Annotated in this window: 45 protein-coding genes, 2 pseudogenes and 1 riboswitch; of the genes and pseudogenes, 38 read left to right on the top strand and 9 right to left on the bottom strand. The window is 38.5% G+C overall.

Going from position 1 to position 46,957, the window contains the following annotated elements; translation table 11 throughout:
- Positions 1 to 287: 287 nt before the first annotated feature.
- Positions 288 to 434 (top strand): annotated as a pseudogene (locus ACOMCU_RS23850) (transposase); the annotation flags it as partial.
- 415 nt (positions 435 to 849) lie between these two features.
- Positions 850 to 1,009, top strand: a pseudogene (locus tag ACOMCU_RS23845) (transposase); the annotation flags it as partial.
- 33 nt (positions 1,010 to 1,042) lie between these two features.
- Here ACOMCU_RS23845 and ACOMCU_RS23840 read toward each other — a convergent pair.
- Entirely contained in the window at positions 1,043 to 2,440 is a 1,398-nt protein-coding gene (locus ACOMCU_RS23840) for an alanine/glycine:cation symporter family protein (protein WP_010860844.1), read from the bottom strand.
- A gap of 505 nt (positions 2,441 to 2,945) precedes the next feature.
- On the opposite strand from ACOMCU_RS23840, the gene ACOMCU_RS23835 reads away from it, so the two are divergent.
- Complete coding sequence (locus ACOMCU_RS23835; protein WP_421051631.1) at positions 2,946 to 3,638, top strand: aspartate/glutamate racemase family protein; 693 nt, start codon at positions 2,946 to 2,948, stop codon at positions 3,636 to 3,638.
- Positions 3,639 to 3,735: 97 nt separating this feature from the next.
- Complete coding sequence (locus ACOMCU_RS23830) at positions 3,736 to 4,794, top strand: P1 family peptidase (RefSeq protein ID WP_421051630.1); 1,059 nt, start codon at positions 3,736 to 3,738, stop codon at positions 4,792 to 4,794.
- A 94-nt stretch (positions 4,795 to 4,888) separates the two neighbouring features.
- Here the strand turns inward: ACOMCU_RS23830 and ACOMCU_RS23825 are convergent, their stop codons facing one another.
- The gene (locus ACOMCU_RS23825) at positions 4,889 to 5,368 is read right to left on the bottom strand and encodes a hypothetical protein (protein ID WP_421051628.1); all 480 of its coding nucleotides are present in this window, start codon (positions 5,366 to 5,368) and stop codon (positions 4,889 to 4,891) included.
- Between the two features lie 325 nt (positions 5,369 to 5,693).
- On the opposite strand from ACOMCU_RS23825, the gene ACOMCU_RS23820 reads away from it, so the two are divergent.
- From ACOMCU_RS23820 to ACOMCU_RS23760, 13 genes are all read left to right on the top strand, one after another.
- Positions 5,694 to 6,131, top strand: a complete 438-nt coding sequence (locus tag ACOMCU_RS23820; RefSeq protein ID WP_421051627.1) for a hypothetical protein — start codon at positions 5,694 to 5,696, stop codon at positions 6,129 to 6,131.
- Positions 6,127 to 6,438 (top strand): M15 family metallopeptidase, encoded by a 312-nt coding sequence (locus tag ACOMCU_RS23815; RefSeq protein WP_421051635.1) that lies wholly within the window; start codon positions 6,127 to 6,129, stop codon positions 6,436 to 6,438. Before ACOMCU_RS23820 ends, ACOMCU_RS23815 begins: the two co-directional genes overlap by 5 nt.
- Positions 6,435 to 7,229 carry a M55 family metallopeptidase gene (locus ACOMCU_RS23810; protein WP_010860839.1) on the top strand — a complete coding sequence of 265 codons (795 nt, stop codon included), beginning with the start codon at positions 6,435 to 6,437 and terminating at the stop codon, positions 7,227 to 7,229. The genes ACOMCU_RS23815 and ACOMCU_RS23810 overlap by 4 nt, the downstream gene beginning before the upstream one ends.
- Before the next feature lie 25 nt (positions 7,230 to 7,254).
- Entirely contained in the window at positions 7,255 to 8,322 is a 1,068-nt protein-coding gene (locus ACOMCU_RS23805; protein ID WP_421051626.1) for a dipeptide epimerase, read from the top strand.
- 25 nt (positions 8,323 to 8,347) lie between these two features.
- On the top strand, positions 8,348 to 10,171 hold the full coding sequence (locus ACOMCU_RS23800; protein WP_421051625.1) for a peptide ABC transporter substrate-binding protein: 1,824 nt from the start codon (positions 8,348 to 8,350) through the stop codon (positions 10,169 to 10,171).
- A 140-nt stretch (positions 10,172 to 10,311) separates the two neighbouring features.
- On the top strand, positions 10,312 to 11,256 hold the full coding sequence (locus ACOMCU_RS23795) for an ABC transporter permease (protein WP_010860836.1): 945 nt from the start codon (positions 10,312 to 10,314) through the stop codon (positions 11,254 to 11,256).
- Entirely contained in the window at positions 11,256 to 12,230 is a 975-nt protein-coding gene (locus ACOMCU_RS23790) for an ABC transporter permease (protein WP_421051624.1), read from the top strand. Before ACOMCU_RS23795 ends, ACOMCU_RS23790 begins: the two co-directional genes overlap by 1 nt.
- A 12-nt stretch (positions 12,231 to 12,242) precedes the next feature.
- A complete protein-coding gene (locus tag ACOMCU_RS23785) occupies positions 12,243 to 13,301 on the top strand; it encodes an ABC transporter ATP-binding protein (RefSeq protein WP_010860834.1) in 1,059 nt (352 codons plus the stop codon).
- The gene (locus ACOMCU_RS23780) at positions 13,294 to 14,235 is read left to right on the top strand and encodes an ATP-binding cassette domain-containing protein (protein WP_421051623.1); all 942 of its coding nucleotides are present in this window, start codon (positions 13,294 to 13,296) and stop codon (positions 14,233 to 14,235) included. The genes ACOMCU_RS23785 and ACOMCU_RS23780 overlap by 8 nt, the downstream gene beginning before the upstream one ends.
- 3 nt (positions 14,236 to 14,238) lie before the next feature.
- Complete coding sequence (locus tag ACOMCU_RS23775) at positions 14,239 to 15,171, top strand: S66 peptidase family protein (RefSeq protein WP_010860832.1); 933 nt, start codon at positions 14,239 to 14,241, stop codon at positions 15,169 to 15,171.
- Positions 15,172 to 15,180: 9 nt separating this feature from the next.
- The gene (locus ACOMCU_RS23770; protein WP_036132057.1) at positions 15,181 to 15,966 is read left to right on the top strand and encodes a serine hydrolase; all 786 of its coding nucleotides are present in this window, start codon (positions 15,181 to 15,183) and stop codon (positions 15,964 to 15,966) included.
- Positions 15,963 to 16,781, top strand: a complete 819-nt coding sequence (locus ACOMCU_RS23765; RefSeq protein WP_421051622.1) for a C40 family peptidase — start codon at positions 15,963 to 15,965, stop codon at positions 16,779 to 16,781. Before ACOMCU_RS23770 ends, ACOMCU_RS23765 begins: the two co-directional genes overlap by 4 nt.
- A 568-nt stretch (positions 16,782 to 17,349) precedes the next feature.
- Entirely contained in the window at positions 17,350 to 17,559 is a 210-nt protein-coding gene (locus ACOMCU_RS23760; protein WP_010860829.1) for a hypothetical protein, read from the top strand.
- A gap of 349 nt (positions 17,560 to 17,908) precedes the next feature.
- Here the strand turns inward: ACOMCU_RS23760 and ACOMCU_RS23755 are convergent, their stop codons facing one another.
- On the bottom strand, positions 17,909 to 18,607 hold the full coding sequence (locus tag ACOMCU_RS23755) for a glucosaminidase domain-containing protein (protein WP_010860828.1): 699 nt from the start codon (positions 18,605 to 18,607) through the stop codon (positions 17,909 to 17,911).
- A gap of 521 nt (positions 18,608 to 19,128) precedes the next feature.
- Here ACOMCU_RS23755 and ACOMCU_RS23750 point away from each other — a divergent pair.
- The 9 genes from ACOMCU_RS23750 to ACOMCU_RS23710 all read left to right on the top strand — a co-directional run bounded on the left by ACOMCU_RS23750 (position 19,129) and on the right by ACOMCU_RS23710 (position 29,019).
- Positions 19,129 to 20,187: an AAA family ATPase gene (locus tag ACOMCU_RS23750; RefSeq protein WP_421051621.1), complete on the top strand. Its 1,059-nt coding sequence runs from the start codon at positions 19,129 to 19,131 to the stop codon at positions 20,185 to 20,187.
- 4 nt (positions 20,188 to 20,191) lie between these two features.
- The gene (locus ACOMCU_RS23745) at positions 20,192 to 21,991 is read left to right on the top strand and encodes a DUF2201 family putative metallopeptidase (RefSeq protein WP_421051620.1); all 1,800 of its coding nucleotides are present in this window, start codon (positions 20,192 to 20,194) and stop codon (positions 21,989 to 21,991) included.
- Positions 21,992 to 22,481: 490 nt separating this feature from the next.
- The gene (locus tag ACOMCU_RS23740; RefSeq protein WP_421051619.1) at positions 22,482 to 22,787 is read left to right on the top strand and encodes a hypothetical protein; all 306 of its coding nucleotides are present in this window, start codon (positions 22,482 to 22,484) and stop codon (positions 22,785 to 22,787) included.
- A gap of 579 nt (positions 22,788 to 23,366) precedes the next feature.
- Entirely contained in the window at positions 23,367 to 23,606 is a 240-nt protein-coding gene (locus tag ACOMCU_RS23735; protein ID WP_010860823.1) for a hypothetical protein, read from the top strand.
- A 507-nt stretch (positions 23,607 to 24,113) separates the two neighbouring features.
- Entirely contained in the window at positions 24,114 to 24,491 is a 378-nt protein-coding gene (locus tag ACOMCU_RS23730; protein ID WP_010860822.1) for a GntR family transcriptional regulator, read from the top strand.
- Positions 24,491 to 25,360, top strand: a complete 870-nt coding sequence (locus ACOMCU_RS23725) for an ABC transporter ATP-binding protein (protein ID WP_421051618.1) — start codon at positions 24,491 to 24,493, stop codon at positions 25,358 to 25,360. The genes ACOMCU_RS23730 and ACOMCU_RS23725 overlap by 1 nt, the downstream gene beginning before the upstream one ends.
- The gene (locus ACOMCU_RS23720) at positions 25,353 to 25,967 is read left to right on the top strand and encodes an ABC-2 transporter permease (protein ID WP_421051617.1); all 615 of its coding nucleotides are present in this window, start codon (positions 25,353 to 25,355) and stop codon (positions 25,965 to 25,967) included. The genes ACOMCU_RS23725 and ACOMCU_RS23720 overlap by 8 nt, the downstream gene beginning before the upstream one ends.
- 591 nt (positions 25,968 to 26,558) lie before the next feature.
- Positions 26,559 to 27,512, top strand: a complete 954-nt coding sequence (locus tag ACOMCU_RS23715; protein ID WP_421051616.1) for an ABC transporter ATP-binding protein — start codon at positions 26,559 to 26,561, stop codon at positions 27,510 to 27,512.
- Positions 27,505 to 29,019: an ABC transporter permease/substrate-binding protein gene (locus tag ACOMCU_RS23710; RefSeq protein ID WP_421051614.1), complete on the top strand. Its 1,515-nt coding sequence runs from the start codon at positions 27,505 to 27,507 to the stop codon at positions 29,017 to 29,019. Before ACOMCU_RS23715 ends, ACOMCU_RS23710 begins: the two co-directional genes overlap by 8 nt.
- A gap of 331 nt (positions 29,020 to 29,350) precedes the next feature.
- Here the strand turns inward: ACOMCU_RS23710 and ACOMCU_RS23705 are convergent, their stop codons facing one another.
- The gene (locus ACOMCU_RS23705) at positions 29,351 to 29,530 is read right to left on the bottom strand and encodes a hypothetical protein (RefSeq protein WP_010860817.1); all 180 of its coding nucleotides are present in this window, start codon (positions 29,528 to 29,530) and stop codon (positions 29,351 to 29,353) included.
- Positions 29,531 to 29,766: 236 nt separating this feature from the next.
- On the opposite strand from ACOMCU_RS23705, the gene ACOMCU_RS23700 reads away from it, so the two are divergent.
- The 4 genes from ACOMCU_RS23700 to ACOMCU_RS23685 all read left to right on the top strand — a co-directional run bounded on the left by ACOMCU_RS23700 (position 29,767) and on the right by ACOMCU_RS23685 (position 31,220).
- A complete protein-coding gene (locus ACOMCU_RS23700; RefSeq protein WP_421051613.1) occupies positions 29,767 to 29,856 on the top strand; it encodes a helix-turn-helix domain-containing protein in 90 nt (29 codons plus the stop codon).
- Between the two features lie 143 nt (positions 29,857 to 29,999).
- The gene (locus ACOMCU_RS23695; RefSeq protein ID WP_421051611.1) at positions 30,000 to 30,539 is read left to right on the top strand and encodes a TetR/AcrR family transcriptional regulator; all 540 of its coding nucleotides are present in this window, start codon (positions 30,000 to 30,002) and stop codon (positions 30,537 to 30,539) included.
- Positions 30,536 to 30,862 (top strand): DMT family transporter, encoded by a 327-nt coding sequence (locus ACOMCU_RS23690; RefSeq protein ID WP_421051610.1) that lies wholly within the window; start codon positions 30,536 to 30,538, stop codon positions 30,860 to 30,862. Before ACOMCU_RS23695 ends, ACOMCU_RS23690 begins: the two co-directional genes overlap by 4 nt.
- A 13-nt stretch (positions 30,863 to 30,875) precedes the next feature.
- Positions 30,876 to 31,220, top strand: coding sequence for a DMT family transporter (locus tag ACOMCU_RS23685; RefSeq protein ID WP_421051609.1), 345 nt, complete (start codon positions 30,876 to 30,878; stop codon positions 31,218 to 31,220).
- 253 nt (positions 31,221 to 31,473) lie between these two features.
- Here ACOMCU_RS23685 and ACOMCU_RS23680 read toward each other — a convergent pair whose 3' ends face one another.
- On the bottom strand, positions 31,474 to 31,608 hold the full coding sequence (locus ACOMCU_RS23680; RefSeq protein WP_421051608.1) for a hypothetical protein: 135 nt from the start codon (positions 31,606 to 31,608) through the stop codon (positions 31,474 to 31,476).
- Between the two features lie 236 nt (positions 31,609 to 31,844).
- Here ACOMCU_RS23680 and ACOMCU_RS23675 point away from each other — a divergent pair, with 236 nt between their 5' ends.
- Together ACOMCU_RS23675 and ACOMCU_RS23670 are read left to right on the top strand one after the other, a co-directional pair.
- The gene (locus tag ACOMCU_RS23675; protein WP_421051607.1) at positions 31,845 to 32,276 is read left to right on the top strand and encodes a hypothetical protein; all 432 of its coding nucleotides are present in this window, start codon (positions 31,845 to 31,847) and stop codon (positions 32,274 to 32,276) included.
- A 113-nt stretch (positions 32,277 to 32,389) separates the two neighbouring features.
- A complete protein-coding gene (locus ACOMCU_RS23670) occupies positions 32,390 to 34,558 on the top strand; it encodes a YheC/YheD family protein (protein WP_421051606.1) in 2,169 nt (722 codons plus the stop codon).
- A 174-nt stretch (positions 34,559 to 34,732) separates the two neighbouring features.
- Here the strand turns inward: ACOMCU_RS23670 and ACOMCU_RS23665 are convergent, their stop codons facing one another.
- Positions 34,733 to 35,938, bottom strand: coding sequence for an ATP-grasp domain-containing protein (locus tag ACOMCU_RS23665; protein ID WP_421051633.1), 1,206 nt, complete (start codon positions 35,936 to 35,938; stop codon positions 34,733 to 34,735).
- A gap of 151 nt (positions 35,939 to 36,089) precedes the next feature.
- On the opposite strand from ACOMCU_RS23665, the gene ACOMCU_RS23660 reads away from it, so the two are divergent.
- Together ACOMCU_RS23660 and ACOMCU_RS23655 are read left to right on the top strand one after the other, a co-directional pair.
- The gene (locus ACOMCU_RS23660) at positions 36,090 to 37,484 is read left to right on the top strand and encodes a Mur ligase family protein (RefSeq protein ID WP_421051605.1); all 1,395 of its coding nucleotides are present in this window, start codon (positions 36,090 to 36,092) and stop codon (positions 37,482 to 37,484) included.
- A gap of 228 nt (positions 37,485 to 37,712) precedes the next feature.
- A complete protein-coding gene (locus tag ACOMCU_RS23655) occupies positions 37,713 to 39,098 on the top strand; it encodes a UDP-N-acetylmuramoyl-tripeptide--D-alanyl-D-alanine ligase (RefSeq protein ID WP_421051604.1) in 1,386 nt (461 codons plus the stop codon).
- 83 nt (positions 39,099 to 39,181) lie between these two features.
- On the opposite strand, the gene ACOMCU_RS23650 is transcribed toward ACOMCU_RS23655, so the two are convergent.
- Both ACOMCU_RS23650 and ACOMCU_RS23645 read right to left on the bottom strand, forming a co-directional pair.
- On the bottom strand, positions 39,182 to 40,525 hold the full coding sequence (locus ACOMCU_RS23650; protein WP_010860807.1) for a C40 family peptidase: 1,344 nt from the start codon (positions 40,523 to 40,525) through the stop codon (positions 39,182 to 39,184).
- Positions 40,526 to 41,085: 560 nt separating this feature from the next.
- The gene (locus tag ACOMCU_RS23645) at positions 41,086 to 41,448 is read right to left on the bottom strand and encodes a VOC family protein (protein WP_421051603.1); all 363 of its coding nucleotides are present in this window, start codon (positions 41,446 to 41,448) and stop codon (positions 41,086 to 41,088) included.
- Positions 41,449 to 41,713: 265 nt separating this feature from the next.
- A riboswitch (cobalamin riboswitch) is annotated at positions 41,714 to 41,891 on the top strand.
- Between the two features lie 181 nt (positions 41,892 to 42,072).
- Here ACOMCU_RS23645 and metE point away from each other — a divergent pair.
- On the top strand, positions 42,073 to 44,367 hold the full coding sequence (gene metE, locus ACOMCU_RS23640; protein WP_421051602.1) for a 5-methyltetrahydropteroyltriglutamate--homocysteine S-methyltransferase: 2,295 nt from the start codon (positions 42,073 to 42,075) through the stop codon (positions 44,365 to 44,367).
- A 433-nt stretch (positions 44,368 to 44,800) separates the two neighbouring features.
- Here metE and ACOMCU_RS23635 read toward each other — a convergent pair whose 3' ends face one another.
- Positions 44,801 to 45,346, bottom strand: a complete 546-nt coding sequence (locus tag ACOMCU_RS23635; protein ID WP_421051601.1) for a hypothetical protein — start codon at positions 45,344 to 45,346, stop codon at positions 44,801 to 44,803.
- A 154-nt stretch (positions 45,347 to 45,500) separates the two neighbouring features.
- On the opposite strand from ACOMCU_RS23635, the gene ACOMCU_RS23630 reads away from it, so the two are divergent.
- The 3 genes from ACOMCU_RS23630 to ACOMCU_RS23620 all read left to right on the top strand — a co-directional run bounded on the left by ACOMCU_RS23630 (position 45,501) and on the right by ACOMCU_RS23620 (position 46,893).
- On the top strand, positions 45,501 to 45,761 hold the full coding sequence (locus ACOMCU_RS23630) for a hypothetical protein (protein ID WP_421051600.1): 261 nt from the start codon (positions 45,501 to 45,503) through the stop codon (positions 45,759 to 45,761).
- A 73-nt stretch (positions 45,762 to 45,834) separates the two neighbouring features.
- Positions 45,835 to 46,224, top strand: coding sequence for a phage holin family protein (locus ACOMCU_RS23625; protein ID WP_421051599.1), 390 nt, complete (start codon positions 45,835 to 45,837; stop codon positions 46,222 to 46,224).
- Between the two features lie 45 nt (positions 46,225 to 46,269).
- Positions 46,270 to 46,893: a M15 family metallopeptidase gene (locus ACOMCU_RS23620; protein ID WP_421051632.1), complete on the top strand. Its 624-nt coding sequence runs from the start codon at positions 46,270 to 46,272 to the stop codon at positions 46,891 to 46,893.
- The last annotated feature ends 64 nt before the right edge of the window (positions 46,894 to 46,957 follow it).

Below are 46,957 nucleotides of genomic sequence, written 5' to 3'. Positions count from 1 at the left end.
AGGTTGACTAATCGTAAGAAGAGGCTGGGACAAAACAACTCACCTCAAAAATGAAAAACCTCGAAAATTTTACGATTAGTAAAATCTTCGAGGCTTTGTTTTTTTAGTCTACTGTAGTCATTTTTCTCCGCTACGGCGGACGCTTTCCGCGGGAGTCGCTGCCTTCGCTCTGAATAACTATTGAAACACTACTATTTCAATTAAATCTATTCATAATTTTAGGCATAAAAAAAGGACATCTTCTGATGAAATTTAAGTACCCCTACAAAAATTAACACAGAGCTATGATTTACCGTCAACGCAAAGTTGACGTGGAGTCGGTTTTCGGATTCTTGAAAGCTAATTAAGGTTTCACACGATTTTCTGTCCGTGGAAAATCGAAAGCTGAGAACGAAATCGGCCTTGCATTAATGGCCGTAGATTTAAGAAAATATGCGGTACGAGGATAATCCTTCACTACATATTGTCAAAATCAAACGCAAAGATCGAGATTGCATCATGCAATCTCGATTTTTTACGTGAACTGAAACTATTTATGTCCCAGCCTCTTCAGACTGTCGACAAACTCAAAAAATTTTGAGAGTTTGCCAACAGTCTTTTTTTTTACAATTAAATTAGGTAAAGTAAAGCTGTTGATTTCCAATACGGGCGGATGCTTTCCGCGGGCGGGGTCGAGTTGCTTCCCTCGCTTCGCTCAGTCCAGAATCTCGACTTTCCCGCTTTTCCCGTAGGAATCACCGCTCTTCGTTCCAATCAACTTCTAACTCCATATACCTATGTTGTTTAAAAGTAAACTTTTGAGGTGATTATCAATGATGACGAAGAATCACATCAATGAACGTGAACAATTATGTGAAGGATGAACGCAAAAAGCAGTTGCGTATTCTTTCCATGCAGCGACAGATGAAAAGGGCTTTGCATTAGGTGCATTGTGACTCCGGGAAATGTGCACGATAGCCATATGTTGCAGCCACTTGTTGAAAAGGTTATTCAAATAGTTCAAAAGCCATCGAGAGGGAATTCTCGATGGCTTCTGTCTTTTTTACTTACGATCGTCTTCCCAACAATCCGTATTTTTTAATCCTGGGATTGATTTTGCGTAAAATACAGGATTTTTACCCAATTTACGTTGCTGAGTAAAGTCATCTAACACAAGGAAAGCAATCTTGCCAAGTAACATAATGACCACAATATTGATCATCGCCATCAGACCCATAAATAGATCTGCTAAGTTCCAAACGAGTTGCACCTGTGCTACCGAGCCGAACATCACCATGACAAGCACAAAAATACGATAACCAATCATCCAACCTTTATGAGCATTGAGAAACTCAATATTCGATTCTCCGTAATAGTAATTGCCAATGATGGAACTAAAGGCGAAGAAAATAATCGCAATGGCGATAAAATAAGGCGCCCATCCACCAATATGTTCAGCTAACGAATTTTGAGTGAGGATGATGCCGTTACTTTCACCTGTGTCATAAAGACCCGCCAAAATAATAATGAATGCTGTAGCCGAACAAATAAGGATTGTATCAAAAAATACGCCTAAACTTTGTACAAGACCCTGTTTGGCCGGATGTGAAGTATTGGCAGTTGCAGCTGCGTTAGGTACACTACCCATACCAGCTTCATTCGAAAATAAACCGCGACGTACACCTTGCATGATCGCAACGCCAATTGCTCCGCCAGCTGCCTCTTGAAGGCCAAACGCCTGCGATAAAATTAGCTGAAAGACATGTGGTATTTCCGAGAAATTGGTCACGACAACGTAAAATGCAACAAGTAAATAAAAAACAGCCATCACTGGGACAATTACTTGGGTAAATTTTACAATTCTATGTACGCCACCAAAAATAATCACAGCAGTTAGCAAAACCAAACAGATTCCAATGTAAGAAGGTTTAATCTGAAAAGCTTCTCCGACAGAGGTTGCAATCGTATTAGACTGAACTGCATTAAAGATAAAACCAAAGCTTAGCGTTAAAAGAATACTAAAAATAATGCCTAATTTACGTTGACCTAAAGCTTTTTCCATATAATAGGCAGGGCCACCACGGAAAGTGTTGCCGTCTTTTACCTTGTAAACCTGTGCAAGCGTACTTTCTATAAATGCTGTTGCCATACCTACAATGGCAATAATCCACATCCAAAATACCGCACCTGGTCCACCTACACCAATAGCGAGTGCCACCCCTGTGATATTACCAGTACCAACGCGAGAGGCTGCGCTAATCGTAAAGGCCTGGAATGGAGAAACGCCAGATTCTCCCTCTCTTTTTTCAACTATTAAACGAAACATTTCGCCAAAGAGACGTATTTGCACAAACTTAGTGCCGAATGAAAAATACAAACCTGCTGCTATTAACAATACGATGAGTATATACGTCCATAAAATATCATTCGTTGAGTTAACAATATCTGAAATCCATTGCATCTATCTTCCCCCTTTTTCAGTACGTTTTAGTCTACACTGTTTTTTTGTGAAAAATCAACTTATTGAAAATACTAAAAAATGTTAATAATCAGAATATAATATTACCCTGTCACTTTAAAATGATTGAAACGGAATAAAATGCATCAGGGAGGGTTAATAGAGTCGCTCTATTCAGAACATATTGAAATAGACAACTTCAATATCTTTTTTATTAGTATAAATGTTATTTTTTCTTTCATACCAATGTTAATCATTCTTTATCTAACCCAATTAAACGGTCAATAAGACGTCCACCACAAGTTGGAAGATGACAACGAGGTAGGCGATCAACTGACCTTAAAAGCCGATTGGTTCACCTAACAATCAGAAGCATCGACTGAAGTTTCACTTTATCCTTTTTTTCCTATTTGAAAAAAAGCTGGAGAAAGAGTAGAAAAGTTAAATTCGTGTTTTTTTGGGACGAATTTCTAGTATAATAATTAGATATTTATATGGAGGCGAGTACATGAAAACAATTGGATTAATCGGGGGCATGAGCTGGGAGTCTTCAGCGGAATATTATCGGCTCATCAATGTAAACGTCAAGCAACAACTCGGCGGTTTGCATTCGGCAAAATGTATTTTGTACAGTGTTGATTTTCAAGAAATCGAACATTACCAAGCGGCAGGTGAATGGGAACAAGCTGGGCAAGTGCTTGGGCAAGCGGCACAATATTTAGAGAAGGCGGGAGCCGAGGTCATTGTGATTTGTACGAATACGATGCATAAGGTATGTGAAGTAATTGCGGCGAATATCACGATTCCTATTTTACATATTGCGGATGCAACAGCACTTCAAATTCAACAAGCGAGCTTACAAAAGGTCGCACTACTTGGTACAAAATATACGATGGAGCAAGACTTTTATAAAGCTAGAGTCGAAGGTTTTGGCATTGAGGTATTGATTCCAAATGAAGAGGAGTGCAACGGCGTGAATCGAATCATTTATGAGGAATTATGTTTAGGTGTGATTGAACCTGCTTCAAAAAATTATTATTTACAAGTGATTGAAAAGTTAATAGAAGCTGGAGCGCAGGGCATTATTCTTGGCTGTACCGAGATTGGCTTATTAATTAAGCAGGAAGATGTAGCTGTGCCTGTATTTGATACAACGGTTATCCATGCCCATGCCGCAGTGGCAACGGCGATTCAATCGTAAAAATATCAACGTTTTGACAGATGGATTCCTTGGATACGTTAATCCATAGTCTAGGTTCCACTGAGAATTGTAGTGAATGTAATGGTGAGGTGAGTATATGCGGAAAAAAGTACGAGACATGGGTATGATAATTGGCTCGTTACCAGCAGGGTCGAAAAACTGTATAACAGATGTAGCGGGCGTGCGTGTAGGACATGTAACGCTTGATGAAGAACTGAATCAGGACGGTGCGTATGCATGTACAGGGGTAACAGCCATTTTACCGCACGGAGGAAATCTATTTCAGCAAAAGGTTACCGCTGCAGGCTATGTACTTAATGGCTTTGGCAAGACAACAGGACTTGTACAAATTAATGAACTAGGCGTTCTTGAGTCACCGATTATGCTGACAAATACATTTGGTGTACCTGCTGTAACACAAGGGACTTTGCACTATATGTTAGATACCAATACAGAGATCGGCGATTCGACAGGGACGATTAATATTGTCGTTGGGGAATGCAATGATAGTTACTTGAACTCTATTCGTGCCTGTTCGGTTAAGCCTGCGCATGCGATTGAAGCGATTCGCGTTGCGTCAGAAGCTATAGCACAGGAAGGAGCAGTTGGGGCAGGAAAAGGCATGATATGCTTCGGCTATAAGGGCGGCATCGGCTCATCTTCACGTATTGTGACTGTAGAACAAGAAGAAGTGAATTATACAGTTGGCTGTATGGTGTTAAGTAATTTTGGACATAGTACAGAGTTTTTAGCCGACCGTTACCAGGTCGTGAATGCTCAAAGTGAATCTACCATATCACCAACAGATGGTTCGATTATGATTGTCCTAGCGACGGATGCCCCGCTTAGTAGTCGCCAGCTGTCTCGTATCGTTAAGCGCTGTGGCATTGGTCTTGGACGTACGGGCAGTCATTTCTCACACGGTAGTGGGGATATTGTCATTGGCTTTACAACGGCCCACAAAATCCCACATGCATCGAATCAACATGTAGAAACACGTACGCAGTTGCGTGAGGATCATCCCATTATGAATCAATTATTTACTGCAACGGCAGAAGCGGCAGAAGAAGCCATTTTAAATTCTCTATCACAGGCACAGACAACCACTGGTCGAGATGGCCACGTAGTAGAAGCTTATCATTTTAATGAAAAGTAGTAATGGTAATTAGAAAAGTTATTGAGGCACCTCAATGGGTTTCAATAACTTTTTTATTTTTCATGGCTAGAACTTCATGCGTACAAATAAAGTCTTATAAATGAACAAAGTATTTTGTATAGTCCACAAATTGCATTAAAAATTTCTTTAAATCGTTGTTCACTTCTTGTAAATTACCATATATATTTTGCTCAGCTAAATAATAAGCGTCCGACAAATAAAATAAATGGCCTGTTATCCACTCATTTCTTTCTTCCAACTGTACATAGTCAATTAAACGTGACAGCATGGAAAAAATATCTGATGTGTTGTTGGGTGAAAGGAAATATTTATTCAGCAAAGCAAGTATGATTTTAGAAGGTAAGTCGTTATTGGAACCTCCATAGAACATATGTAATTTAGAACAGACATCAACTAGTTTTTCCTTTGAAGATAATGAAATTTCAATAATTTCATAGGGTGGTTTATCAAGTTGTTCAATTATAGTGTCTGCCCATCTAATTACATCTTGAACAGAATGATATCCTATCGCTAAACCTAATCTATAAACTTCAGCGATAACTTTTATTTCCATAGAATCCTCCTTTTTAAAGCTAGATTCATTCCTAAAATATGTAAAATTATAACTGCTAATTCAAATATAACACGATTTAACAAAATGTTTGTATAAAAATCCCTAAATTTTCATAGAAAGCATTGCATTTCGACTTTCTACGTAGATTTCCAACAAGGGAATAGCCCATTTTGTAAGAAAACAAGAGTATAACCATTTATTTGTAATAATGCTTTTTTTATCTAGTCAACGAATAATCGGTGTGCTAACATTTACATTAAAAATACTGAATTATCCAAAAATGAAACATATACTTAGCTTCCTATTCTGTGGAGAGTTGAGGTGCATGATGATGCTAGGAAAGCTAGTTCGGCCTATTGAGGTACTAAAAATAGCCAATAGTCAACCGTCTCTATCCTTACAGGAGAATAGGGAGCCACTAAGACAAGTTGGGGCGTATCATCCTAGAATTTTTGTCGAGCCGATTTATTATTTACAGCGCATCCCACACAGCCTAAAATCGCTTTATTTGCGTGAGGGTGCGTATGAGCGCTTGATACAAGCTGCTCTTTTATTGCCTGAAAACTATAGCCTCATTTTGTATGACGGCTATCGTTCATTACAGGTGCAACAGTTTTTGTTTACGCAATTTTCGAAGCAAATAAAGAGCCAAAATCCAAATTTCACAGAACAACAGATTTTACAAGAGACGCGAAAGTATGTAGCGTTTCCTAGCTTAGGAAATGAACATCTGGCTCCTCATCTAACAGGGGGGAGCCATTGATATAACACTAGGAGATATAAATGGCAAGGCATTAGATCTTGGTACGGCATTTGATGAAATAAGTGAAAAATCAGCAACGCGCTATTTCGAACAGCATACAGCAGGAAATGTGGAAGCTTGTAAACATCGACGGATACTATATAACTGTATGACAATGACTGGTTTTACGAACTATGCAGAGGAATGGTGGCACTACGACTTTCACAATATAGCTTGGGCAAGACGCGTGGATGCGCAACAAGCCAGTTATGGTGCTATCGAAGCACAAATATATGACAATCAAGTAAAGGAGTATCGATATCTATGAAAGTATATATCAGTGCAGATATTGAAGGAATTACGGGGACAACATCTTGGAGCGAAACGGAGCTCAATGCGCCAGATAATGAGTTTTTTCGCAAGCAAATGACAAAGGAAGTGGAGGCTGCTATCGAAGGAGCGATTCTTGGCGGGGCAACAGAAATTTTACTAAAGGATGCGCATGATTCCGCACGTAATCTGGATATTTCCAACCTACCTGTTAACTGCAAGGTCATTCGTGGTTGGACATATGAACCGATGTGTATGGTCGCTGGGCTTGATAACAGCTTTAACCGTGCCATTTTCATTGGGTATCACAGTAAAGGGGGAAGTGCACGAAATCCATTAGCGCACACGCTTTGTGTCTTTGCTGATGTGAAGATTAATGGCGAATATGCCAGTGAATTTTTAATTAATACGTACGCGGCTGCTCTTCATGGCGTGCCGGTTGCATTTGTCAGTGGAGATGTGGGGCTAACCGAGGAGATTCAAACCATCAATGACAACATCGTTACATTTGCTACGAAGGAAGGGATTGGCAATGCAACGATTAGCGTGAGCCCACAGTTGACCATTAAAGAAACGAAACGTCTAGTAGCAACATCTATGAAAGTGGAGCGAGAGGCGTTACAAGTGACATTACCTGAGCGCTTTGTCGTAGAAATTATTTACCGTGACCATACACGTGCCTATCGTAATTCCTTTTATCCGAATGCAACTTTTAAGCCGCATAATACCGTTGAATTCGTGACGGATGATTATTTTGAAGTGCTTCGCATTTTACAGTTCCTAACATAAGCCAAACAGAATAGTAGGTGCAGGGATGAAAATTAAAGATATCAAGGTTGCGAAAGTGGAGGCGCCCCTCATCACGCCATTTAAAACAGCCCTTCGAACGGTGCATAGTATTCACAATATTGCTGTTTATATCTATACCGATGATGGGCAAGTCGGCATTGGCGAAGCAGCCCCGACAGCTGTTATTACGGGCGAAACGTTCGGCTCTATTACGCACGCCATTGAACACTATATCAAGCCTGCCATTATGGGGCTGGATATAGCAGATATTGTCCACTTAATGGAACGATTAGACACAAGTATATATCAAAATACCAGTGCTAAAGCTGCGGTAGATATGGCGATTTATGATTTGTGTGCACAGCACTATCAAACCCCGTTGTATAAATTACTCGGTGGTTACCGCAAGGAACTCACGACTGACATTACGATTAGTGTGAATGAGACAGAAGAAATGGTGAAAGATAGTCTTGCGGCTGTAGCGCGTGGTTTCCAGATTCTAAAGGTCAAGGTTGGCAAGGATCCACTAGGAGATGTGAAGCGCGTTGTGGCGATACGACAAGCTGTTGGCCAACACATTACATTACGGGTAGATGCAAATCAAGGTTGGACGCCAAAGCAAGCGGTGCAAATTATCGGAGCACTTGAGGATGCAGGCACCAATATAGAATTAGTGGAGCAACCTGTTCACTATAGCAATCTGGCTGGTATGCAATATGTAACAGCCAATACACTGACGAATATTTTGGCTGATGAAAGTGTTTTCTCCGCCAGAGATGCCTTGACGATTATCGAAAAGCGTGCAGCTGACATCATTAATATCAAACTCATGAAAACAGGTGGTATCCATCAAGCACAGAAGATTTGCCACATAGCAGAGGCAAATGACATGCCCTGCATGATTGGTTGCATGTTGGAAACAAAAATTAGTGTAAGTGCGGCAGCTCATTTTGCGGCATCACAAAAAAATATCACAATGATAGATCTAGACGGACCAAGTTTATGTTTGAAAGATCCTATTACAGGTGGTCCAATTTTTGACAACGCTCGCATTACCATGACGGATGCAGTTGGAATAGGATTTTCGATATAAAAAGATTGCTAGGGGGAGGCTTTTTATGAAAAAGTATTGGTTTCTTTTAGTGTGTCTTATCGCATTACTTTGTACAGCATGCAGTAATGATTCTTCAGAAGATAAAAAATCAGAATACCGAGTAGTTTATTCAGGAGAAATTAAAACCTTAAACTATTTAAAAACTTCTGAAACCAATGAGTTTGCTGTTGCGGCTAACTTAGTCGACGGGTTGATTGAATATGATAAGTATGGTGTTGTACAACCAGGTTTAGCAAAAGAATGGACTTCAAATGAAGATGCAACCGTGTGGACTTTTAAACTTCGAGATGATGTGAAATGGGTAACACATGACGGCAAAGAGTACGCAGATTTAGTTGCGCAAGATTTTGTGGACGGCTTAAACTATGTGCTTGATGCAAAAAATGAATCGTCAACTGTATGGAGTGCAACTGTTGTGAAAAATGGTGAAGCGTTCTATAACGGTGATATAACAGATTTCTCAAAAGTTGGTATAAAGGCAACCGATAAACATACAGTAGAGTATACTTTAGAAGCACCTACACCCTATTTCCTCTCTATGCTGAACTATGTATGCTTCTTCCCAGTTAATGGTGAATTTTTAGCTGATAAAGGTGGGAAATTCGGCACAACACGTGAAGATTTCCTTTATAACGGTGCTTATCTTTTAGACAAGTTTGAGCCTCAAAATGAGCGTGTACTGGTGAAAAATGATACGTATTGGGATAAAGACAAGGTACTAATCGACCGTATTCGCTATAAATATAACAAAGAAGCAGCCACTGTAGCGCCAGAACTATTCCTGCGTGGTGAAGTGGATTCAGCAAGTATCCCGACCTCTATCATTGATGAATGGTTCAATGATGACAAGAAAAAATCTCAGGTCCGTCAAACTCAAAATAACTTCTATACGTATTTCTATGCGTTAAACTTTGACCCACAATTCGATGCTGAATATGAACCCGATAATTGGAAGATTGCTGTTAATAATAAAGACTTCCGAAAATCACTTTATCATGCCCTTGATCGCGTATCAGCCATGTTAACAGTCGAACCATACAATCCACAGGACATGCTGAGTAATACGGTGACACCGAGAAACTTTGTGGATGTGGCAGGGGTCGATTATACACTATTAGCCCCATTAGAGCCTATTACAAGTAGTGATTCCTTTAATAAAGATCTAGCACTAGAATTTAAGGGAAAAGCAATGGCTGCGCTTGAAGGAAAAGTGACCTTCCCAGTGAAAGTATTGATGCCATACAACTCAGGTAGTCCAGATTGGGCAAACCGTACACAAGTAATTGAACAACAAATCGAAAAATTATTAGGGGCTGATTATGTTGATATTATCGTAGAGGCTGGCCCATCAACAGGCTTCTTATCAGAGGTACGTCGCCCAGGTAAATTTGCGTTACTGGAAGCGAACTGGGGTCCGGATTATGCTGACCCATCAACATATACAGAACCATTCAGTGTCGATGGCACTTATAACAAACCAGAGTTAGCGGAGGGCTATAAAGAAGCCAATGGAAAAACAACGTATCAAAATTTAATCGATGAAGCGAAAGCGACAATCGATACAGCTGAACGCTATGATCTATTTGCGAAAGCAGAAAGATTCTTAATTGAAGAAGCATTTGTCATTCCTTATGCAGTAGGTGGTAGTGGCTATGTCGCTTCAAAATTAAACCCATTTGAAGCGCAATACTCGCCATTTGGTGTAACATCTGAAAAATTCAAAGGCCAACAAGTCTTAGACAAGCCTATGAGTAATGATGAATTCAAGGAAGCTTTAGCAAAGTGGGAGCAAGAACGTGCGGATGCTTTAGTCAATGCAACAAAATAACAGCTCGACATCATCATGGCAAAGCTACATTCAAATAGCTACTAGTGGTGATTTTCATGAAGAAGGAGATGACCGAAAGAGACTAGTCGGCATCTCCTTCTTTCTTTCTCGAATTTAGTCATAGTAGGGAGGAATAAACGATGTTGTGGTATATCGGCAAACGATTGTTACAATCAGTCTTCACCCTTTTTATCATTATCACGATTGTTTTTTCATTACTACGTTTAATGCCTGAAGAAGGTTATTTAGGAGCAGCGGCAGACAAAATGTCACCCGCCCAACAGGAAGTGTATTTAACCAATTTAGGTCTACGAGATCCGCTGCTTGTACAATTAGGAAATTTTTATGCAAACTTATTGCAAGGAGATCTGGGCAAATCAGTTACATATCGTACAGATGTACCGGTTGTCGCGATCATCGCAGATAAGATCATTTATTCGTTACTGTTTGGACTAGGGGCCGTTGCACTGTCACTCATCGTTGGTGTACCACTTGGGATTTTAATGGCGCAGACGAAAGGTCGCTGGCTCGATCGTTTAGGAACTGGCTACATTGTCTTCGTCGTAGCTGTACCGGCAGCAGTTTATTACTTAGTCATTCAAATGTATGTGACAGAAATCTTCCGTTTGCCGATGCTCTTTGACGAATATAATCCCATTACTTGGATATTACCGCTACTGTCAATGGCCTTAGCACCGACAGCTTCCTACGCCATGTGGATGCGTCGCTACATGGTAGATGAACTAAATAAAGACTATATTAAGCTAGCGCGGGCAAAAGGCGTGAAAGAGCGGACATTAATGTTTAGTCACGTCCTCCGAAATGCCTTCATTCCGATGGCACAGTACTTACCTGCAACCATTTTATTTACCATCACAGGCTCCATCTATATTGAATCCTTGTATTCCATTCCAGGGATGGGGGGCTTACTCGTCGATGCCATCCAGCGGCAGGATAATACCATTGTCCAAGGGCTTGTCCTTGTTTTTTCATCACTAGGAATCATCGGTTTGATTTTAGGTGATATTGCCATGGCACTTGTTGACCCACGCATTAAATTAGGTAAAGGGGAGAGTGTACGCTAATGAGCATATATACAGAAGAAATTAATAATATCTCAGACGAGTCGCGTGAAGCGCTGTTTCAGTTTGCTGAAGCTAGTGACAGTAAAGCTGAAGAAACAGCCTACTCCAATTATTCTTACTGGCGTTCGACATGGCAATCCTTTTTGAAAAATCGCTTGGCGGTCTTTTTATTAGTCGTCGTTTGTCTAATTGTCGCATTTACCATCCTGCAACCGTACCTACCACAACAAAACTCACCAACTGAAATCTATCTTGACGACCAAACAGGCTTGCAAGCTCGCAATGTTGCACCTAACGCTGAATTTTGGTTTGGGACAAACTCGATTGGGCAGGATTTATGGTCGCGTATTTGGGCAGGGACTCGTACCTCGTTACTAATTGGTTGTGTTGTTGCGTTGGTTGAGGCCGTCGTTGGAATTACAATTGGTACACTATGGGGCTTCTCTCGTAAGTTAGAAGTACCAATTACACAGCTCTACAATGTGGTGGATAATATTCCGACAACAATTGTCCTTATTTTAATGTCCTATATTTTACGTCCGAGTATTTCGACCATCATCATTGCTATGTGTATTACTGGCTGGGTGGAAATGGCCCGCTTCATTCGTAACCAAATTGTGATTTTACGTGACCGTGAATATAACTTGGCCTCTAAATGTTTAGGGACGCCTGACTACCGCATTATTATAAAAAATCTATTACCCTATTTAATTTCGGTCATTATGCTACGGATGAGCCTCGCGATTCCTTTTGCCATTGGTGCAGAAGTGTTTTTAACCTATATTGGGCTAGGGCTTCCAATCAGTGAACCGTCTTTAGGGAATTTAATCAATGAAGGCCGTGTCTTGATGATGTCACCAGATTTACGTTATCAGCTAATTTTCCCAAGTATTGTATTAAGTATTATTACCATTGCCTTTTATATTATTGGCAATTCATTTGCGGATGCAGCAGATCCAAAAAATCACGTATAAAGGGGGAATACGATGGAGGAGAAACGGTCAAAGTCCCGAATTTTATCGATTCAAAACTTAGTCATAAAATTTACACTGCGAGGTCAGGTGCTAACAGCCATTCGTGATATCTCCCTTGAATTATATCAAGGTGAAAGTCTTGCAATTGTTGGGGAATCGGGTTCAGGTAAATCGGTGCTTGTGAAATCCATAATGGGCCTGCTCGATAAAAACGGCTACATCGAGCAAGGTCAAATTATTTACAACAATATGGATTTAGCGCACTTTACAACAGAGCAAGAGTGGTTGCAAATACGAGGAAAAGAAGTCGCCATGGTTACCCAAGATCCCATGACATCATTAAATCCACTGAAAACGATAGGTAAACAAATTGAAGAATGTGTTGTTTTACACCAAGGCTTAAAGGGCAAAGCCGCTTATGAAGAAACACTTAAATTACTAACCGATGTCGGCATTTATGATGTAGAAAAACGCTATAAGCAATTCCCTCACGAATTTTCTGGAGGGATGCGGCAGCGTATTGTCATAGCGATTGCACTTGCTTGTCATCCGAAAATATTAATTTGCGATGAACCCACGACTGCACTTGATGTAACCATTCAAGCACAAATTTTGCAGCTATTAAAAAATCTGCAGCAGAAATACGGGCTTACCACCGTTTATATTACGCATGATTTAGGCGTGGTGGCAAAAGTAGCCGATCGTATCGCGGTTATGTACGCAGGTGATGTAATCGAAGTGGGTGCCACCCACGAAGTTTTCTTCAACGGCCAGCATCCTTATACATGGGCACTGATTTCTTCATTACCGCAGCTCGGATTGAAAGGGCAACAACTCTATTCCATTAAAGGTACTCCACCAAATCTGTTCAAAGACATAAAGGGTGATGCATTTGCGCCACGCAATCAATATGCATTAAAGATTGACTACGAAGAACGACCGCCTTTCTTTCAGGTTAGTGACACACATTTTGCACGCACATGGCTGCTGGACCCACGCGCACCAAAAATAGAGCTTCCTGAAGCGTTACAAGCATTCTTTGAGGAGGGGAGGCAACACGCCAATGAATGAAAAAGAAGTACTGGTGGAAGTAAAAAACCTAAAGATTGTCTTCGGTAAAAGAAAACATAAATTCGTTGCCATTGACGATGTCAGCTTTGAGATTTTTAAAGGCGAAACATTTGGATTAGTAGGTGAATCAGGCTCAGGGAAAACAACAATTGGCCGTGCTATTATGCGCATTAATGAAGTAACCGAGGGACAAATTTTGTACCGTGGAAAAAAAATAAACGGCAACATCTCAAAGGATTGGAATCGTGAAATTACCCAGAAAATCCAAATGATTTTCCAAGACCCAATGGCATCGCTCAATGAACGAGCGAAGGTAGACTATATTATTTCAGAAGGTCTGGTCAATACAAAAAATTTTTCAAGTGAGGAAGACCGTCAGCAAAAAGTGCGAAAGGCACTGTTGAATGTTGGGTTACTACCTGAGTTTGCCAATCGCTTTCCACATGAATTTTCAGGTGGTCAGCGTCAGCGAATTGGCATTGCACGTGCATTAGTGATGGAGCCGGAGTTTATCATTGCGGACGAACCAATTTCTGCCTTAGACGTGTCGATACGGGCACAAGTGTTAAACTTGCTAGCAAATTTACAACAGCAAAATAACTTAACCTATTTATTCATTGCACATGACTTATCCATTGTACGATTTATTACAGACCGTACAGCGGTTATTTTTAAAGGCAATATTGTGGAGTTGGCGGAGACAGAAACACTATTTTCCAATCCCATCCATCCTTATACGCAGGCATTATTATCGGCAGTACCGGAGCCAAATCCTTACAAGGAGCGGGAAAAAATCGTTGAAATTTATGATCCTACGCAGCACCGCTATGACAAACATCCACCATCCTTTGTCGAAATGGAGGAGGGCCATTTCGTACTGGCCAACGAACAGGAAATTGAAAACTATCGTACGACACGAAAAATGGGGGTTTGATCGATGAGAATAGCAAAAGCGTTAAAAAAAGGCGATACCATTGGTTTAATGAGTGCCTCAGGTGCAACACCGCCCGGTAAATTACATCCGGCAATTGACAGTGTGGAGAAGCTCGGTTTTAAAGTAGTTGTAGGGGAAACATGTCGGGCGAGGCATGGCTATTTAGCAGGGTCAGATGAACTTCGTGCCGCTGAAGTCAACCAAATGTTCCGAGATCCTAGTATTGATGGCATTTTTTGTATTCGTGGCGGCTATGGTGCCACAAAAATTCTACCCTATCTTGATTACGATATGATACAAGCCAATCCTAAGGTATTTGCAGGTTATAGCGATGTGACAGCACTTCACATTACGTTTAACCAAAAATGTGATTTCGTGACATACCATTCGCCAATGCCTTCTACGGAATTTATTCAATTGGATATGGATGACTATTCATGGGATTCTTTTATCAACAGTGTGACGGCAACTGAAAGAAAGGGACTATCTCTTGAAAATCCATCAGGACAGCCAATGACAACACTGGTCACAGGACAAGCAACTGGACAGCTAATTGGAGGAAACTTAACATTAGTCACGGCATCACTTGGAACCCCCTATGAAATTGATACAAAGGACAAGATTTTATTTTTAGAGGATATAGATGAAAACGAACAACGCATCGACCGCATGCTTACGCAGTTAAAATTAGCGGGCAAGCTTGATGAAGCCGCGGGTATATTATTAGGCGCTTGGACAGACTGTGGTCCAGAAAATCCGGAGCAACCAGAAAATAGCTTATCCCTGCAAACCATTTTTAATGAAATATTAGTGCCACTTAAAAAACCAATTGTCATGGATATTACTTGTGGTCATTGCTTACCAACGATGACACTTCCATTAGGTCGAACAATTGCCGTTAACGCAGAGACGCACACGATTAAAGTGGTAGGGTAGGTGAAAATAATGCAGCCATTGATTCGGCAACTACTACAAGAAACGCCCTACAAAGTGCATATAATTGTCAAAGATCTTCGGACAGACGAAACCCTCATAAGTGAACGATCTACTGAAGTGTTCTCCAGTGCAAGTCTCATGAAAGTACCTATACTTCTTGCTGTGTTACATCATGTAGAGACCAATCGTCTAACGTTGGATGAAGTGTTGATGATAACACCTAAAGACTGGGTCGACTTTAGTGTAATCAGTGAACAACAATTAAAATCGGCTACAATCTATGAGTTATTGGTGTGGATGATTATTACCAGTGATAATACAGCAACTAATATTTTGATTGATTATATGGGTATGGATGCGCTGAATTGTTATTTTCGTGAAAACGGGCTGAAGCACACAATATTGCAGCGAAAGATGATGGATGTTGTACGACGGGCGAATGGCGTTGACAATGTCACGACAGCACGTGATATGGCTCATATATTTACACATATTTATCGCCAAGATTTATTCACACCGTCGTTCAGTGCACTGGCAATTGATATTTTGAGTCGCCAACGTGTACATGAAGCACTCAGTCGATATCTGGTAGATGATGTGATAATCGCCCATAAAACTGGGGGGCTTGAAACGGTTGACCATGATGTAGGCATTGTTTATAGTGACGCAAAAGATTATCTGATTGGAGTTTTTGTCACAGAGGTCACCAACAATCAGGAAGCGAGGCAACTAATTGGTCGCATTTCGAAGGTCGTTTATGAGTATTTGGTACAACAGAAAGGGGAGTTAAAATGAATGCCATTGTCACGTCGATGATTGCGAATCTGTACGCTGAACCGAATGGAACATCTGAGCTAATTGATGAGTTATTATACGGAATGCCTGTACAAATCCTTGAAGAGTTAGATGGTTACTGGGTGCATGTACAAACAACCTATCAGTACCGGGGCTACTGCAGAAAAGTGAATATAATGCTAGATAATGTGAAAACGAGTGCTTGGCGTGTTGAAGCATCGCATGTTATTAGCCAAAGCTTTGCCGATATTTTACAACAACCTCGCATTCAAAGCTCGAAATTAATGACACTTGTGAGAGGCTCAATCGTGCGTTATGTAGCTGACGAAGAACTAGACTCACATTGGGCGGTCATTCAATTAGCTACAGGCGAAAGGGGCTATTTACGCAAAAAATGGCTTTGTGAAAAAGTCACGGAGAATAGCCTATCAGAGCAACAATTCCGGGAAAACGTGGTACAAACGGCACTGAGCTACTTAACAACACCGTATCGCTGGGGAGGCAAAACCCCATTTGGTATTGACTGTTCGGGCCTGTGTTCAATGGCGTATATGCTAAACGGGGTATTGATTTACCGAGACGCCAAAATGGTTGAAGACTTTCCGATAAAGGAGATTGCACTGGAGCAAATGCAAAAGGGCGATTTATTGTACTTCCCAGGTCATATCGCGCTGTATCTTGGCGACAATCTATATGTGCACTCCTCACTAGACGGAAATGAAGTAACTATAAATAGCTTAAATGAACAACATCCTCTTTATCGGGAAGACTTAGCGACGACCATCACAGCGGTAGGGAGTTATTTTGCGGATTAAAAGCTAAGACACCAATGAACGATCGTTGCTAGTGCCAGCTGTCGGTACGAAATTTAACGACAAAGTAAAAGACGACAGCACCAAGGAAGCATTGATAAGTATTAGCGAAAAGCCAATCACATAATAAATAAACAAGAAACAAAATTTCACCTGTCATATTTATAAGCCATCACTCTATGATTTCTATGTCAATGAGTGAATATTTTTGCCTAAGCGAGATGCTTCTGTTTAATAACAGAGGCATCTGTTTTTGTTTGTAAAAAACTAGGGGTGATGTAGATGAGCAACTAACGATAAACAGTAAAACAAGCACACAGGAAATGGGGAATCTACATGATAGAAATTCACGATCTAACAATCCTATAGGGGGTATCTTTTAAACCGAGCGAACCATGCAAGACTTACAGATACTCTAGCAACTGTAAGTCTTGCGGATCGCCGCGTTTGGGTGCATACAAAGAAACAATGTGCTCATCTCATTAGATTCAAAAAATAGGTAAATAATAGAGAGGCAACTTCTAATTTTTTGATGCTACAATTATCAATAAAAAAATTGGAGGTAATGTGTTTGGATAATGACTTAAAAGAATTATTACGTTCAGTTTTAAAAGAAGAATTGGGACCGGTAAACCAGCGTTTGGACGGAATGGATAAGCGATTTGATGGCATGGAACAGCGTTTGGACGGAATCGATCGACGATTAGATAAAATGGAGGATGATGTTCGAGAGGTTAAACTTGGAATAGATGAGCTGCAAAAAATATGGTTGAAAACTTAGGGCAATTCACAGAAAAATTGCGCATCAAGTAAAAGATCGAACTGGCGCTTTAAACAAGCGTGTTTTTGAAGTAGAAACAGTGATTCAACGATTGACAAGCCCATAATAGCAAACTTTTACTAGCTTTATGGAGGAGAATCTCTGTAAAGTTTTTTTATATACGCTGAGCTAATTTAAGGCGTATCGAATGAAAATATTACCCTTATGCTATCAGGGTTCGCTAAATCGCAACCATAACATCATTGGATTCATTGCGTAACGAATTTCTCTACAGCGCTTTATTAAAAAATAAAAAATCTCCAAGCTACAAAGGGGGCTTCACAGTCCTAAGTGTGCATGGAGATTTTTTTTAGTATTGATAGATATTGAGTTGTTGACCCGCTTCTAATCGATCAGATCTAAGCTGATTCCATTGCTTGAGGGATGTCACCTTAACCTTGTGGGCCTCTGCGATATGCATGAGTGAGTCACCGTCAGCTACCGTAATGGTTTTTTTGTTTTTAACTGGGCTGTCGTATTGTTGTAAGTCGTATTTGGCAATGAGCATGTTAAGCTTTTCATTGTATTTTGAATCTGTCGCATAGGAGCCTGTTAAAAATTTTGTTGCGTCTGCATAGGTCTTTGTTTGGCTCTTAAAGACACCTGTATAAAAATCCTTGTTCCAAGACACACCATTACGCAGTAACTTTACATAATCTTTCAAAGAGTCTTCATAGGAAGGGTATTTACGGAACTCCGCCATTACGGTTGACATATTACCAGAACCATCATCTTCAGATGTTTCTAGCGTGACAGAGTCGTTTTGAAATTGGCCTTTCATGCCAAATAAATTATTATTAGGAGCTGAACCTAGACCACTTTGTCCATTTTGACTCTCTAAAATAGCCTGCGCAATCATAACAGAGGCGTATAAGTCATTTTCTGCCCCAAGCCTACGAGCGGTTTCTGCAATAGAGCCGATGAATTCCTCTGTACTTGGCCCTTCTTCAACATATTCAGGCTCTTTTGTCTCTTTATTAAACATAGAATCAAATAGTTGTATAATCATGAAAATCGATATACCGATAACAGTTAGGAATATAAGTATACCTTTCATCAAGTTTTTGAATAATTTCATTGGTGATGATGTTGGTAGAAGACAACATCTCCCTCCTTCCTTTACAAGTGAGTACATACTAAGGTGCTATATTTCTAATTATGACAGAGCTACAACATAAAATAAAGCCGTGTATTTTTTATAGTGTCCGTAATTAATAGAACGAAATTGCAACCAAATAGTTCCTATATTTGCAACCTTATAAATATATTTCCCACCTATTTTGTTAGAAATTGGGATGGTAGCATTTCAACATATTGATAGAAGCAAAACGCGGGCTCTATATGTACTTTGGTGTCTTGAAAATCAAAAAATGGTATTATTAACCTTAGTAAATCAATTTCATAATTCACTTTCTTATCAATAAAGGCGAATATGATGAAAGAAACAAAATATTCGTGGTTCTTTATAGAAAAACTATTTATGAAATGAATTCTAGTGTAAAAGTTTTAAATTTTGAAAGGAAGTTTTCATTGAATACTATTTATAGTGTAACGCAAAATCAATTATATGAATTTTTATTAAACGTAGCTACGATTAGACCTGTATTTATATGGGGGGCGCCTGGGATTGGGAAATCGTCAATTGTAGAAAATTTCGCAGAAGAATTAGGGATGACATGCGTTTCTTTACTAGGAAGCCAATTAGCGCCAGAGGATATTATTGGCGTACCACAAATAAAGGATGGCTACAGCGTTTTTTGTCCGCCCAAAATGATTGCGAGGGACGAACCCTATTGTTTATTTTTAGATGAACTAAACGCTTGTTCCCAAGAAGTACAAAAAGCCTTTTACAGCTTAATTCATGATCGAAGAATTGGAGAGTTTATGCTTCCAGAAGGAACGATAGTGATTGGGGCAGGAAACAGAGCGCAAGATAACGCCATTGTTAAACCGATGTCCTCTGCTCTAATCAATCGCATGGTCCATGTGCAGTTAAGAGCATCCCATAAAGATTGGTTAGTATGGGCGTACGAACATGAAATTCATCCGCATGTGATTGAATATATCCAGATGCGCCCAGATCATTTATGGAGCGAGCCGCCTAAAACGGAAGAGCCATTTTCTACGCCGAGATCTTGGCATATGTTAAGTGATTGCTTGTATGCATATGGCGAGAACATAAAAGAAAAAGATATCGAGCTACTAGCAAGTAGTTGTCTTTCCCCACATACTGCTGTACAGTTTAAAGCCTTTTTAAAACAGTTGCAAAGTAAATATAACCTAACCAAAATTATCAATGGCGAATTAAGATGGCCAGACCAACCAGAAGAAAGAGATTTGTTATATTTTATGGCGCAATCGTTTAGGGCGCAGCTTATGAAGGAACTACCTAAAGAAAATACAACTATAAAAGGCAATCAAAGACAACTTGCATTTCGTGCCAAGGATCTCATCAAAGAATTGTCGTCTATTAGCTTAGAAATTGCCCAAATGGTAGTGTCTGAACAAAAAGGGGAAGCCCTTCCTGCATGGTTTATGCTTGAGGTCATAAGAGATTTACCACGATTAGTCGCTAAAAAGGATGAGTAACAAAGTGGCGAAAAAAAACAACAAATCCATGAAGGAACATAAAAATGAAAAAAACATTGCGCTAGGTCAAGCAATAGTAAAAGCGCATCCTTTGTTTGAATCTTTGTTAAGTAATGTTTCAATTCAATATCAAGACATGGCGGCACAGTCTTGGGCTTATGTCACAAGCTCTGGCGTAATCTATGTCAATCAAGGTAAAAAGGGACAACCAGTTGAATGGGCATATGTTATTGCGCATTGCTTGTTACATTTAGGATTAAATCACAAACAAACAAAAGAGCATAGTGAAATTTGGAATATAGCGTGCGATTGTTATATTACAAAATTTCTTGGAGAATTAAAGTTCGGACAAGCACCAAGAGAAATGAGTGAACCTTTTTACGATTCCTTCTCCGATGAAGTGAAGTTGTATGAACGCTTTATAAGAGAAGGCGTACCGGATCATTTAAAACGATATAGTACAATGCCCGGTGAAGCAGATTTTAAAATCACCCAAGACAAGGATAGCTATTACTATTGGGGAACACCAAGTGAATATCCTTTGTTGTTTGCAGAGGGGTTATCGAGAGCCGTTCAAAGTGCAATTAGAGTAGCAGGTGGCGTTAATTCTTCTATCTCAGGTTCTGCCATTAAAACCAAAGCAGAGAATGCCAAAGCGTGGTTCATGAGCTCTTACCCGTTGTTTGGTGCACTAGCCTCTGATTTTGAAATTATCGATGATCCCCTTGTGTGCACAAGAATGGACATTTCCGTTGCTGCCATTGCAGTCGACACGAAGGAAATTTATATTAATTCGTCTGTGCCTCTGTCTGATGAAGAAATGAAGTTTTTAATGGCGCATGAATTGCTGCATGCAGGTTTAAGCCATGCCACTAGAAGGCAAGGGCGAGATCCCTATCTATGGAATGTCGCTTGTGATTATGTCATAAATGGCTGGCTAATCGAAATGAAAGTTGGCGATATGCCGGAAATCGGTGGATTGTATGACCCCGAGTTAAAAGGATTATCGGCTGAATCTATCTATGATCGCATTGTGACAGACATCAGGATGTATCGAAAACTACGAACTTTTAGAGGGCAAGGAGCGATCGATATTATTGAGGCAAAAACGTCTGATTTTTGGGAAGGCAAAGCGGGAATCGATTTGGACACCTTTTATAGAAGGGCTTTAAGCCAAGGGTTAAGCTATCATTTCTCTCAAGATAGAGGGTATTTGCCGCAGGGCTTAATAGAAGAAATTCGAAGTCTTTCACAACCGCCGATTGCCTGGGATGTGGAATTAGCTAAATGGTTTGATCGCATGTTTCAACCAATCGAAAAAGTCCGTACGTACGCTCGTCCAAGCAGAAGACAAGCGTCAACACCGGATATCGCTAGACCGCGATGGCTACATCAAAGTGGCGAAGAGCATGGCCGTACATTTGCGGTTATCATTGATACCTCTGGCTCAATGGATCGGGAGTTGTTGGGGAAAGCACTAGGAACGATTGCGAGCTACAGCATCGCACGGGATGTCCCGCTTGTTCGCGTTATCTTTTGTGATGCGATTGCTTACGATGCAGGATACCTGCCGCCAGAAGACCTTTTAACAAAAGTCAAAGTGAGAGGGAGAGGAGGGACCATTTTACAGCCAGGTATTCAATTAATTGAACAAGCCGCCGACTTCCCGAAAAATGGACCTATTCTTATTATCACGGACGGCGAATGTGATCGCTTGTCGATTAAAAGAGAGCATGCCTTTGTAATGCCACAAGGCGCAAAGCTACCATTTGTACCAAAAGGTGAGGTATTTAGGATGAAATAATGAAGTAGAAGGCCAATTGTAAAATGGGACAGTCTACTAAAAATAATTAGATAAATCACAAAAGCCTCCTCGTTTTCCGTAGTTACGCTAAACTGCCTCAACGCTCAATGCCTGCGCCGCATTGCTTGGCTGGCGATTTCTTTGTAACTGACGTTGCACATTCGCAACAAAAAATATTTGCACCTGTCGCTTCATTTTCCTCACTCTTTCTTTGCAAATAACAAGAGCAGGAGTCACATAGATTCTTTTCACTACTAGTAAAAGCCCAGAAACGTTGTTATATCAACATTTCCGGGCTTTACTTGTGGTGGATTTAACCTGTGAATGAACGGACAACAATTAATAATTTTGTAAGAAATGAGTAAGAAAAAAGAGATGATCGATTCGTACAATTAACATACAAGGTGAAAGGGGAAATTAAATGTTTATAAAAAACGCACTGCCCTTTAGAAAGCGTATTACTTAAATTTAATGACCGGAGACAGCATTCATGCTTAAGCTGCTGAAATTAAGATGGAAAAAACATCATATATCTAAATATTTTATCGGAGGATTCATTGGTATCGTAGTAATTTGCTTGGTTGTTGGTCTTATAGCGTGGCGTTTTAAAGTTGAGAGCTGCCTGATGTTTACAGATTATTTAGGGTTCATGTCATTAATGAATATTTTTATTAAACTCACATTTATTATTTATGTAGCTGTTAGTTTATTTCGTTTAATAATGGAAGAATACAACAATCATTACGGACTGCCAATACTTAACATATTCAGTATTGCTTATATGACCGTGCAGTAAGGTGTGAATAGGGAAGAGGAGAGATGAACGCTATGGGGATGCGTAATCATTCTGTTCAGGCGACAATTGGTTCGTGGTGGAAATTGCCTGTTCTTATAACCTAGAAATCACATTGGTGACCTTCATTCCATTTTAATTAGGGCTTGCAGTGGTTGGCGTGGTGATTGCGTACTTAGCCATTCGCATTCTTGAGAGCAAGGATGAGATTTAACTGGAAGAACTGCCAACAACAAGAAGGTGAGAAACCTGTAGAAATTCCAACTTTGTGAAGAACTATAACTCAAAAAGCACAAAGTATGATTTAGTAGTTTAACTTGAAATTTCAAGAATAAGGAGACAAATTGAGCATGCAATTAGAAAGTATTTTTTACTTCCCATCAGTACATGAAACGTTTTTTATCATGCTTAACATTGTATCTATTACGATTGGATTATGCCTGATCGTTTATGGACTTATAAAGCAAAAAAAACATAAAAAAAGTACGTTAGCAACATGTTGTATGGTTTTAGGCTCGTTAACTATAATTACACATACAATCCAAATCGTTGCGAAATTGCTTTAAAAGAGGAGAGAATTACATGCACCAGTTTGTTAAAAAAATAGATAAATCATTTGATAAAGTAAATAAATTTTTTGGTGTATCCATTCAGCGCCCCGAACCTAGTCAAAAGACAATACGAATAGGTTCAATGCTCGGAACAGTGTTAGGAATAATAGTATGTATTTTCGGTTTTATCGGAGGGCTCAAATGGAGTGTTATTGGTGGTGCCTTCATTGCGTTGTCAAATATATGTAATTTACTGTCGATGAAAAAATGAAAGTCATTTTGTTGTGTTCATCGACTGGTAACCGTAGCTGCACATGCTTCCAACATCTGTGCCAAAAGGGGAGGTATATAGAAAGCAATAAAGAAATACAATCAAAAGGTTTCGGGAATGTTCAGTATTCCTGAAACCTTTTTGATTTTTTTCTGTGGATTTTTGTTCAAAACGAGACATTAAGGAATCTTGTGGACTGTTTGCTAAATCGTCATCATGTCAAAATGTTCGCGTGTATTTTGTAAGTTTTTTGACATCATCACACAACAATTCTTGATTTCGAATAAAGAGTAAAAGTTAGACTAATGTTGGAAAACGAGCTTGCCCTGCTCGAAGCGAGCGAAGAAAAGAAGGCGGCTTGCTAGTTCGTCCGCGGAGAGCAAATGGCATTTTCTGCGCCTCCTTATTATGACGCTGTATTCGGTGAAATTTTAGCTTGCAAAATAATTAGAATGTGTATATATTGTATATAAAGTATATATACAATATTTAAGAAGAGGTATTTGCATGCAAATCATTATTTCAAACAACTCAAAAGAGCCGATTTATGAGCAAATTTATGCGCAAATCAAGAAACTGATCTTAACGGGTGAATTACAAGAGGGTCAATCATTACCTTCTATGCGCCAACTTGCCAAAGACCTAGAAATTAGCGTCATTACAACAAAACGCGCTTATGAAGAACTTGAGAAAAACGGATTTATCTATTCCATTGTTGGAAAGGGTTCGTTCATCTCCGAACAAAATATGGAGATGGTGAAGGAAAGAAAGATGAAAGTTATCGAAGAAAAGCTAGTCGTTGCCATTCAAAATAGTAAAGAAATGGGCATAAGCTTAGCAGAACTGAAGGAAATGCTGACATTATTGTATACGGAGGAAGAATGATGGAAAATGTTATTGAATTACAGCATATTAATAAATCATTTAATGGATTTCAGGTGAAAGATCTCTCTATTACCGTGAAAAAAGGCTATGTGACTGGATTTATCGGGGGAAATGGTGCTGGTAAATCGACAACAATCAAATTGATTATGAATTTAATACAGCAAGATAGTGGTTCTATTTCGATTTTTGGCATGAACTATAAGCAGCATGAGAAAGAAATAAAGGAACGTATTGGTTTTGTCTACGATGAAAACATTTTTTATGAACATTTAACATTAAATGAAATGAAAAAGATTATTCAACCAGCCTATAAAAATTGGGATAATCAGGCATTTCAGCATTATGTTGTCCAGTTCGAACTGCCGCTGAATAAAAAAATGAAGACATTCTCAAAAGGCATGAAGATGAAAGCCTCGCTGATTATTGCATTAGCTCATCATGCAGAGTTAATCATTATGGATGAACCAACATCTGGTCTCGACCCGATATTTAGACGGGAATTACTAAATACTTTACATGATTTAATGCAAAACGGGGATAAAACGATTTTCTTTTCGACGCATATAACAACGGATTTAGATCGCATAGCGGATTATATTACCTTTATTCAAAATGGCGAACATATTTTTACAAAGGAATTTTATAAAATTGAAGAGGAATATGCCATTGTAAAAGGAACACTGGATTTATTGGATCGGGAAACGGAGCAAGAGTTTATTGCTATCCGGAAAACGAACAGTGGTTTTGAAGCATTAACAGCTCATAAAAATCGTGTGGCAAACTTATTTGGAGATACTGTTATTATGGAAAAGCCAACGCTTGAAGATATTATGTATTATTCGAAAAAAGGAGGGGCACTGTATGTTTAGCCTAATACGAAAGGATTTTTTATTACAAAAACATATCCTTTTACTGTACATCGCGATATTACTACTCTTTTCATTGTTTGGTGATGCATCTGTCTATGTAGGATTTATTTTTAGTCTATCATTTATCATGAGTGCATGTTCTTTTGATGAAAAAGATAACATCAACATTTTGCTCAATTCGCTCCCTTACACGCGAAAGGAAATTGTCGCTTCAAAGTATATCGGAGCATTACTATTTACAATGTTATTTGTTATCGTTATGTATGTTGGGGATTTCATTTTGAATGGAAATAAAGCGTCATTTTTAGTAAAAGAGATGCTGCTTATTATCGGTCTTGTGATGATTACTACATCTTTCCTTCTTCCATTCCTATATAAATTTAAGATGCAATACCTACATATGGCTCTGGTTGCATTAGTAGTCATCTATTTGATAACAATTAGTTTTTTCATTAGAAATTTACATGATGTAGTAAGAGAATTGACACAAAAAATCCTGACTTTACAAGAAATCCAACTATATTTCTTTGCGATACTGCTGGTCATTGTTTTATATATTGGCTCGTGGCTACTATCCATTCGTATTTATGAGAGAAAAGTCTTTTAAAAAATAAATATACATGAACTAGGCGCGTCTGATGATGAACAATCTACTCCTTTTATTTGGCATGCTGAAATCAGCAATAGGTAACTAAACATGTCGTTGGTTTCCACTACGATGGATGGCTTCCATGGCCTATGGGGACTCACTTTGGCACGCTGTTCTCATAGCGCCTGCATGCCAATCAATACGTGTACGTCAAACCTATTCAATCGAATTGTAAACTATCTAATGAGGTACGAAGTTACCCGTAAACACCTACTAGTTAAGACGAATAATTACTGTGAAATCCATTTTGACAATTGGTCCTGTCATGATGGATTTTTATTTTCTTTGAACAATGGAAGGTCTGGGCATGAAATATATCAGTAAAAAATGTTTCAACTTCATGCCGTTTGTGAATTATTTAAGGGAAGGTGAGCAGAACATTCAAGCATAAAATATGTTATTTCCTTGTTCTAGATCTGGAATACAAGACGTATATGACATTAAAGAGATGGTAAAATGGGAGGTTATTTATGTACTATGTTTATAAAGTCACTATATCTATAATAGGAGAACGGCGAAAACAGATTTTCATTACAGGGAGCAAAGATAGTGATAACATTTGACAATGTCTCAAAAAAATATGATAACGACCAAGTTGCGGTGAAGGCGATTAATCTTGAGATAAAGAAGGGGGAATTCTTTGTCATTATAGGGCCTAGTGGGTGTGGAAAAACGACATTACTAAAAATGATTAATCGTTTAATTTATTTAACGGAAGGAACTATACGTATTAATGGACAAAGAATAAGTGACTATAACATCCATGAGCTGCGATGGAATATCGGTTATGTGTTACAACAAATTGCGCTTTTTCCACATATGACAATAGAAGAAAATATAGCCATTGTGCCAGAATTGAAGAAATGGCGTCAACAACAGATCCAGCAACGAGTGCGAGCGTTATTGGAAATGGTGGGACTCGAACCAGACAAGTATAGTCAACGAAAACCTAAAGAACTATCAGGAGGAGAGCAGCAAAGGGTTGGTGTTGTTCGTGCATTAGCGGCAGATCCCGAGATTATTTTAATGGATGAGCCATTCAGTGCGCTAGACCCGATGAGTCGTACGAAATTACAAGATGACCTGCTAGAGCTGCAACGTGCCATACAAAAAACTATTGTTTTTGTGTCGCATGATATGCAAGAAGCCTTGAAATTAGGGGATAGAATATGTGTCATGAAGGATGGAGAGATTGTGCAAGTTGGTACGCCTAAAGAAGTTATGGAAAATCCAATCAATGATTTTGTGAAAGAATTTATTGGAGTGAAAGAACATTCGTTCAATGATTTTAATATTGAACAAGTGCTCGAACCAATGACCAATGGGGAGCTTCAACATGTAGTGTCTTGTAAAGATTCTTTGCCAGTAATTCTTAGTAAATTAGCACAGCATGCATGTTTGGCGGTAGAAAATGATGGTACCATAATAGGTATAATAACACGACAATCAATGTTGCAATTTTTAGCAAAAGATGGCTCACAAAGAGGTGAGGCAAATGGCTAATTTTTTTGACGTGTTTAACGAACGAAAAGGACAGTTAGTTGCCTCTTTAATAGAGCATGTTCAGATTTCATTTATTGCGCTATTTCTGGCAGTAATCATTGCTATTCCTCTAGGAATTTATTTAACGCATAATAAGAAAATAGCGGAAAGTATTATCGGAATCAGTGCAGTTATGCAAACGATTCCTTCCTTAGCGCTATTAGGTTTATTAATTCCGTTGTTTGGCATCGGAAAATATCCTGCCGTCATTGCCCTTGTAGTGTACGCCCTCTTGCCAATTTTAAGAAATACATTTACAGGTATAAACGAGGTGGATCCGTCTTTAAAAGAAGCGGCGATGGCGATGGGCATGAATACGCGTAAGAGATTAGTGAAGGTAGAACTTCCTCTCGCCATGCCAATCATTATGGCAGGTATACGGACAGCCATGGTATTAATCGTTGGAACAGCTACCCTTGCTGCATTAATTGGCGCAGGGGGATTAGGCGATATTATCTTACTAGGTATTGATCGCAATAATACAGCACTCATTATTTTAGGAGCGGTTCCTGCCGCAATTTTAGCCTTAGTATTTGATTTTCTGCTCAAAAAGCTTGAATTACTGTCCTTTAAAAAAACGTTAATAGCATTAAGTGCAATTAGTGTTGCGGCCTTGCTGATGATGCTATCACCGTTAGTAAACGCCAACGATAAGGATGAAATAGTGATTGCAGGGAAACTTGGAGCAGAGCCTGAAATTCTTATCAATATGTATAAAATACTGATTGAAAATGAAACGGACTTAACCGTGCAACTAAAACCGGGTCTTGGTAAGACTTCTTTCGTATTTAATGCACTTAAAGCGGGTAGTATCGATATTTATCCAGAATTTACGGGGACGGCCATTGCTGAATTTTTAAAAGAGGAAGCGGTAAACAATCACCAAGAGGATGTATATAACCAAGCAAAAGAAGGCTTGATGGAAAAATTCGACATGGTTATGCTTCATCCAATGAAGTACAACAACACATATGCACTGGCCGTTTCCAAAGAAGTGGCTGAAACCTATGATTTACAAACAATTTCGGACATCAAGGCACTGCAAGAGTCCATTAAAGCTGGCTTTACATTAGAATTTAATGATCGGGAAGATGGCTATTTAGGTATTCAGAAGCACTATGGCATCACGATTTCTAATATTACCACGATGGAGCCGAAGCTTAGATATCAAGCGATACAAACAGGCGATATTGATTTATTAGATGCCTATTCAACAGATAGTGAGATACGTCAATACGACCTGACCGTGTTAGCAGATGATCAACAGCTATTTCCGCCTTACCAAGGAGCACCCTTGTTACGAAAAGAAACACTAGAAAAATATCCTGAAATCGAGGAAGCTTTAAGTAAACTTGCTAATCACATAACGGATGATGAGATGCGTGAAATGAATTATCAAGTAAACGTAGAAGGCAAAAATATAGCAGACGTAGCACGAACGTATTTAGAGAAAGCTGGTTTGCTATAATCACATCCCTATACGCTAGGTTGGTTTGGTGTACGGATTTTAAAGAAAAATAAATAATGTGTTACAAGTAAATCGTTAAAGCAGTGCTCGTTTATGCTTTAACGATTTTTTTATACGCTAAAGAAAAATCTTGTGTGGACCATATCACATTGGTGGGGGATTAGACAGTAAATTTATTTTATTGTCTTTTAGCCTGATGGGAATACTTGCAATGATTACGTTTATATTTTATAAAAAGAATGATTTGCAGATATAAAAATAGCATCCATTCATACAAAAAAGTAGCTAGAGAAAAACCATTCGGTCTTCTCCGGCTACTTTATTGTTGTGGTTAGGCAGCTTTTTTACTGTTTTTCTTCTTCACTTTCTTGTTAGCAGCTTTCTTTTCTAGTTTCTTCTCAGCTTTTTTCTTCGCTAATTTTTTCTCGAGTTTCTTTTTGTCTGCTTTTTTCTTCGCTTTTTTCTCTAGTAGCGCTTCCTCGATTTTGTTTTTCTTAATTTTTTTGGCCATGTTAAATGCACTCCTTAACTATATTGACGTTCTTTGTAAAAGAATGTCTATATACAAGGGTATATTAAACATAAATGGAATGCAAATATATTTAATGGTATATTTTTACATTAATCTGGTTTTATGTGAAATTCTACTAGATTTTCAGTTGTTCTTTACCTCATTATCTGATCGGAACTGGTAATAGTACACTTATAATATTTGCCTATATATTTAAAATTTGTAAATTTCTTTTAATGACAAACAATAAAAATTTATTGAGAATATGCAAGGCGTTGAATTGCCAACCAGGAGATATTTTAGAATATGTAGAGGAAGAAGAATGAACAACGTTCCAAATAGGATGTTCTATTTGGAACGTTGTTTTCTTTGTAAGAATTGACTTTTACTATTGTACTAGATAAAATAAAAAAAGACCGTCCAGACGGTTTTTTATTTCTTCTAGTATGTTGTCAAAGGAGGCACTATCGTGTCAACAAAAGCAAGTGAAAAACGTGCACTCATCATTCGTGCCGCGATGCACTATTTAAAGGACAATGATTTAAATACTTTAACGTTGGAGAAGGTTGCCAATAAGGCTGGAGTTAGTAAGGGTGGGCTTCTTTATCATTTTAAAACGAAGGATGCGTTACAAGCTGCTATAGCAGATACCATTATGGCGGAATTTACAACATCCTATGAGCATCTAGCAAAGATGGAGCAAGGTGCTGGTAACAGGACAAGAGGTTTTATTTTAGCTTCACAAAAAGATCTAGCAGAGGGTGCTTGGATTAATATCGCTATTCAAATTATTCAACATGAGCATACCGCTATTTCAGCACAGTATGAACGATTACTTGATGAACTGTTACATGATGATCTTGAGTCATCGATTGTTCATCTGATTCGCTTAACGATTGACGGATTGTATTATTCACAGCTATTGAATATTGCACCTGTTTCAAACGAGATAATGGAAATCGTCTTTGAACAACTATTACAAATGACAAGAAAGGACGATATTTCATGAGTGCTATTAGTTTTCTATTGATTGCAATTATCGCTGAAGTTTTTGCCAGTTCGATGTTGAAACGAACAAATGGCTTTAAACGATTACTACCGACGATGGGGGTAGTTGTTGGATATGGTATTGCTTTTTATTTCTTATCCTTAACACTCCAATCTTTACCGATTGGCACTGCCTATGCCATTTGGGCTGGATTAGGTACGGCATTAACTGCCGTTGTTGGTGTACTGTTTTATAAAGAGTACTTCAGTGTGAAAAAACTTGCAGGAATCGGCATGATTATTGCAGGAGTAGTTGTACTCAATCTTGTTGGTGGTGGACATTAAGGAGGGCTTTATCATGAAAGGTTATATATTTTTAGCAATATCCATTGTTAGTGAAGTATTCGCGACGATGATGCTTAAGCTTTCGGAAGGCTTTACAGTTATTGGTCCATCAATCGCTGTTGCAATCGGTTATGGCATTTCGTTTTATTGCTTATCCCTTTGTTTAAAAACCTTGCCCTTAAGTCTGGCTTATGCCATTTGGTCTGGTATTGGTACTGCACTAACAGTTGTTGCAGGTATTGTTATATGGGGGGACACTTTTAATGTGTATACGGCATTGGGGATTTCGTTAATTATAGGCGGTGTTATTCTCTTGAATCAAGGTAATCAAAATGAGGCAACACTAAGCTCGTCATGAAATTACTATTGCATTGACAGTTAAATATAGAAAAACGCCCAAAATTAAATTTTGGGCGATGACTGTAGAGCAAACTCCGGGGCAATCGAGTTTATTACCTACAGTTTTTTTTTCGAGAAAGAACATAATCTGGTCCGGAAAAATCACTCGCTTTCGCGGAAGAACGTCAGCTTTTTGTTTTTCAGAGCATCATAATATTTGTTGATCGCTACGCGGTATAGCGAAGCCTCAGCAAACTTTGTATCAATACCGTCTATGTATTTGATGAATTGATAGGCTGTTTCCTGCAAAATGTCTTGAGCTCCTGTTTGCCAGCGCCCATTTTTAATAATGTAAACTGTATTGTTTTTAATTTTTCCTGTAAGTGCTTACCAAATAGCTCATTCATATCAACCCTCCTACCTAGATAACGATTGAATTGGAAAAAGGTAAACAATTAATTTCCTACAACGTTGCAACAATCGATGGCTGTATCAAAGGAGGCATTTTTTTGTCGCTCCTTTTGCAAAACATGTCGTCATATTCCTTCGCCCTACATATTATAACGAGAAAGGTTAAAAAATAAGTTGTAGTTGTTCGGTGTTTGCAAATTGCTGAAACGGACTAGGGAGGAGTTGGCAAGGATTGAGCATTGAAAAAGGAAGAAAAAATTTTGTATGTGAAGCGTTATATGACATAAAAGCACTCCAGGATGTAATAACAAATTTTCATTCTAAATATTATGGTCAATTACTCGTGAAAATAGTTGGTAGTGATACCATTCCCCTTTTTTTAATCACCAACAACGGTGCTCATTTAAAATTATTAGATACAGATAAGCAATTTGAAACGGAGTATTTTCGTATAGAATCTATTGATAAAGAGCGCTGTCGTGGCACTATTTCGTTGTTACGCGCCTATGATTATGAAGGGAATGAGACGAATTCAATTGCTGATGTTGTGAGATTAGAAAGAACAGCGAGTGAAAAATCCCTTGAATTAAGCAGTATATCGGCCATTCAGCTGTTAAATCCTGATTTATTAAAAAAGAAGATCCTCATTGAGCCTAAATGGTAATGAATGTCCCGTTAAAACTACTAAAATAATTTCAAAACTAGAGCATCTGTCTACATGCAAGTGCATTGGCTGAATTTAATAAAAAGAGAATCTAATGAAAGGAAGGTTAACGCATGACGATTATTGGAATGCTGCATCATCGACTAGACCCAAATACGGTAATCAAGTCATATGCATATGCAGTAGTTGCAAGAGCGGAAGGGGCTCAATTTTTTTATTTTACACCTAGAAGTGTTAACTTTGACGACCGTACGATTAGAGCGAAAGTATATGAAGAGGGGCAGTGGCACGAGCGAGTGATGCCCTTCCCAGATGTAATTTATAATGCAGGGAGTCCTGAAAAACTAGCAGTATCAAAAGAAATTATAGAAAAATTGAAAAAGGAAATCCCGTTTACCACACATTCAATAGGGAATAAATGGAATGTTATGCAACGCTTAAAAGCTGCAAAGGAATTTGATACGTATTTGATTCCTTCCGAGATAGTGAAAAATGTAGAATTATTCCACAACTATATTGCCCATTATAAAAGAGTTGTCTTTAAGCCGATTGATGGACGAAAAGGCAGGGGAATCTATTTTATTACGAAAATGGGAAATGCATTTGAGGTAAGGGTGAATAGTGAAAAAAGAAATTATTCGAAAGCTCAATTAAATGACTTATTAAAGGAGCAGCTTTCTTCAGGGACGTTTATCATGCAGCCCTATATTAGATCGATGACAAAATCGGGGCAAGTTTATGATTTTCGCCTACATGTGCAAAAAAATGGAGAGGGTAAGTGGGTGGTGACAACCGTTTATCCACGAATCGCGCCAAATGGTTCTATTATACCGAATATAAACAGTGGTGGTTTTACTAACTATTTAGATCCTTTTTTGGAGCAAGAATTTAAAGAAGAAGCCTATAATATTCGGCGCATGCTGGAACATTTTTCATTGTCATTGGCACACCATTTAGATGACATACAAATGGAGAAATTTGGGGAGGTCATTGACGAAATCGGCATAGATGTCGGATTAGATGAGCAACAAAAGATTTGGATGTACGAAGTGAACTGGCGTCCGGGTTGCCCTCCTGCATTTTATTTAGAATTAGATGTTGTCGTGCATTCAATTCGCTATGCTATGTATCTTGCAGAAAACCAGAAAGTCATTAAAGAAGAAGTAATGGAAAGAAAATACAAGAATTTAGACGCAGCCCTAGGCTTACCGATCATCGCCATTACCGGAAGTGCAGGTAAGACTACATCGAAGGCGTTCCTCGGCTCTATTCTATCAACAAAATGGAATGTATTTGAGTCAAAAGATTATTGGAACACTACAGATCACACAAAAAAACATGCTGAAGAGATTAATTCAACCCATGAAGCAGTTGTACTTGAATATGGAATGGCATATCCAGGTATTATCACAAATCACTGTAGCATCATCCAACCAAATATTAGTATTGTCACAAATATCGGTCTGGCGCATGTTGGGAACTTTGATGGGGATGTTCGAAAAGTGGCAATGGCAAAATCAGAATTAATACATGGTATGAATCAAAAAGGATTGCTTATTTTAAATAAGGATGACGACAATTCGAAGTATTTATCGACAGAGCAATTCAAAGGTGAAATACTGACAGTCGGTATCCACACGGATGCTAATTATAAGGCCTATGATATTTTGTATAAAGGTAACGGCATGAGCTTTAAGATGAATCTGCAAGGGCAAGAAATTGAATTATTTATCCCAATCTTAGGAGAACATCATGTATATAATGCACTCAATGCCATTGCGGTTGCTGATTATTTAGGATTCGCCCCGCTGGATATTAAAGCGGGCCTAAATTTCAAAAAACCACCAAGAAGACTAACATTATATGATTGCCGTGATCAAATTACAGTCATTGATGATACTGTTCACTCTCATCCTCAAGGCGTACGAGCTGCTATTGATGTGCTCACCAACATTGCAAAGAAGCGAAAAGTTGCGATAATTGGCCAGATGCGCGAACTAGGGGACTTACGAGAAGCAGAATATCGTAAAGTGGGCGAATATATTTATGAGCAAGAAATTGACATTTTAATAACCTATGGATTCCGCACAGAAGAAATGGGTGCAGCAGCATTGGAAAAAGGGATGGCTCAATCCAACATTTATCATTTTACGAACAAGGAAGAATTGCATAAGCTATTAGAAAAAATCGTGAAACCTCAGGACACCATTTTAGTAAAGGGCGCTAGTAAAACGAATATGTTTGAAACGGTTAAATTCTTAGATCAAACATTTAAAGCTTAAATTTAATAACCCGAGTAACTGCCCGTTTCATAGTGGCAATTATTCGGGATATTTTTTTACGGCCCATTCATCAGCTTTTGCGAAAACCAAGATAGAAAAGTACTGGTGAATCAAACGTGTTTGTAGAGGGACTAGGAAGGGAATGGTAGAAGTGAATATAGCCTACTTGCGTATTTAGAGTGCTTTTAGTAGAAATTTGATTTCCCTTGCAGCGGTAGTAGCATTTCTTTTCGCTTCAACTAATGTCTTCCCCTCAGCAATCACATAGGCATAACGATGGCCCATAGATAACGGTGGGGTTAGGATTGTTCCTTTTCTAGGCTTCACATAGACATCCACTACACCTGTTGACTTAGTTGCTCGTGTTTTTCCGATGACTCTCTCTAAAACGCCTCTACTCTCTACAATAACGTATTTTGTAAAGACGAATTTTCTGTGCCTCGGCTTGACATTAGGTTGCTCACCTAAAAATAGTTTAAGTGTTTCTTCCACTAAACTAAAACCGAATGCAGCGAGAAGCATATTATTCATAGCTCCCCCTGAAATTCTAGGATTAATCTCAATAAGCTTCCAACCTTGTGCTGTCAGACGAAGCTCTAAATGCAGTGTGCCATTTTCAATGTTAAATGCTTTGACGATGGAATGGAGCACTTCCTCAATACCGCTTTGAATAGCTCTTGGAACTTCTGCTAATACTCCATAACCGGTAATGATAAAACGTTTACCCTGTGTAATCTCTTGTTCAATAATACCGATAATATGAGCTTGCCGTTTATGAACAAATGCCTCTACTAAATATTGTGGTCCATCAATATATTCTTCTATCATAATTGTTTCACCTGGATTCTTGTTTTGGAGAAAACGCAGATGTGTATGAAGTTGACTTTGATCTACCGCTAATAGTACGTCCTTAGAGCCGGTAGATTTTGGAGATTTCACTATTACTGGATAGTCCATTTCTTTAGTAAATGATTCATATGGTTTTATAAGATAAAACTCTGGTGAATAAGGTTGATTCTTTAAGAAATTTCTGGTTTTCTCTTTATCTTCCATCATTTCGATGGCTTCAGATGACGTATAGTTGTCACAAAATTCATCACATAAAATGGAAGCAATGTGCACATAGGGATCTATAAAACTCACAATTGTTTTAATCTCTAAACCAGTCTTGAATAAATCGTAAATTTTATCTTTCATTTCTTCTATATTTGAAGTGTCGATGAAAATCATTTTATGAATATCTGGATAGGCTTTTCTCTGCTGTAATTGCTTTTCATTGTTTGTGAAAAGTACAGTCAAGTAACCCAATTTCTCTGCTGCTTTTATGGCTTCACGACTTGACCCGGATTTGTTTGTGCCAACAAATATAATCGCTTTCAGTTATATCACTCCTTTAATTGGAACTTGGATTCTTAATATACATTTTATATATATGCGCACAAATGGTTTTCTTCTAGTTATGTATCATGTTTACATCCAAGCAACTTTTGTCGACGTACATATACTAGAAAAGAAAGGAGTGTGAATTGATATGAAGCCTCTTACGGTGAAAAATTTAACAGCGATTATTGCAGGTAAATTAGTTCAAGGGTCGGATGAAGTGCTTATCCACTACGGCGCATATCGACTAAAACAAGTAAAAAAATCAAATACTGCCCTTTTTACAAATAAACGTATTGTAAACTGGAAAAGCCTTGAACCACTTTCTCCTCTAGTGCTCGTTACGGATTGGTCCTATAGTCAAAATGAGATTCCTAAACATGTAATCATTATTAAAGTAGCGAATACTGATGAGGCATACTGGAACTTTGTACATTTTTACCGTAGCCAATTTGATATCCCTATTGTCGCTATTACGGGTACTTCTGGAAAAACAACGACAAAGGAGATGATTAAACATATTCTTTCCGCTGGAAAAAAAGTGACGGCGACTACGCTAAGTAGTAATTCCAGAACAGCCTCTTTGCAGTATTTATTAAGCATTGATGAGGAAACTGATGCAGCCGTTTTTGAAACAGCTGTTGGTTCACCGGGGGATGTCACGATTGCAGGGAAGTATTTCAAGCCGAAAATCGGGATTATTACGAATATAGGCGCGCATCATTTAAATTACTGTAAAACTTTAGAGGGCTATATACGAGCTAAAGCTGAAATGGTGGATATTATTGACCCCACCGGTTCATTAATTCTGAATGCTGAGGATATTAACACACAAAAAATTGATTTGTCGAGATTCCGAGGCCGCATTATTAGAATTGGTAAGGATGCATCCTGTGATTTTAGAGCAAGTAATATTCACTACGGTCAAAATGGTATGCAATTTACGATTCATCACAATATGATGGAGCATGAAATATTTGTCCCTGGATTTGGTGAGCATCAAGTATATAATGCACTAGCAGCTATTGCAGCTGTTTGTGAACTGGGTGTCCCAATTACAGAAGCGGCCATCCAATTGTATACATTCCGGCAATTAAACAAGCAACTACAAAAATTTGAAGGCATTAATCACTCTATATTATTAGACGATACATGGAGCATTACGACGACTTCCTTAGAAGCCGCATTACGGGTTTTAAATTCGCTTGGTGATGGTAAGAAAAAGATAGCGGTGATTGGAACAATTACGGATTTAGGATCCTGGGGATATATTATTCATGAGCAAGCAGGTGAGCTAATCCACCGCATAGGTGTAGATGTGCTCATTACGATAGGGGAGCATGCACGTATAATGGCAGATCATGCCGTTGATTTAGGGTTTAATGAACCCGTTTATACATTTAGGAATGGTATGCTCGCATATAAGTTATTAGAGAAGATTGTGGACGAAAATACCATTGTGCTCATAAAAGGAGATATGTACAGTAAGCAAATGTTCCAATTGGCAGCAGATTTAAAGATAAAGCCATCATTACCCTCTGAATAGAATGCACTCGTGATGAGAGAGACCAACTAAGACAACGTGATAAAAACTGTGCCACACAAGGGTAGTCGATAATATTTTATATTATTCTATTAGAAAGGAGCTCCGGAAAGCACATAAAGTATTGTATAAAAAGCTAGTTAATGCTAGTAAGATGGAAGGATTGGTTGTTTACTACCCAATCGTCCAGAAAGCGCATTTCATACGATTATGAGAGGGGGCGAAGATAACTTGCAAAATATAAGTGTGAAGGACATAAGGAAGTTACTGCAAGGTGAACTAGTAAATGGTTCTGAGAATTGGTCTGTTAAACATGCAATTTATTATAATCGGCATGATTTGACACACAGTAATACACTTATGTTTGTGAATAGAAACGATGCAATCAACTGGAAGGAAATAGACAGTAAGGGGCCATCTCTTGTCATTTCCAATAAGTCTTCATCTGAGCTGAAAAATGCACTAGCCAATACAACTGTTATACAAGTGAAAAGTATTGTGCAGGCATACTGGAAGTTTATCGAATATTACAGAGGTCTTTTTCAAATCCCTGTCGTAGCTTTAACCGGAACATGTGGGAAAACAACGACAAAAGAAATGATTAAACATATAGCAAGTAAGGACTGGAATGTGCAGGCATCCGTTAGCAGTAAAAATGAGCCACGTCAATCCTTACCCTATTTAACTGGCATCGATGAGACAACAAAAGCAGCTGTATTTGAGTTAGGTTTGGGGAATACAGGCAATATTAAACATCAATGCATGATTTATCAACCTACGATAGGCATTATTACGAATATCGGAGTGCATCATTTAGATGGCTGTAAAAATCTTGAAGGTTACATCAAAGCGAAGGCAGAAATTGTAGAAGGCATTTCACAAGGGGGTACTTTAATCATCAATGGTGATGATGAAAATACAAAAAAGGTACCTTTGCAGTCTTTTAAAGGCAAGATTATTAAGATAGGGGTGCAGCAAAAGGCAGATTACAGAGCTTCTAAAATTCAATTTACGAAGAATGGCATGAAATTTGTACTGCAAGTGGCAGATGAAAAATATAGTGTTTTTGTTCCTGGATACGGCGAACACCAAGTGTACAATGCATTAGCTGCTATTGCTGCCGTAAAAGAAATGGGCATGACCATTAAAAATGCCATTTCTCGTTTAAAGACATATAAGCCAATGGCAAGACACTTAGAATTTTCAACGGGAATTGGTGAATGTACCATTGTCGATGATACATGGACTAATAACCCAACATCTGTTGAAGCGGCCTTAAAGGTTTTAGATACGATAGGAAAAGAGAAAAAAGTAATCCTTGTACTTGGTGATATTAAGCGATTAGGTAATTTCGAAGCGAAGTATCATCGTGAAATTGGTTCGATGGTGGCCGAAAGAAATATTCATACGCTGATTACAATTGGAAAAAGGGCTGAAGATATAGCCAAGCAAGCGAAGGAAGATGGAACAAATGCCGAAGTACTTATTTTTAAAGACGTTACAGGGGTTTTAGATGTGCTCAAGCCAAAACTTGATTCAGACACAATTGTGCTGATTAAGGGTCCTATGTCTAGCCGATCTATGATTGAATTTGCGAATAACTTAAAAGATATATAATAAGGTAGGGAAAGGGGGTGCCTCAAAGTTACTTGAGACACCCCCTTTCTGTTAAAATTAGTTGATTTTTGAAATACTACGATCTAGAGAACTCGACGAGCTGAAACATAGTTTTGTTTCGCCCATGTAGAATTTAGATTTTGTTTCACTATATTGTTAGCGGTCATACTAATATATTGATTGCCTCCAAGATAAATCCCTGTTTGTGTGATTTGCTTCCCACCATTATTAGTAGAGAAGAAAAGTAGGTCACCTTTTTGCAGTTGTGTTTTTTGCACGGCTTTACCAACTAATGCCTGTTTGCTCGCTAGTTTATCCTTTAAATCAATCCCATGCTTTTTAAAGACATAAAAGGTAAACCCTGCACTTGTAAATGTCAGTGAGCTTTCGTTATACGTATAACCGAATTTTGCTTTACCCGTCATACTTGAAGCAGTAGCGATGATTTTATCAGCAGAAGCTGATGGTGCGTTGACAACCGGAGTGGAGTTCTCTGAAAAAACACGTTTTGCTGTAATATAATGCTCAGCATAATAGTCAACGAATAACACTCTTGTCATGACACCATCCGAATTCGGAATGATGATACGATGATCCCCAGCGTAGATGCCTACAAGTGAAGGCGTTTGAGAGCCTTTAACACTATTAAAGAATACGAGATCACCCTTCTTTAAATTGGCACGTGAAACGGTTGTTCCTACCTTCATTTGTTCCTTTAATGTTGTTGTACCAAGATTCACGCCACTTTTTCGATAGACAAAGTCTACAAACCCTGGTGCTGTAAAGCGTAGACTTGCTTCATTATTTGTTGAGCTCATTGTAACTTTGTTTTTATAATTTAGGGCGTTTTCAACAATTTTATCGCCCTTCGTTGCAGGATTAGCTGACAGTAGAGTAGGTAAGACTCTACGCGCAGATACATAATTTTCTGTATAATACGGCTTGCTATTTAAATCAGAAATAACGATATTTTGCTTGGTATCAGCCATATGAATCATTTTATTGTCACCAATGTACATGCCTACATGATCGGGGTCTGTTCCGGTTTTTTTACTCTTAAAGAATAGTAGATCCCCTTTTTGTAATTGATTTCTCGCAACATATGTCCCTTGTTGAATCATATAATTTTCATTATACGTGCCTAGATCTACACCGTTCTTCTCGAAAATGTACATTAAAAATGAAGCACAAGAAAATTTGTAAGGATATGTAGGCTTGTATTCTGTATTGCTGTATGTAGCCTTTCCTATTAAGCTTTTCCCTGTTTGAATTAGTTGGTCCGCTTTCGTTGCAACGGCTTGTGCGTTTTTTTGTGCATTTGTAGTTGCGGCCTCTACTTCTATTGGATGCATAGTAGCTGGAACCATGCCCAATGAGCTAAAACCTAATGTTAATGCTAATGTAGTTGTTAAAAATTGTTTTTTCATGCTGTGTGTTACCTCCTGTAATACTAGCGATTGGAATAATACTGTTGGCTAGTGATTGGAATAATCGTAGCATGAAAAAGTAGCGGTTCTTCTAGGTAAATGTTTCCACGCGCAGCATTGACTAGGCCTTAAAGCTTGATATAAAAGGCTTTATCGTAGGAATTTACAGTTTCATTACAATTGTTTCAGTTACTGTATTATTAGCTGAAATAGGTGCCTATGTTGTTAGTGAATCCTACAAGTTGGTCTATCAAGGCAAATCGCTCCATGTCAGTGAAACTCGGCCTTGTATAGTGCCTGAAGTCGATTACTTTAAATATATTACAGCCCATAAATTAGATGGTTTTAGGGAGTGGTGGATAAAACGGGTGAAGTGACGGATAGGACGGGCAGAGTGGTGGATAAAATTGCCGAAGTGACGGATAAACTACTCGAAGTGACGGATAGACTCGCCGAACTGACGGGGCATCGAAGAACAATTTGAGGTACTGCAATTTATAATGTCAATTGAAGCAGCCGTCAATGATTGATGGCTGCTTTTTAGATATCACATCATTGGTTTACATTGCTTGAATCATTTCTACTCGATTCTCGAAAGGATCTCTAAACTCAAAACGTTTAAAATTGGGTATTGGAACCGCATCAATTATGTCGATTTGATGTTCCACCAATAATTTTTGCCAATAGGACAGATCTTCAACCTGGTAGGCGATATGGGCTTTTGTCGTGAATCTATCAAATCCATCCTCTGTTCCTACATGCACCTCTATAGTGCCAACTTGTAACCAGAATCCGCCACGTCCTTTAAGTGAATCTGGTTTTTCAATTTCTTTTAAACCTAATACGGTGCAATAAAAATGTTTACCATCCTCCTCAGTACCTTTTGGAATCGTTATTTGTGCGTGATGTAATCCGATAATCATTTATATCCCCCCTTTGTCTTAGTTTCCATACCTACTTCTACTAACTTCCGAATATCCCTCTTTTAGAAGCTGATTTTACCGGGGTGGCGGATAAACTACTCGAAGTGACGGATAGAACAAGCGAAGTGACGGATAGACTACTCGAAGAGACGGATAGACTCACCAAACTGACGGATAGACTTCCCGAACTGATGGATAGGAACAACACCACTACCGAAATAATTCTACTTTTCTGAAAAATATATGCTATAGTTAGAGCATAATTGAATATTGTGTAAGAATTGGTGCCAAATGAAAGTTTGGCTTAAAAGGGAAGTCGGTGAGAATCCGACGCTGTCCCGCAACTGTAAATCGGAGCAAATCACAAATGCCACTGGGGAACTGGGAAGGCTGTGAGGTGTGGATGAGAAGCCAGGAGACCTGCCAATATCTAGTACACACCAAATAACCTACGTGGAAATAGGTGGTGAGATGTGACCGTATCGGCACTGTGCGAAAACGAAAGAAATAGTACGATGTTAGGATGAATTTCGTATCGTTTCGTTCTAGTTAATTTCGACCTACAATAAACCATTTTCCGAATAGGACAATGGCTTTTTTTATTTTACAAAAGGAGAGAGAGACATGACATATACAACTACAGCAATTGGTTACCCATATATTGGGGAAGACCGCGAATGGAAAAAAACATTAGAGGCATTTTGGAGAAATGAGCTTTCAGAGGAGAACTTTTTACAGAAATTAAAGGAAATTCGCTTAGGGCGAATCGACAAGCAGCTTCGTGCTGGCTTAGATATCGTAAGCGTAGGCGATTTCACCTATTATGATAGGATGCTCGATACCGCGATGATGTTTGGTTTAGTACCCAAACGCTTTAACTGGCAAGGGGCTGAAGTAGATTTACAAACCTATTACAGTGCGGCTCGTGGTAACGATCACGCAGTAGCGTGTGAAATGACGAAATGGTTTAATACGAACTATCATTACATTGTGCCTGAATTCGAGGGACAAACATTACAGCTGACAGAAAATAAAATTCTCGCTGCTTTCTTAGAAGCGAAAGAAGCGTTTGGCATTACAGCGAAGCCAACGCTGATTGGGCCGTATACATTTTGTAAGCTGACAAAGGGCTATGACAAAATTACAGAGGCTTCATTTATTTTAGCACTACTACCACTTTATACGCAGGTTATCCAAGAGCTAATAGATGCTGGCGCCGATTGGATTCAATTAGAAGAACCATCACTTGTCACAACACTAGATGATGCTGAGATAATGCTCGTTCAGGAAATTTATACACAATTAACCGCATCTGTACCAGGTGCAAATATTATGCTACAAACTTATTTTGAATCGTTATCCGCATATGAAGATATAGTAGCGCTTCCTGTCAAAGGGATTGGTTTAGACTTTGTACATGGCTACGATAATAATATGGAGGCACTGCGTCAATATGGTTTCCCGCAGGATAAAGTTTTAGCTGTAGGTGTTATTAATGGTCGGGATATTTGGCGGGCAAATTTAGCAGAGGTTAGCACAACAGTAAAGGCGATTGAACAGCTGAGCCATGTCAAGGATTTGTGGATTCAGTCCTCTTGTAGCTTACAGCATGTGCCTATCACTACGGCACTTGAGACAAAGCTTGAACCCGTTGTAAAAAATGCACTTGCCTTTGCCGATGAGAAATTACTAGAAATTACGGAAGTGACAAAATATTTAAAGGAAAAAAATCATGCCACGAATCAAACAATTTCAGAGAGCATGAAGGCGATTGAAGCTTTAAAAAATCATCCAGTACGTAATAATAGTGCGATTCAAAAGGCTGTCCAAGCTGTGTCCTCGCAGGATTTTGAACGCCAGCATGATTTTAAAGCTCGCCAAATGATTCAGCAAGCCAAATTACAGCTCCCTTTATTCCCAACGACAACAATTGGTAGCTTCCCACAATCAGATGAGGTCAAACGTACGCGTAGCGCATGGCGTAAGAAACAGTTATCAGATGAAGAGTATGCAGCATTTGTTGCACAAGAAACGAAGCGATGGATTGCTATTCAAGAAGAGTTGGATCTCGATGTACTGGTACATGGTGAATTCGAACGTACAGATATGGTGGAATACTTTGGTGAAAAGCTAACAGGCTTTGCTTTTACGGCAAAGGCATGGGTCGTATCTTATGGCTCTCGTTGTGTAAAGCCACCGATTATTTACGGAGATGTTGCGTGGGAAACACCGATGACTGTGAAAGAAACAGTGTATGCTCAAAGTTTAACAGAGCGATACGTAAAGGGAATGCTAACTGGTCCCGTAACAATTTTAAATTGGTCCTTTGTACGGAATGATATTTCACGAGAAGATGTGACTTATCAAATTGCATTGGCCCTTCGAAAAGAGGTCGAGGCGCTTGAAACAGCAGGCATTGCAATCATTCAAGTTGATGAGCCTGCTTTGCGAGAAGGCTTACCACTGCGTAAAGAACATTGGGGCAGCTATTTGCAATGGACAGTCAATGCCTTTAAGCTGGCAACAGCAAGCGTAAAAGATGACACACAAATTCATACACATATGTGCTACTGTGAGTTTAATGATTTTATCGAGCCAATAAGTGCGCTCGATGCGGACGTCATATCCATTGAAACGTCTTGTAGTCATGGAGAGCTGATTTCTTCCCTTCAAGTAAATCCCTATGAAAAAGGTATTGGACTGGGTGTCTATGATATTCATAGTCCACGCGTACCAAGTGAAGATGAAATGTTGAACATTATGCAGGATAGCTTACAGGTATTATCAAAAAACCAATTTTGGGTTAATCCAGATTGTGGCTTAAAGACAAGGAAAGAGCCCGAGACTGTAGAGGCGCTAGCATATATGGTAGCCGCTGCAAAAAAACTGCGCCAACAAGTGCAACAATCGACGTATTAATATGAAAACTTGACTTCCAAAGGGGTCAAGTTTTTCTTTATATTTTTGGAATATTAAATAGGATATGAATAACTGAAATTATATTTACCAAAAATCCACTTTGACAACTTACTCTTTTGGGTAGGTTATATTATATTGCCCTCCTTGATTATCTATGGAAGGTAGGTGTTGTGAGTTTAATCATTTAAGTGGATTTGAGTGAAAAGAAATTACATTACTAATTGTTTCACAGGGGGACAATGACTATTAAAACGTTCAAAAAAGAACCGATGTGTTATTAAAAGAACAAGAAAAATAAAAAGCTACAGATGCTGAAAGACGTGATTGTGAAATGTTTAAATTTGAAATTGATTACGCTTAGGGTGATGAAGTAGCCCTACACACGAGGTAACATGTAAGGCTTCTTCGATTAAATTATTTTAAAAATATCCGTTCATTCTACATCTCCAAAAAGATTCAAACTAAACTTTTCTGAAAGAGATTTAATATTATCCCATGATTTATCTAGTTCACGTAAAGAATGCTCATACTCTTCTTTAGCGTTTTGTATATTACCTTGATTTGTTGCATCGACTAAACTGGTAGTTGGGGTGTAATGAGAGAGTTTTTTTGTTTCAAAATCATCTATCGCATCAAAAACTTCTTTTTCTTCTGGCGAGCTTGTTTTAGGATTGAAATCTATTTTGATATCTGAATAATTTGTTGCATCTTCATAGAATACTAGCTGTTGTGCAAGAGATTCTTTTATTTCATCACTAGAATTTAGCCATGAATGTGATTGTGATTCATGTAAATTAATCAAACTAATAATATTATTTTCTTCTATGTTTTTATATTCCCTTTCTACTTTAATATAGTCTTTTAAATCAGCAACAAATTGTTCATCGAAACCTGTATCATTTTCTTTACTACAAGCAGATAAAAGTAAGATAGAGAGTAAACTTATTAATAGTGACATTACCATTTTATTACATTTCATATGTATTCCTCCTGAAGCTTATACTTCTTTATATGGTAACATAGTCATAAAATAGAAAAAAGATTTGTTTATAATTCGTTTAAACAGTGGAAAGGAGAATGTTAATGGGTAGGGTAAATAAAGTGAGATTTTCTCAAACTATGGAAAAGATATAATGAATATAGTTAACTTTTTTACAAATAATCTAAAAGAAGCTTATGAATTTGCACATTACTTATTCCTTACTAAAGGCATAGATAACGTTAAAGTAGAACAAATTAACGGTGATTGCTACGTGCGATTTACTATGGAATATGGTGATGGATATAGTGATGAATTAGGTAAACAAATATGGAATATAGTAGAGCAATTCAATCTTGAAAGTTTAGTTTTTTTATGGTGTGTATTGGGACGTTGTACGGGGATATATAACTGAGTAAAATTTTAAACATTACGCCTTCCACAATCATCTGTGGAGGGCTTTTATTATGCTAAAAAGAAGGTGTCAAATGAAAACAGATACATTATATACATCACTTGTAGGCGGCTCAATGGCATGGGGCACTTATTTTGTTGGCGGCATTGACCATTTAATAAAAGCGTTAGTTATATTCATGACTATCGACTATGTACTAGGATTTATGGTTAGTTTAGTCTTCAAGAAAACTGAAAGTAAAAAGATGTTTAAGGGGTTAATCATAAAGACAGCAATGTGTTTAATGGTTATTGCTGCAGTGCAATTAGATTTAGCAACCGAGAGCGGTAACTTTATGCGTAATGCCATGGTTCTGATTGAGAATCTAGGTAAGTTAGGAATCAACGTGCCAAAGTTTTTAACAAATGCTTTTACGCAACTTCAAATCGACAATGATGACAAACCAAAGGATGATGTGAAATGACAAGTGTAACAACTACATGTCGAGACTTAGCCGAACTATTACAACCTGCACAAACAGCCTGTCGATTGCTATTTCAGGAGTGTTAAGGCGGGCATTAGGAACATCTTCATTACTGAAACATATCGGTCACAGGAACGCCAAAAATATCTATACGCACAAGGACGCACTCGACCAGGGCAGATTGTTACTGGGACGTTAAATAGCAATCATAAATCACGTCTAGCACGGGACATTGCTGTAGGCGCTCCACAAACTTTATATGATGTGACTACTTTAAATAAAGCCGGTGCCATTGCTAAAAAATTAGGCATTGAGTGGGGAGGTATTTGGACTAACGCTATTGACCGTCCCCACTTTGAAGTAAAAGCTAATTGGTTAATGCCGAAGAGTTACAAATTGGAAGGACAAGTAATTGTACCAAGCAACAGCAAAATGAAAGTTCAATTAATTGTGGAAGACAAAAAGGAGGAAATTAAAGTGACAAATACAACAAGGAATCCAGGTTCGCCAGCTATGAAAACTGAGACAGAAAACTTTATTGCACAGGCTGTTAAGGATGGGATTATTCAGGAATCGCATTTGAAGGATTTACAGAATGGTGTGATGACTACGGATCGTTTGATTGGATTGCAAATAACTATTCAGCAACGTAGAAATAATAAAAAATAGTTAAAATCAGTACAGTACTTGCTAAATTTAATCATAAAAATACTAAAGCCTAGGACTCAATTAA

The sequence above is a fragment of the Lysinibacillus sp. UGB7 genome (genome assembly GCF_049058285.1).
GTDB classification, from domain to species: domain Bacteria; phylum Bacillota; class Bacilli; order Bacillales_A; family Planococcaceae; genus Lysinibacillus; species Lysinibacillus sphaericus_B.
The sequence above is the reverse complement of the archived record's forward strand: the minus strand, read 5'-3'. Positions and strand labels throughout refer to the sequence as shown.

Bases quoted from the DNA above. Each gene is read 5' to 3' on its own strand.
- ACOMCU_RS23840 (WP_010860844.1), bottom strand. From the start codon at position 2,440: ATGCAATGGATTTCAGATATTGTTAACTCAACGAATGATATTTTATGG.
- ACOMCU_RS23835 (WP_421051631.1), top strand. From the start codon at position 2,946: ATGAAAACAATTGGATTAATCGGGGGCATGAGCTGGGAGTCTTCAGCG.
- ACOMCU_RS23830 (WP_421051630.1), top strand. From the start codon at position 3,736: ATGCGGAAAAAAGTACGAGACATGGGTATGATAATTGGCTCGTTACCA.
- ACOMCU_RS23825 (WP_421051628.1), bottom strand. From the start codon at position 5,368: ATGGAAATAAAAGTTATCGCTGAAGTTTATAGATTAGGTTTAGCGATA.
- ACOMCU_RS23820 (WP_421051627.1), top strand. From the start codon at position 5,694: ATGATGATGCTAGGAAAGCTAGTTCGGCCTATTGAGGTACTAAAAATA.
- ACOMCU_RS23810 (WP_010860839.1), top strand. From the start codon at position 6,435: ATGAAAGTATATATCAGTGCAGATATTGAAGGAATTACGGGGACAACA.
- ACOMCU_RS23805 (WP_421051626.1), top strand. From the start codon at position 7,255: ATGAAAATTAAAGATATCAAGGTTGCGAAAGTGGAGGCGCCCCTCATC.
- ACOMCU_RS23800 (WP_421051625.1), top strand. From the start codon at position 8,348: ATGAAAAAGTATTGGTTTCTTTTAGTGTGTCTTATCGCATTACTTTGT.
- ACOMCU_RS23795 (WP_010860836.1), top strand. From the start codon at position 10,312: ATGTTGTGGTATATCGGCAAACGATTGTTACAATCAGTCTTCACCCTT.
- ACOMCU_RS23790 (WP_421051624.1), top strand. From the start codon at position 11,256: ATGAGCATATATACAGAAGAAATTAATAATATCTCAGACGAGTCGCGT.
- ACOMCU_RS23785 (WP_010860834.1), top strand. From the start codon at position 12,243: ATGGAGGAGAAACGGTCAAAGTCCCGAATTTTATCGATTCAAAACTTA.
- ACOMCU_RS23780 (WP_421051623.1), top strand. From the start codon at position 13,294: ATGAATGAAAAAGAAGTACTGGTGGAAGTAAAAAACCTAAAGATTGTC.
- ACOMCU_RS23775 (WP_010860832.1), top strand. From the start codon at position 14,239: ATGAGAATAGCAAAAGCGTTAAAAAAAGGCGATACCATTGGTTTAATG.
- ACOMCU_RS23770 (WP_036132057.1), top strand. From the start codon at position 15,181: ATGCAGCCATTGATTCGGCAACTACTACAAGAAACGCCCTACAAAGTG.
- ACOMCU_RS23765 (WP_421051622.1), top strand. From the start codon at position 15,963: ATGAATGCCATTGTCACGTCGATGATTGCGAATCTGTACGCTGAACCG.
- ACOMCU_RS23755 (WP_010860828.1), bottom strand. From the start codon at position 18,607: ATGATTATACAACTATTTGATTCTATGTTTAATAAAGAGACAAAAGAG.
- ACOMCU_RS23740 (WP_421051619.1), top strand. From the start codon at position 22,482: ATGCTTAAGCTGCTGAAATTAAGATGGAAAAAACATCATATATCTAAA.
- ACOMCU_RS23735 (WP_010860823.1), top strand. From the start codon at position 23,367: ATGCACCAGTTTGTTAAAAAAATAGATAAATCATTTGATAAAGTAAAT.
- ACOMCU_RS23730 (WP_010860822.1), top strand. From the start codon at position 24,114: ATGCAAATCATTATTTCAAACAACTCAAAAGAGCCGATTTATGAGCAA.
- ACOMCU_RS23725 (WP_421051618.1), top strand. From the start codon at position 24,491: ATGGAAAATGTTATTGAATTACAGCATATTAATAAATCATTTAATGGA.
- ACOMCU_RS23720 (WP_421051617.1), top strand. From the start codon at position 25,353: ATGTTTAGCCTAATACGAAAGGATTTTTTATTACAAAAACATATCCTT.
- ACOMCU_RS23710 (WP_421051614.1), top strand. From the start codon at position 27,505: ATGGCTAATTTTTTTGACGTGTTTAACGAACGAAAAGGACAGTTAGTT.
- ACOMCU_RS23705 (WP_010860817.1), bottom strand. From the start codon at position 29,530: ATGGCCAAAAAAATTAAGAAAAACAAAATCGAGGAAGCGCTACTAGAG.
- ACOMCU_RS23700 (WP_421051613.1), top strand. From the start codon at position 29,767: ATGACAAACAATAAAAATTTATTGAGAATATGCAAGGCGTTGAATTGC.
- ACOMCU_RS23690 (WP_421051610.1), top strand. From the start codon at position 30,536: ATGAGTGCTATTAGTTTTCTATTGATTGCAATTATCGCTGAAGTTTTT.
- ACOMCU_RS23685 (WP_421051609.1), top strand. From the start codon at position 30,876: ATGAAAGGTTATATATTTTTAGCAATATCCATTGTTAGTGAAGTATTC.
- ACOMCU_RS23680 (WP_421051608.1), bottom strand. From the start codon at position 31,608: ATGAATGAGCTATTTGGTAAGCACTTACAGGAAAAATTAAAAACAATA.
- ACOMCU_RS23670 (WP_421051606.1), top strand. From the start codon at position 32,390: ATGACGATTATTGGAATGCTGCATCATCGACTAGACCCAAATACGGTA.
- ACOMCU_RS23660 (WP_421051605.1), top strand. From the start codon at position 36,090: ATGAAGCCTCTTACGGTGAAAAATTTAACAGCGATTATTGCAGGTAAA.
- ACOMCU_RS23650 (WP_010860807.1), bottom strand. From the start codon at position 40,525: ATGAAAAAACAATTTTTAACAACTACATTAGCATTAACATTAGGTTTT.
- ACOMCU_RS23645 (WP_421051603.1), bottom strand. From the start codon at position 41,448: ATGATTATCGGATTACATCACGCACAAATAACGATTCCAAAAGGTACT.
- metE (WP_421051602.1), top strand. From the start codon at position 42,073: ATGACATATACAACTACAGCAATTGGTTACCCATATATTGGGGAAGAC.
- ACOMCU_RS23635 (WP_421051601.1), bottom strand. From the start codon at position 45,346: ATGAAATGTAATAAAATGGTAATGTCACTATTAATAAGTTTACTCTCT.
- ACOMCU_RS23630 (WP_421051600.1), top strand. From the start codon at position 45,501: ATGAATATAGTTAACTTTTTTACAAATAATCTAAAAGAAGCTTATGAA.
- ACOMCU_RS23625 (WP_421051599.1), top strand. From the start codon at position 45,835: ATGAAAACAGATACATTATATACATCACTTGTAGGCGGCTCAATGGCA.